We start from the raw sequence: 48,331 nt of genomic DNA, 5'->3' as shown, positions 1-48,331 counted from the left end.
AGTGACCTGCGATAGCGCCACTCTTCGACAGCCAGCCCCGTCGCCCGTCCTGCATCTGCTCCGGCTTGGAACCCCACTGTCGAACTTCCCGGTGCGCGCGTCCGCAGCCGACGCCTTCACCGAGGTCCTGCACTCAACTGCACTGCTGGGTACTGCACTTGCGGGTACTGCTACTGCGGTACTGCTCACGGCGGCCCCTGATCACTGCGGGCCACCCGGTCCGGTCGTCAGTCCCGTCGCCGTCCTGCAACAAACCTGGCTTCGAAACTCCACCACCGCACCGTCCTGCGAACTGCAACTGCGGTACTGCTTCCCGGCAGTTCATCTCTGCCGGGCTTGCTCGATCTCGGCTACGAGAGAAACCATAACCACACCACCACCCAATGTCTACTCCAGCCGACATAGATTTCTGGATGTTCGCCAGTGAGGAAATCGACCTCGAGCGGTGACGTGGGGTGGGAGCGAGGCGGTCATCGCCTGGTCTTCGGGCCGCCTTCCGGGGCCGACCCCGCCGCACGGCGCCTCGTGGCCATGACCTGCGTCGGCAACACCGTGCTCGACGGCTGTACGTAACCGTGTCCGCGTCGCCCTGCTGGTGCGGGATGCCGACAAGCTGGAGTGCATGATCCCGGGCAGCGAGTACCGCGACCGGGGACACATCAACATGCAGCGCTGCCCCAGTCCTCACCGGTGATGCGAGGAGTTCATCGCGCCGCAGCAGCAACGGTCTTCTTCACCCCGCTCAACGGTCACGTCGAAAGACGGTCAGGCAAGAACCCGGCCACGACCTCCCGCGAGATTAGAGACGGGTCCTCAGTGGAAGGCGCTGTCCGTGAGGCAGGAGAGGAGACCACTGATGGACTGGCCACTCAGCGAGGGATTCGAGACACCCCAAGGGGTCGTGCGCTGGGGATCCCTTGGCACCGGAGACCCGATCGTGCTGGTCCACGGCACACCGTATTCCTCCCTTCTCTGGCGAGACATCGCCCCCGCACTCGCCCGTACCCACCAGGTCTTCTTCTTCGACCATCTCGGCTTCGGCCAGTCGGACCAACGCGAGGGCCAGGACCTCAGCCTGGCAGCCCACGCGAGGAACTTTGCCGCTCTCCTCGACCACTGGCAGCTGGCCCGCCCTCGCGTCGTCGCCCACGACATCGGCGGGGCGGTGGCGCTTCGGACACTCCTTCTGGAACAGAGGAGCTACCGCGATCTGACCCTCTTCGACGCGGTGAGCGGCGGCGAGTGGGAGCGAGGACTCTTCAAGCTCTTCCTGGAGCACCGGGAGGTGTTCCAGGAACTTCCCGGCTACGCCCACGAAGCGCTGGTCGCCAGCCACCTGCGGCACGCCACGCACGTCGGCTTCCGGCCGGGAGTCCTCGATGCCTTCCTCGCACCGTGGAGAGGAGACTCGGGGCAGGCCGCGTTCTACCGCCAGTACAGCCAGATCAGGCAGGCGGACACCGTCGCGTACGAGCACCTGCTGGACACTGTGTCGCTTCCGGTGCGGCTCGTCTGGGGCCGCGAGGACCGCATCCTTCCTCCGCCGTACGCCGAGTGGCTGCACGAACGCATTCCGCACGCCGAACTGCACTGGATCGAGGGCGCCGGCCACCTCCTCCAGGAAGACGCACCCAGCCAACTGCTGACCCACCTGACAGCCGAATTCCCCGCGCCCTGAACCGAAGCGCTGGGGCGCAAGAGGAATCACCGTAGACAGACCAAGACGGCGGCAGATCGGATAAGACCTCTCACCAAGAAGGCGAAGAAGGCTTCCACAGCCGACTGATCACTTGAGGTAGATGACGAGCTTGGCCTGCTACGGCGGACAGACGCAGGCGGCAGCACTACCGGGACAGGGCGCGTACAAGATCGCGACCTGAGTGGAGCTACTGGCTCCGAAGATCAACGTGGTCTCGATGCTCGTCTGCTCGGTCATGCGCTGGCTCAAGGCCCTTCTGTAATGAAGGCCACCACAGCGTCCAGGAACTCCGCCTGCCCTTCGACGTTCGCCATGTGCACCGTGGGCAGGACAGTGAACCGCGCCCCGGGGACGGTCGCGGCGAGCTCTTTGCCGTGATCGGCCGACGTGACGGTGTCGTGCTCGCCCGCGATGACCAAGGTCGGGTTGTGGATGAGTGTGGCCGTGCGGCGCAGGTCGTAGTCGCGCACCGCAGCCCAGCTGCCGGCCACGCCCTCGCGCCGCGTGGCGAGCAGGGTGCGGCGGAAGCCCTCGACAACCTCGTTGTCGCCCCGCAGCATGCGGGCCGGGAACCAGTTGTGCAAGAACCTCTCCGCGGTGACCTGCATGTCGGGGGCCTCCAGCAGTTCGGCGATCGGCCGATCCCACTGATTCGCCGGGCCGAGGTACGCGGCGGTATTGGAGAGCACCAGACGGTCGACGCGCTCCGGAACATGGATCCCCAACCACTGCGCGACCACGCCCCCCAGAGACAGACCCAACACATGCACCCGCTGCAGGCCCAGGGCATCCAACAGCTCCACCACGTCGCGCCCCAACCGGTCCAAGGAATACGGGCCGCCCGGGACATCGGAGGCGCCGTGGCCGCGCGCGTCGTAACGCAGCAGCCGGAAGTGCTCGGTCAGCACCGGCACCTGGCCATCCCACATGTGGAGGTCGGTTCCTATGGAGTTCGAGAGCAGCAGCACGGGCTTGTTCTCATCACCGTCGAAGCGGTAGGCGATGCGGACACCGTCTCCCGTGGTGACGGCGGTACCGGTTCGAGAAGTCATGTCGGCTCCAGTGGTCTGTCGGCTGTGCGCTCAGCCTAGGAACACCGTCTGGACAGATCTATTACAAAGATCGGACACACACTGTAGGTTCCCTTGACAATGTCGAACTTCACGCTCCACGAATTGCAGTGCTTCAACGCCGTTGTGCGGGGCGGCGGCTTCCAGGCCGCCGCCGATCTCTTGCACCGCTCGCACCCTTCCGTGTTCGCAGCGGTCGCCAAGTTGGAACGCCAGCTGGGGATGGAGCTGCTGGATCGCTCGGGCTACCGGGTGCAGCTCACCGCGGCCGGGCACGCCTTCCACCGCAAAGTGCGCGTCCTGCTGCATGACGCCGAGGAACTGCAGACCTACGCCGTGCAGTTGGCGATGGGCGAAGAGGCCGAACTGCGCGTGGCCCTCGGGGACCTGTGTCCACTTCCACCGGTGCTGGAGATACTCAGCAGCTTCTTCGCCCCACGCCCGCAGACACGACTTCATCTGCTGTTCGAGACCGTCACCGGCCCCTGGGAGCGGCTGCTGGAGGACGAAGCCGACCTCATCGTGCACCGCGTCCCCAAGAGCGACGTGCGGATGGAGTGGATCGACCTCGGACGCGTCGCACTGGTGCCCGTCGTGGCACCCGGCTTCCTGCCCTTCCCTCCGGACACCGCCATCACACCGCAGCGGATGCAGGCCCTCACCCAATGCGTGATCCGGGACTCGGCGCGACATCCGTCCGAACAAGGGCATTTCCTGGTCGAGGGCGCGCCCCGGACCTCTGTTCCGGACCACCTCATGAAGAAGGAACTGATCTTGCACGGCATGGCGTGGGGGCACGTGCCGCGGTTCATGATCGAGACCGAGCTGCGCAACGGAAGCCTGCTTTCCATCGCCGGACAGCACTTTCCCGGTGTGGTCGAGGAACTCTCGGCAGCGCGCCGACGCGACCGGCCGCACGGGCCAGTCGCCAACCAGCTGTGGGACTTCTTGGCCCGCCATGCACCGGTCCTGAAGCCGACGCTGGGCCGGGTACCCAAAGCGAAGAAGTAGGAAGTAAGAAGTAACTGGAACGCGCTAGATGACGTCGTCGGAGCTCGTCCGATGCACGCCATGAACCAAAGAACAACAGGTCCCGAACGCCCTCCTGTTTGCTCACAGGCTCTGAGCTGCCTCATGAGACATAACGAAGTCTGGTGAACGACGGCGACCGTGCGGCCCTGCACCGCTCGGCGGAGACGGCGCGGATCCATGCCCGCTGCGGGCGGGAGACCACGGCCGTGTGGATGGACATCGCGGTGGCCGGGATGGAGTTGCCGCCGGGCACGGCCCTGGACGGCGTTATGTGACCTGTACGGGTGTCTCGGACCCAGGGTGTCTCAGGCGGCGCACATCCATGGACGCGACGCATTCGCCGCTGACGGTTCGGGAGGCGAAGTGGGAAATAGGGCCGCGTGGCCGCCTATGCGGCACAGATAACCTGCGCGAATGAAGCGGATTCAGCGGGCCGCCGGCGTGATCGTCGGCTCAGCGGTGGGTGACGCCCTTGGCGGCCCCTTCGAGTTCGGCCCCCAGGGCGCGTTCTCCGCGCGGTTTCCCGCGCCTGGTACCGGTGGTGAGATGTGCGGAGGACGTGGCTGGGACCCCGGCGAGGCCACTGACGACACGCAGATGGCCGTCCTGGTCGCGGAGTCGCTGCTGGAGCGGGGCGGACTGGATCTGCCGGACATCTTCACCCGCTTCCAGCGGTGGGCAGCATCGGAGCCCAAGGACATCGGCTTGCAGACCGAAGACGTCCTGACCAACGGCATGCCTTGGAACCTTGCCGCCGCGACCCACTTCCAGGTCAACCAACGAGCAGCGGGAAACGGCTCGTTGATGCGGGCATCGACCTCCGCGGTCCACTTCGCGGCCGCCGGCCAAGAAGCCACCATGGACGCGGCCCACCGCATCGCCGCCCTCACCCACGGTGACCGAGCGGCCTGGGAAGGCACCGCGATCTTCCACGAGCTCATCCGCCTCACGTTCGAGGACACCGACCCTCTCACCGCGCTCCCGGACATCCTGGCTCTTGTCCACCCCGACCACCGCGGCCGCTACGCCACCGTCCTCGCGCCCGACTGGCACCCCGACCAGGCGACCGAGTTCAACGGTGCCGTGTGGCCCTGCCTGGGTTCCGCCGTCTGGGCCCTGCGTACCACCACCAGCTTCGAAGACGCGATACGCGCGGCGATCGACCTCGGCGGTGACACGGACACCGTCGCCGCGGTGACCGGAGGCCTGGCCGGGGCGTACTACGGACTGGATGCAATCCCCGCCCACTGGACGAAGCCGCTTCATGTCCCTCTCCCAGGATTCAGCGGACGGGTGCTGCACCTGGCAGATCTGCTCCACCTTGCAGACCGCCTCGAAAAGGGGCCGTTGATGAGACAGGTGTGGTAGCCCACATAAACGGTGAGGTCGTCATCTGGCGTGAGGGTCGCTGTGGCTTCGGGGCGGTGCGCTCGCGGGCGTCGCCCATCCCGACGCGGGAGCTGGCCGCGAAATGGCCCGCCTCGTACGCGGTGTGGGACTGCCTCCCGCTCGGTGACGACCTCCGCGGCCTGCCCTACGACGAGCGACGCGCACGACCACCACGTCACCGAGAACGGATGGTGCGGCTCGAGCAGGCGCCGCTGCAGCGGACCGGCGGCGGCTGAGGCCGTGGGCGATAATCACCGCGTGCCGGAGTACCGCTCGATCACCACCCTGGACCGCCTCCTCGACGACCTGACCGTGGGCGAGGCCCGCCATCGCCAACTCCGCATGGTCCGCGGCGAATTACTGCGGGCCCTGGAGCGTAATGCGGTTCCGGTGGCGGCGCGACGCAGCCTGCGACGCCTCCTCGAAGAACAGGCTCTGGCCTCGTACCTGCGGCTCGCCGAGTCCGGGGCGCTGCGGGCCCGGCTGGTGGCAGGCACGCGTCCGCCCACCTCGAAGACGACCAACGAGGTTCGCCGCCAGTGCCTGGACGTCCTCCGTGAGGCCATCGGCCTCCCGGTCCGGCAACTGGGCGGCGGCGCTCCGCAACTGCGGCCCACCCCAGCCTTCGCGGACCTGGCGGCGTTGCGGCGCCGCCTCGACCAGGACCTCGCGAGCGCCATGCCGCCGGGCCAGGCTCGACTGACGGCGCTGCTCGCGTGCGCCCTGGACGCGGCGCCGCGGGCCGGGGAGTTCGCGACGATGCGGCTGTCGCACCTCGCCGAGAAGAACACGGCTGTGTACGTTGAGCGACGGCCGCAGCGCGGCGCGGTGCCGGTAGGCGAGTGGTGCCAGCTGTCGCCAGTAGCTCGGGCCGCTATCGAGCGGTGGCTCTGGGTGCGCGAAGGTCTCGTCGAACGGGCCCACGGCACCAGCCGGTTGTGGGTGAGCCTGCAGCCCAACCACGATGGCATCCTCGACGACGACGGCCACACCGTGCTGCGCCCTCCCGGGATGCCACTGGAGGAGAACGGACTGATCAGCAGCTACCGACGCGGCCGTGCCCAGTACGACCTGGTCGAGTATCTGCCGCCGAAGCTGGAGCAGTTGCGCCGCGCGGTCCTTGCTGAGACGCCGCCCGCGCTCGTCGAGGCGTCAGAGCCTGGCTAGGTCGTTCGGCTGGTGATCAACATGCCGAAGGGCTTGTTATTAGCCGGTGCCCGTGATGCGGGCGGGTACGCCGAGCCCGCAGGGCCGGGCGAGGTTGTCCAGGCCATCCCCGTACAGCGGTGCAGGCGACCATCACGGATTGGCGCGCCCCAGCCCCGCATCCTCTCCAACTTGCCACGCCAGCAAAGGACTCCGGCGGCCACCGGCCACGTCTGGGCCGAAGCCGGCCGCGACGGACCGCGTCCGGTTCTTCGCACAGATGCGCCACACAGCCGAACAGGCCCGCAAGGAACCCCACTTCCTCCCCCGCGGGCAAGCCCTCCACCTGGCCGAGTACGACGCTGAACCCCACACCGGCGACCGGCTCGCCCACCAGCAGCCCACCGAACGCCCCGGTCGACTGGCGCGCCCTCCGGCTCAACTTGCGCAGCGTCGCAGCCGCTTCCCTGGTTTCTCGTGCAACCCTCGGACGCCTTCGCGAGTCTCCTGTGTGCCGAACGGCGGTCACGCCCGGAACAAATCCGTGCAAACACCACCGAACCAACACCTCATCGAAGCGGGATGTCCGCCGGACGCCTCCGTCCCCTGCAGGAGCTCAACGCATGGCCACGCACATACGCCCTACCATCCCGCCTCCGACGCGCATCCGCGTCGCCACGACGAACGCCTCTGCGGCGCCCCTGATCGGCGGCCTCCTCGCCGCGTCGGCGGGCACGGCCGGCACGGCCGGCTCCGTCACGCACCGCAAGGCGGATTTCAACGGGCAGGGCTACGGCGACGTCAACCCCGACGGCTTCGATGATCTGGCGAACGCCGCCAACTGATCCGAAGCCATGAGTGGTTCATCCGGCCGGATGACCGGTGATCCCGTCACGCCGAACTGCCGGACAGGGCCGCACCGCGACGTCGGTCACCAGGCCCACCTCAGTGACCACTCATGGGTCGATCAGCACAGCAACACCCCGACTCGTCACCGTCAACAACCCAGCGAAAGGCCCGTCCATGAAGCGCACGCTCACGTTGCTCACCGCGCTGGCCGTCACCGCACTGTCGCCCACAACGGCGCACGCGGCGGTCAAGAAGGCCAAGACTCCGCTCACTTGCGAGTCCCGGACGTTCACCGCAAGACCGGGCCCGCAGTTCAGCGACCCCGAGGACCCCGACGCCCAGATGAACATCATGGGCCCGATCATCGATTCGATCAACAGCGCCAGTTGCGGGCAGACCATACGCGTCGCCATGTACTCGATCGGCAACTCGCACCCGGGACCGGAATTCGCAGCTGCTCTGATCGCCGCGCACCAACGTGGCGTGATCGTCAAGGCACTGATGGACTTCCACAGCGACAATGCGACCTGGCAGTCGCTGGTCACCGAGTTGGGCAACGACCCGCGAGCCTCCAGCTTCGCCGCGCTGTGCCCGGGCGGCTGCCTGACCCACTACGCCGGCTCCGCCCTGCACGCGAAGTACTACATGCTCAGCGGCGGGAGCGACGCGAACAGGACGGTGACCGTCAGCAGCGCCAACCCCACCTCCGCCCAGGCCAGAACCGCGTGGAACAGTGCCGCCACCGTCAAGGGCAACGTCGACCTGTACAACTCCTACGTCCGCTACTTCACTGCCATGGCCAAGGGGGCGCTCAACGGCCCGGGCCCGTTGGTGCCCGACTACTACAACTCCACCAGCGGCCAGGCCGCCAGGAAGCTGTCCCCGCCCTCCTACCAGTGGCCCAAGGCGCGCTCCAAGAGCGACACGTGGGTCGACTTCCTGAACAACATCAAGGCGCCGGCCACGATCAACATCGCCATGTTCCAGTGGACCTCCCACGGGGACCCGGGCGACCGGAACTATCTGGAGCTGCCGAAGAAGCTGGTGAGCCTGGCAAAGACCGGCGTGAAGATACGGATACTCTTCACCGCCGGTCAGGTTGACGGCAGCGTGGAGAACTACCTGAAGGACCGGCCGAATATCGAGGTGCACGACACCAGCCGCGGCATCGACGCGAACGGCAACGCTCTGCACTACACGCACGACAAGTACATGATGGTCAGCGGAAATTACGCAGGTACGTCCAACTCCAGACTCGTGTTCGTCGGCTCCGCGAACTGGACGAGCAACGGCGTCTGGCACAACGACGAATCGGACCTGAAGCTGGTCGGCCAGTCCAACTACGACATGTTCAAGACGGACTGGCAGAACCAGTTCAACCGCTGCTGTGGGACCGTGGCACGGGAGTTGATCGCCGAGGAACGCGCCGAGAACACGGCACCCGAGGTTCCGATCGATCCGGAGCAGGTCGAGGAATAGGAATTCCCGGCCACCCCCAGCCGGCTACCTGCCGTGCGGCCGCCGTTGAGCAACTCCCGGCGGCCGAACGAGAAGGTCGTCCTGCACCCTGCGGTAGCCCCAGGAGAGGTTTTTACGGACCAGGCGCAGTACGCGACGTTGCACAGCGGGCGGGACGGCGTGCTAGAGAGGCGACAGCGACTTCTCGCGTGCTCCTCATGACACCGGCGGCGCCTGATAGCGCCTGCCGGCTGCCAACGCCTCCTCAAGCACCGCGGCATCGTCGAGTCGGTCAGCGCGTACAACGATGTCCGCTCCGGCCGACGTCACCAGGGAGCGGCTGAAGAGAATCACCGCCCACGCGTCGTCCGTACCGATCTCACGCACTTCCCATTCGCTCGACAGCACCGCCAGCACTCCGCGGCCGCGCCACCGATAGGCAGTTCCCGATCGTCCGGTGAGACGCGTATCGACGCCGAGGATGCGGCGCTGCCGCCCGCTCCGAGTGCGGTAGCCCACCACGTCGTTCATCATCTGCTTGCCTGAGCTGCCACTCGGAAGCGGGTCATAGCTGAAGGTCGCGCCGGTACGCCGATCGCCCTGCCACATAGGGAACGAGGAACAGACGATGTGCCAGGTGCCGGCCAACCGGGTCGGCGTGACGTCGAGTCGGTCCATGAAGAGACCCTACGACGCCCGACCATGTCGCCTGCTTCGCGGGGCGCAGTAGGCAAACGGCAGACGGGCAGCGCTGTCGCCCGGATGGCGTTCCGTCGAGTGGTGTAGCCGGTCGCGGGTGTGGAACGCGCGGGGCTCTGCCCGGGGCGTGCACCTGTTGTCGGTGAGCGCTCCCCGAACAAGGGCAGGCCATCGCGCAAGTCTCCATGGTGAACGGGCAGTTCAACCGAGGATGACGCGATGGCCCTGTCCCCGTCTGACCTGATGCGGCTGCTGGAGTCGATACGTGCGGCCGACGGAGTCGAGGCAATCAGGGTGGTGTGTGAGCGCATCCTGCAAGAACTCATCGAGGCGGAGGCGACCGAGGCCATCGGTGCCGCCCCGCGTGAGCACTCGAGCGAGCGCACGACCTGGCGCAACGGGCACCGCGAGCGGGTGCTGACGTCGCAGGCCGGCGACCTGGATCTGAAGATTCCCAAGGTGCGGACCGGCTCCTTCTTTCCCTCACTGCTGGAACGCCGGCGCCGGATCGACCGGGCTCTGTTCGCCGTGGTGATGGAGGCAAACGTGCACGGCGTCTCCACCCGCAGCATGGATGACCTGGTCAAAGCGCTCGGCGCGGACTCCGGCATCTCCAAGTCCGAGGTCTCGCGGATCTGCGGCGAACTCGATGAGGAACTACTCGCGTCCTGATGGTCGGCGACAGCGAGTCGAAGCCGTTCTGGACGAAGTTCTTGCGCAGTCTGCGGGCCCGCGGCCTGGAACACGTCCAGCTCGTGATCTCCGATTCGCACAGCGGTCTGGTGGCCGCGATCCGCACCGTGTTCCTCGGCTCGGCCTGGCAGAGGTGCCGGGTTCACTTCGTGCGCGACGTCTTCTCCGTGATCGAAAAGGGGTCCGCGGAGATGGTGGCCGCAAAGAAATGCTGCTGGAGGCTGCCGGAGACATCACGGCGTTCGCGGACTTCCCACCGGCGCACTGGAAGAAGATCTGGTCCACGAACCCGCTGGAACGGCTGAACCGGGAGATCAAACGACGGGCCGACGTCGTCCAGGTCTTTCCCAACCCCGCCGCTCTGGACCGGCTCGCCGCCGCGGTCCTGGCCGAACTCCACGACGAATGGCAGGTCTTCGACCGCCGTTACCTCTCCGAAGGCTCCATGGCCCAACTCTTCACCGACCAGCCGACCCCACCACGACGGCTTCCCGCACAAACGGAACCCAACGAGCTGGACTGACTACACCACTTCGTGGGACACCATCCGCTGTCGCGCGGTAGAGGCCGAGGGCTCTGCGGGTGCGGTGGTCGGCGGCGTGGCGACAATGGTGCGGGGGGCGGCGTCCCCGGCGGCCAGGCGTTCACTCACACTCCGGGACGTCAGGCCGCCCTCACCGGATGTATCCAGCAGCTCGATTGCGAGCGCTTCGCCACACGGCTCGTTGAAAGAATGAGCTCCCGTCACCCTGAAGACGCCGGTCAACGGGCCGGCGTGTCCGATGTTCTGGTTCTCGCGCCGGTCGTGGCATCGCCCACTGCTCGTTCAGTCGCGGCCTGTGGCCTGTTTCCTGGACCAGGCGGTGGCGTCGGCTCCGTATCGGGCCAGGAGGCGCGCGAACTGGATCCGCTCCTCCGGCGCCCAGGCGGCGGTGATCTCCTGGAACGCCTTGCGCTGTTGTGCGGCGAAGCGGCTGCGTTCACCCTCACCGTGCTCGGTGAGTTCGAGCACGGTACGACGCCCGTCGGCCTGGGACGCCGCCCGGCGCAGCAGCCCTTCCTCTATACAGGCGGCCACGGTCCGGCTGGCCACCGGCTGGGCGACGCCCATCTCGACGGCGAGACCTCCGACGGTCACCTCGCCCGGCGCATCGGCGATCACATTGAGCACAAGGTTGCGAGTCAGATCCTTGCCCGATGCCGGTGCGCGTCGCCGCAGCCGTGACAGCGCCGGGCCGATCTGGTCCAGCGCCAGGTCGTCGGAGGTCTGCTCGGAGAAGGACGCGCTGCTCATGCGACCGATTCTAGGCCCGGCCCGCACATTTGCATACCTAGAGACAAGTGCATAGCATCAGGTATGTAATTTTGGACGGGCGACGAAACGAGGCGGACCGCTATGGCGCTCACCGCGATCACCAACGCGCAGATCTTCGACGGAGAGAAGTCGGTAGGCGTGCAGACCGTCGTCATCGACGGCGGGAGGATCGCCCGCATCGGGGGCGACGCCCCTCAGGGCAGCGAGATCGTGGACGGCGGCGGCGCCACCCTGCTGCCGGGGCTCATCGACGCCCACGTTCACTCCGCCCCGGGCTCCCTGGCCCTCGCCCTGCGGTTCGGGGTGACGACCGAACTGGAGATGCAGGGGATGAACACCCGGGAGAACCGGGGGCTCATCACCGACGACGACACCCTGGCCGACGTGCGCTCCTCCGGCTTCGCCATCACCCCGCCGGGCGGTCACCCGAGCGAGCTGATGCCCGAAGGATTTAGGCCGAAGTGGGAGCTGCCCCCGGTGATGCCCCTGATGCCGTTCTCCACCACGCCCGAGGAAGCGGCAGCCTTCGTGCCCCAACTGCTCGGCCGAGGCTCGGACTTCATCAAGTTCATGATCGACGACGGCAGCGTGGAGGGGCACCCCGGGCTGCCCGCGCTCGACCAGGCCACCGTGAACGCCGGGGTGGCCGAAGCCAAGAAGTACGGCGCCCTCACCGTGGCCCACGCGCTGACCGTGGACGCCACCAGGATGGCCGCTGAAGCCGGCATCGACGGCCTCACCCACGTGTTCATGGACCAGCCGCACACCGCCGAGATCATCAGCGTCATCAAGGACGCGGGCATGTTCGTCATCCCCTGCATCACTCTCAATGCCTCGTTGATGGGGATCACCGGCGGCGAACTCGCCGACGACCCCCGGGTCGCCGCACGCCTCGACAGCAAGTGGGACCAGACCCTGCGCTCCAGCTACAACCGCTACCCGCAGGGCAAGCTCGACGACGTGTACGACACCGTGCACGCTCTGGACGCCGCCGGCGTCGACGTACTGGCCGGCACCGACGTCTCCATGGCCGAGACGTTCTTCGGGGGCCTGGCACACGGAGCGAGCCTGCACCACGAACTGCAGTACCTCGTGGCGGCCGGCCTCACACCCGCACGCGCCCTGCGCTCAGCCACAGCGACCACGGCCCGGCGCTTCCGCCTCAGCGACCGGGGCCGCATCGCCGAGGGACTCCGCGCCGACCTCCTGCTGGTCGACGGCGACCCGACGAGCAACATCAGCGACACCCTCAACACCCGCGCCATCTGGCGTCGCGGCACCCGCCTGTCAGCATGACCCCAGCACTGCCGCCAGGGGCATGGGGCGCCGCTCCCTCTGGTCCTTCTACGCTGACCCGCCAGATCACAGGACGACGCGCGCGGGGCGACCGCGCCGCCATGGCACGAAGTTCGCCTCCCCCGATCCCACCACATGGGTCGACGGTCTGCCCGGCCGGAGTTGAGGGGTGGCCCCTACACTCGGGGCCACCCCTATTGCAGCAGCGGTGTGGGGCGTGCTCGCCGGACTGAGCGTCCTTGTCCGGGACGGAGAGTTTCTCGCGTCGGCGGTCCTCGTAGCAGCCGCTTGGCACAGCCGCACGGACACACGCCCCGCCGCACAGCGCACCCGAGCGCCGGCCCGACGGCCGACGATACGTCGGCGGTGGCCCCAGGGGTGACACCGTCGGGTCGGTCGGCCAGGTCACTTGCCGATACCGGCCGTCAGGCCGCTGAGCAGCTGTCGGCGGCCGAACGCGTACAGGATCAGGATCGGCAGGGTCGTGAGGATGACCGCGGCAAGGATCGCGGGGACGTTGACCTGGAACTGGCCCTGCAGGGTCCACACGGCGAGCGGCAGGGTGCGCTGGGACGGGCTCTGGGTGAGGATCAGCGGCAGCAGGAATCCGTTCCAGATCGTCAGCGCGTTGTAGATGGTCACGGTGATGAGGGCCGGACGAGTGAGCGGCGCCGCGAGGCGCCACAATGTCGACCACTCGGTGGCTCCGTCGACCCGCATCGAGTCGAAGAGCTCCTCGGGCACGTCGCGGATGAAGTTGGACAGCACCAGCACCGAGAGCGGGATGGCAAAGGCGATGGACGGCAGGATGAGCGCCAGCAGGCTGTCGTACAGGTGCAGCTTGATGATGATCAGGTAGATCGGGATGATCGTCGCCTGGAGCGGGATGGCGAGGCCCATGAGGAAGAGGCCGTTGACCATCCGCAGGAACCGCATCCGCCAGCCGCGCACGATCGCGTAGGCGGCCATGAACGAGAACGTGATCGCCGGCACCACCGCTCCGACGGCGACCACGACGCTGTTGAGGAAGTAGTGGAGGAAGTCGGATTCGATGACCAACCGGTAGTTGTCGAAGGTGGAGTCGCCCGACGGCAGCAGCGCGTTGCCGCTGTAGTAGGTGCTCTGGTCCTTGAGGCTGGTGATCAGGGTCCAGTACAGGGGGATGATGACGACGACGAGCCAGAACCATCCGGCCAGGCCGCCCGCCCAGTTGCGCCGCTGGGCGGTCGCCCGGGTGCGGCCGCGTCGGCGCTCGCGGTGGTCGTCCTTCCGCGGTTGTGCCTTGGTCAGTGTGGCGGTCATGTCAGGCCCCCTCGAGCTGGCTCTCACTGGCGTCCCGTCCGCCGAGCCGGCGCAGCAGCAGGGCGAGAACGAGGCCGAGCAGGACGAGGATGACCGCGATGGCGCTGGCCGGGCCCATCAGGTTGGCCTGGAATCCCCGCTTGTACATGTCGAGCGCGAGGACGCGGGTGGCGTCCCCGGGCCCGCCCTCGGTCAGGACGTAGATCAGGTCGAAGAAGGTCAGCGAGCCGACCACCATCAGTGTCGACGAGGTGATGATGGTGTATTTCAGCTGGGGCAGCGTGATGCTGAAGAACTGCCGGATGCGTCCCGCGCCGTCCAACTGGGCCGCCTCGTAGAGGGACTTGGGGATCTGCTGCACCCCGCCCTGGTAGATCAGCGAGTGGAACGGCACGAACTGCCAGGAGACGATGAAGACGACGACGCCGAACGCGAGTCCCGGCCGTCCCAGCCAGTCCTTGCTGAGCCAGTCCATCCCCAGGCCCGCACCCAGTCCGAAGGTGGGGTTGAGCAGTGCCTTGTACGCGACGGCGATCGCGGCGGAGCTGAGCAGCAGCGGGACGAAGTACACCACGCCGAGGACCGCGCGGTAGCGCTGGCGTCCCGCCATGAACGTGCCGAGCAGAATGCTCACCGGGGTCTGGAACGCCCAGGAGGCGATCATGACCCCGAAGGTCACCAACACCGCATGCGGAAGGCCCGGGTTGCTGAGCACCGACCGCCAACTGGTCAGGCCCGAGGGGTGGATGGCGCCGATTCCGTCCCAGGTGGTGAAGGACAGTACGAAGACACCGACGAGCGGGACGACGGCGAACCCGACGAAGACCACGAGCGCCGGCACGGTCAGCCACGGCAGGACGCTGCGCGGACCGCGACCGGCCGGGCGGGCGGTGAGCGAGGTCATTTCCCGATGACCTCGTTGAGGTTGGCGGCGAACTGCCTCGGCGAGATGGACAGTTGGAACAGCTTGACGATGTTGTCGAGCAGCGTCTCGGCCGCAGTCGGGCTTAGCGCCTGGTCCCAGGACTGGCTGAACGTCTTGGCCTTGGTGGCGATGTCGTAGGTGAACTCCAGGAAGTCGGCGTCCTTGGAGGCGGCGAGCAGCTTCTCCGTGCCCAGCTTGACCGGGACGCCGCCGCCGTCGATCCACGCCTTCACCTCGGCGTCCTGCAGCGTGCCCTTGGCGAAGAACTCCTCGGCGATCTTCTTCTCCTTGGCGCTGGCCTTCGAGGAGATGGACAGGTACTCGCCGGGGTTGCCGACGGTGTTGCTCGGATCGCCCTTGCCGCCCTTGACCGACGGGAAGTTCATGTAGCCCAGGCCGCCGCCGGAGACGAAGTCACCGCCGTCGTTCTTCTGGATTCCGTACGACCAGGAACCGTGCAGCATCATCGCGGCCTTGCCGGTGTACAGGAGGGCCTGGTCGGCGTTGGAGTCCGCGGTGATCGACGAGAAGCCCTTGATGAAGCCCTTGGCTTTGACCAGGTCCTGCACCATGCCGAGCGCCTCGATGGCCGCGGGGTTGGACCAGGCATTCTTCTCGCCGTCGAAGATGGCCTGGAACACCTCGGGGCCGCCGATGCGGTCGAAGAGGAACTCCAGCCACATCATGTTCGTCCACCGGGACTGCCCGCCGAGGGAGAACGGCGCGATGCCCTTGGCGTTGAACTTGGGCACGAGCGCCATGATGTCGTCCCACGACTGCGGGGGCTTCACACCGACCTTGTCGAAGACCTTCTTGTTGTAGTAAAGGATGATGGGCTGCACGCGCTCGACGGGCATCGCGTAGATCTTGCCCTTCACGGTCGCCGCGGGGAACGCCGTGGGGAAGATCTTCTCCTTGACCTCGGGGTGCTTGTCGAACCACGGCGTCAGATCCTCGACCTGGCCCGCCTCCACGTAGCTGCGCAGCGTCCCGCCGCCCCAGCTCTTGATGATGGTGGGCGCCTTCCCGGCACCGATCGCGGTCTTGATCTTCGTCTTGAACGCGTCGTTCTGGAACGAGGTGCCTGCGATCTGACTCTTGGGGTGGGCCTTGTTGAAGGCCTTCACCGCATCGGCCCGGACGCCCTCGTCGGGCTGTCCGCTCAGGTACCAGTACGTGGCTCCCTTGCCGTCCGCACCGTCCTTGGTCGGCCCTGATGAGCCGCAGGCGGTGAGCGCCGCGGAGAGCGGGATGCCGGCGGCGACGCCGAGGACGGTCCGTCTTGAGACGGGACGCCGTGAGATGGGGATTTCCATGTCTGTTCTCCGCACTCGAGAGCCACCGGCCACTCATGAGCCGCTGTGAAAACTTTTCGAAATCCAGCTAGCGTTCAGCTCTGTGAGTGCAAATTAGGTAGCGGCCAGATGCCTGTCAAGGCATGCGCAACAACGTTGTGGGACAAGGTACTTCTGCATAACGTCAGACAGGCGCCACTCTCATGGAACCGCAGCAGCCATCGAAAATGTTTCGAGATGCCGCGGACAAAAACACAGGAGGATGCGGATGTCCACGGCTGATTCACATGCGACGACGGGGCAGGCCGCGCAGCGCTGGCAGGACCCGGCGCTGCCCGCCTCCGAGCGGGTCGACGCACTGCTCGCCGAGATGACGGTGGCGGAGAAGGTCGCACAGCTCGGCAGCCGCTGGCTCGGCAACTTCATGGGACATGACGCGGACGATGAAGGCGCCGGCGACGTGATCGACAGCGACGACGGCGAGGGCGAGCGGCCTCAAGTAGCGCCCCTGGAAGACCTGTTCAAGGACGCGGGGCGCGTTTCCCTCGAGGAGGCGGCGCGCGACGGGCTCGGCCACCTCACGCGCGTGTACGGCAGCCGTCCGGTGAGCGCGGAGGAGGGCGCGGCGCTCCTGGTCGCGCAGCAGCACACCGTCGTCAAGGGCTGCCGGCTCGGCATCCCGGCCCTGGCCCACGAGGAGTGCCTCACCGGGTTCAACACGTACGGCGCCACGGTCTACCCCGCGCCGCTCGCCTGGGCGGCGGCCTTCGACCCCGACCTGGTGCGCCGCATCGGCGGGGCGATCGGGCGGGACCTGCGGGCGCTCGGCGTGCACCAGGGACTCGCACCGGTCCTGGACGTGGTGCGGGACTACCGCTGGGGCCGGGTCGAGGAGACCATGGGCGAGGACCCCTACCTGGTGTCGATGCTCGGTGCCGCGTACGTCGGCGGGCTGGAGGGCGCGGGTGTCGTCGCCACCCTGAAGCACTTCGCCGGATACTCGGCGGCCCGCGGCGCCCGCAACCACGGCCCCGTACCGATGGGCCGCCGCGAGCTGCTGGATGTCATCCTGCCGCCGTTCGAGACCGCGATCGCGGTGGGCGGCGCCCGCTCCGTGATGAACTCCTACTCCGACATCGACGGCGTACCGGCCGGCGCCGACCCGTGGCTGCTGACCCAACTGCTGCGCGGGGACTGGGGGTTCACCGGCACGGTCGTCTCCGACTACGGGTCACTCGCGTTCCTCGCCGGCCTGCACGGCGTCGCGGCCGACCTCGACGAGGCGGGCGTCATGGCACTCGGCGCGGGCATCGACGTGGAGCTGCCGGACACGCTCACCTTCGGCCGGCACCTGGAGGAACGGGTTGCGCGGGGCGAGCTCGAGGAGTCCCTGCTGGACCGGGCGGTGCGCCGACTGCTCACCCAGAAGGTCGAGTTGGGCCTTCTCGACGCCGACTGGACACCCGAGGCCTCGGTCGCCTCCGCCGCGACGAGAGACCTGAACTCACCGGAAAACCGAGAGCTGGCGAGGGAGCTCGCCGAGCGGTCCGTCGTCCTGCTCGACGCGGGCAGCGCGCTCCCGCTCGTCGACGCGGACGCGGGGCGCGCGGCGCCGGGCCGGATCGCCGTGGTGGGGCCGTGCGCGGCCGACTCGCGTACGTTGATGGGCTGTTACGCCTTCCCGAACCACGTCCTGCCCCGCCATCCCGGCCTGCCGCTCGGCATCTCGGCACCGACCGTCGTGGAGGCGTTGCGCGCCGAACTCCCGGACGCCGAGGTCGTCTTCGAGCCGGGCTGCGACGTGCGCGAGCAGGACCGGTCCGGCTTCGCCGCGGCGGCGGCCGCGGCCCGCGGGGCGGAGCTGTGCGTCGCGGTGGTGGGCGACCGCGCGGGCCTGTTCGGCAACGGGACGTCGGGCGAGGGCTGCGACGTCGAGGACCTGCAACTGCCGGGCGTGCAGGCCGAGTTGCTCGCGGAACTGTTCGCCACCGGGACGCCCGTGGTCGTGGTCGTACTGTCCGGCCGCCCGTACGCGCTCGGCGACGTGCATCCCCGTGCGGCCGGCCTCGTCCAGGCCTTCATGCCGGGGCAGGAGGGGGCGGCGGCGATCGCGGGTGTGCTGTCCGGACGCGTCCAGCCGGCGGGCCGGCTGCCGGTGCAGATTCCGCGCCGCCCGGGCGGCCAGCCCGGCACCTACCTGCAACCGCCGCTGGGCGCACACACGCAGGGCATCAGCAGCGTCGACCCGACGCCGCTGTTCCCCTTCGGGTACGGGGCGTCGTACACCACGTTCGAGATCGGTGACCTGCGCGTGAGCGCGAGCGAGATCCCCACCGACGGCGAGTTCACGGTGTCGGCGCGGGTGCGCAACACCGGCACCAGGCCGGGGCGCGAGGTCGTCCAGCTGTACCTGCGCGACCCCGTCGCCCAAGTCAGCCGCCCTGTAAGGCAGTTGACCGGCTTCGCGCAGGTGGAGCTCGCCCCGGGGGCGAGCGCACGGGTGAGCTTCCGGGTGCACGCCGACCGGACCGCGTTCACGGGCCGCGATCTCACCCGGGTCGTCGAGCCAGGAGCGATCGAGGTGCAGGTCGGCGCCTCGTCACAGGAGCTGCCCTGCCTGGCTGTCGTACGATTGACGGGCCCCACCCGGGAGGTCGGCCACGACCGGCGACTCACCACGCCGGTGGATGTGACCCTGGAAGAGGCCGATGCCACCGCACGCTAGACGCACCACCCTGGCAACCATCGCCCGCGAGGCGGGGGTCTCCGTCGCGACCGTGTCGAAAGTGGTCAACGACCGCAGTGACGTGGCGCCGGGGACCCGCGCCCGGGTGCTGGAGCTGCTGCACGAACACGACTACCTGGCCCCCGTGTTCCGGCACACCGAGACCGCCGAGAACCCGACGATCGAGGTGCAGTTCAACAACGACCTGAAGACGTACTCGGCGGAGGCACTGGAAGGCATCATCGACGCCGCCGCCGAACTGGGCGCCTCGGTCGTGATCAGCAAGTCGGCGCCCGCCCCGCACTGGGCGCGTGACCTGGTGTCGGCCGGACGGCGCGCGCTGATCGCGGTCACCAGCATGTACACGGCCGCGCATGTCAAGGAGCTGACCAGGGCCGGCCTTCCGCTGGTCGTCCTCGACCCGCTGCACCTGCCGCACAACCGGGTCCACAGCGTCGGGGCGACGAACTTCGCCGGCGGCCTGGCCGCGACCGAGCATCTGCTCCGCCTCGGCCACCGCCGCGTCGGCTATCTCGGCGGGCCGGCCATGGCCGTGTGCAACCAGGCCCGCATGCACGGCTACCGCGCCGCTCTGGAGGCGGCGGACGCCCCGACACCCGCCGCGTACGTCCGGCACGGCGAATTCACCCACCGCACCGGCCTGCTCGGCGCCGCCGCACTCCTCGATCTGGACGAACCACCGACGGCGCTCTTCGCGGGCAACGACGAGATCGCCCTCGGCATCATCGAGGCCGCCCGCTCCCGCGGCCTGCGCGTCCCCGAGGACCTGAGCGTGGTCGGCTTCGACGACACACTCCTGGCCCGGATGGTGTCACCGCCCCTGACCACCGTGCGCCAGCCACTGCGCGAGATGGGCGGCATCGCGCTGCGCACCGCGCTGCGCCTGGCGAACGGCGAGCGCGTCGAGTCCCACCACATCGAACTCGCCACGGAACTCGTCGTCCGGTCGTCCACGGGGCCGCCGCGCTGAGCGGACGCGCCCCGCGCAGGCCCTCTTGACCGCACGTTCGCCGACCACGTGCGGGAGTCCGCCCCGGCAAGCGACATGAACCGCCTGCTCCGCCGTCACACCTCAGCCGCCGCCCGCCAGCACCCGGTCCGGCGTGATCGGCAGTTCACGCTGCCGGGCGCCGGTCGCGTGGTGCACGGCGTTGCCGATGGCGGCGGCCGTTCCGACGATGCCGATCTCGCCGATGCCCTTGCTGCCCATGGGGTTGAGGTGGGGGTCGTCCTCGTCGATCCAGTGCGCCTCGATCGCGGGCACGTCGGCGTGCGCCGGTACGTGGTAGCCGGCGAGGTCGCGTTCCACGAAGTCACCGAAGGCGGGGTCCAGCGTGCTGCCCTCGGTGAGGGCCATCCCCAGGCCCATCGTCATCCCGCCGATGAACTGGGAGCGTGCGGTACGGGAGTTGAGGATGCGGCCCGCCGCGTAGACGCCGAGCAGGCGCCGCACGCGGACCTCGCCGGTCACCGTGTCGACACCGACCTCGGCGAAGTGTGCGCCGAAGGCGTGTCGCGCGTAGGCGCTTTCGGCGTCGGCGCGGCCCGCCGTGTCGGCCGTGGCGTCGAGCCCGGAAGAGGGAAGCTCCCCCTTCCGGTCGGCGAGGTCCGCCGCCAGTCGCGTACAGGCCTCGTGGACGGCCCAGCCCCAGGAGGCCGTGCCCGAGGAGCCGCCCGCGAGTGGGGCGGTGGGGAGGTCGCTGTTGCCGACTTCGGTGCGCACGCGGTCCACCCGGACACCGAGTGCGTCGGCGGCGACCTGGGCCAGGACGGTACGCGCGCCGGTCCCGATGTCGGTGGCGTTGACCCGGACGACGAAGCTGCCGTCCGCAGCGGCGTGGGCGCTCGCGCGCGACGGCGCCACGTTCACGGGGTACGTCGCCGCGGCCACGCCGGAGCCGACCATGACGGGGCCCTCGGCGCGCGAGCGGGGGCGCGGGTCACGTGCGGCCCAGTCGAAGCGGCGGGCTCCCTCGCGCAGGCATTCGGCGAGGTGGCGGCTGCTGAAGGGGCGGGAGCTGTCGGGTTCGCGCTGGGTGTCGTTGCGCAGCCGCAGTTCGACGGGGTCGATGCCGAGGGTTTGTGCGAGTTCGTCCATCGCCGACTCCAGGGCGTACATGCCCGGCGCCTCCCCCGGTGCGCGCATCCAGGAGGGGCTGGGCACGTCGAGCGGGAGGACCCGGTGGGTGGTGCGGGCGTGCGGTGAGGGGTACATGACGCGGGTGACGGCGGCCGCCGTCTCGACGAACTCCTTGATGCGGGAGGTGTGCGAGGTCACCTCGTGAACCACGGAGGTAAGTGTGCCGTCGGCCTCCGCCGCGAGCCGTACCCGTTGCACGGTCGGCGAGCGGTGGCCGACGACGGCCGCCAACTCCCGCCGGTGCAGGGCGAGTTTGACCGGCCGCCCGGTGGCGCGGGAGGCCATGGCGGCGAGCACCACGTGCGGCCGTGGTGTGCCCTTGGAGCCGAAGCCGCCGCCGACGTGTTCGGAGACCACCGTCACCCGGTCCTTCGGCAGCTCGAACAGGCCGGCCAGGACGTCGCGTACCGTACTGGCGCCCTGGCTGGAGTCGTACACGGTGAGCCGGCCGTCCTCCCAGTGGGCGGTCGCCGCGTGCGGTTCCATCGGGTGGTTGTGCAGCGGCGGCACCCGGTAGGTGACGTCGACCCGGGCGTCCGCGCGGGCGTACGCGGCGTCGGCGTCGCCGCGTACGTGCTCGCCCGAGGTGCCGTCGGAGTCCTCGGGAACGTAGACGTCGGGGTGGTCCGCGGTCAGGGTGACGTCATGGGGTTCCTCGGCGTAGGTGACACGGACGGCAGCGGCTCCTTCGCGCGCCGCCTCCAGGCTGTCGGCGACGACGAGGGCGACGTACCAGCCGCGGTGCGGGACCCGGGCGTGCTGGAGCACCTTGAGCGTCGCGTCGTCCGGTTCGGCGAGGCGCGGTGCGTTGAGGTGGGTGAGGACGGTGACGACACCGGGCAGTGCCCGCGCCGCCGTGTCGTCGACAGCGGTGACCTCACCCCGTGCCACGCCGGCCGGTACCGGCCAGGCGTAGGCGCAACCCTCGGGGGTGTGTTCGGCCGCGTAACGGGCGGCCCCGGTCACCTTGGCCGGGCCTTCCCTGCGGGCGGCGGGCGACCCGAGAGCGCTGGTGGTGTCCGGCATGGTTCTTCTCCCTGGCTCCCTGGAATGCATGTGTGGTGAGGCGGCCTGCCGTGTCAGGAACGTGCGGGTGGCGTCAGGCGGCGCAGCATGTCGCACGCCAGATTGCGGGCGAGGCGCACCTTGAACGCGTTGTCGCGCAGCGGTTCGGCGGCCGCGAGTTCCACGTCGACGGCCCGCTGATACGCCTCGTCGTCCGCGGCCCCGCCCGTCAGTGCCTGCTCGGCGCGCACGGCCCGCCAGGGGCGGTGCGCCAGACCGCCGAACGCGATGCGGACCTCGCGCACCACGGCGTCCTCCACCCTCAGGGCAACGGCCACCGAGGCGAGCGCGAAGGCGTACGAAGCGCGGTCGCGCGCCTTTCGGTAGGCGGAAGGCAGCCCGGCGGTGGCGGCCGGGAGCAGGACACCGGTGACGAGTTCCCCGGGCGCGATCTCGGTGTCCAGGTCCGGACGGTCACCGGGCAGCCGGTGGAACTCGGCCGCGGGCACCGTGCGCCGACCTGCCGCGCCATGCAGCTCCACCTGGGCGTCGAGTGCGGCGAGCGCGACCGCCATGTCCGAGGGGTGGGTGGCGATGCACTGCGGCGAGTGCCCCAGGACCGCCTGGTCGCGGTGGACGCCGTCGCGCGCCCCGCAGCCGGTGCCGGGCTCGCGTTTGTTGCAGGGTTTGCCCAGGTCCTGGAAGTAGGGGCAGCGGGTGCGCTGCAGGAGGTTGCCGCCGGTCGTGGCGATGTTGCGCAGCTGCCCCGAGGCCCCCGCGAGCAGTGCCTGCGACAGCACGGGATAGCGGGTGCGCACCAAGGGGTGGGCGGCGAGGTCGCTGTTGCGGACGGTCGCTCCGACGCGCACGGATCCATCGGCGAGCTCCTCGACCGCGTCCAGCGGCAGCCCGCTGACGTCGACCAGGGTTCCGGGCGTCTCCACCCCCAGCTTCATCAGGTCGACGAGGTTGGTGCCACCGCCCAGGTAGCGGGAGCCGGGGTGACTCGCGTGGGCCGCGGTCGCCTCGTCGACGCTGTGGGCCCGTACGTACTGGAAGGCTTTCATCGGGTCACGTCCTCGACGGCCTCGACGATGTGCGGATAGGCCCCGCAGCGGCACAGATTGCCACTGAGCCGCTCGCGGATCTCGTCCCTGCTCAGCGCGACGGGAGCGCCCGGATCCGCGCCCGGATCCGTCACGTACGAGGGGTGGCCCGCCTCGGCCTCGGCGATGGCACCGACGGCCGAGCAGAGCTGGCCGGGGGTGCAGTAGCCGCATTGGAAGGCGTCCCGGTCGAGGAAGGTGCGCTGGAGCGGGTGCAGGTGACGTTCACCGTCGTCGTCCCCTCCCCCGCCCTCGCCCTCACCATCAAAGCCATCACGACCGTCGTCGGCGCGCAGACCTTCGACCGTGGTGATGTCACATCCCTCCTGGGCCACGGCCAGCAGCAGGCAACTGTTGGCGCGGCGCCCATCGACGAGCACGGTGCAGGCGCCGCACTGACCGTGATCGCACCCCTTCTTCGCGCCGGTCAGATCCAACCGCTCGCGCAGGACGTCCAGCAATGTGGCGCGGTGGTCGACCGTGAGATCGCAGCCCTTGCCGTTCACGGTCAGTGACACTGCCGAGTCGAAGGCACCGGTTGCCATGGGTGCTCTGCTCCCTCGTCCGACGTCCGAAGCGTGGTCTGATCCATGACCCCGCGTATCCAGCCTGGGCCAGAACACACACTTCGGCATGCGGAGGACGGGCTCGGGCACGAGGTGAACGCGCGCGCACGAACTTGTCGGGACGACAGGCCACAGGCTCCTCCGGTACGGTCGCGCCCCGATCGGCGAGGGCCGTCCGCACCCGACAGGCGTAGAGCCGGCTTCACCACAACCATCCGGCTCCTCCAGCCGTCAACCACTCACGACCACGCAAGGAGCACACCCGTATGCCGATCGACCTCGAGAAGATTCCCACCGGACTCGTCAGCCTCACGAAGACGGCCGCCGTCTCCCTGCAGAAGCAGGGCCTCACCGGGCGACAAGCCGCCGTCTACCTCGTCCTCGACCGGTCCGGAAGCATGCGCGGCTACTACAAGGACGGCAGCATGCAGCACCTCGCCGAGCAGGCCCTCGCCCTGTCCGCGAACCTGGACGACGACGGAGTTGTGCCCCTCGTCTTCTTCGACACCGAGGCCCACGACACCGTCGACATCAGCCTGGACAACTACGTCGGCCGGATCGCCAAACTCCACGATGCGCTCGGCCACATGGGGACCACGAACTACGCCGCCGCCATGGACGCCGTCATCAACCACTACCTCGCCAGCGGCGCCAAGACGCCCGCGTTCGTCATCTTCCAGACCGACGGCTCCCCCGACTCCCGCCGCGCTGCCGAACAGACCCTGTGCAAAGCAGCCAAGCTGCCGATCTTCTGGCAGTTCATCGGCTACGGCGACGACGAGTTCAAGTTCCTGCACAAGCTCGACGAACTGGCCGTACCGAAGAAGCGGATCGTCGACAACGCCGGCTTCTTCCCGGCAGGCAAAGACCCCAAGCTCATCCCCGACGGAGTCCTCTACGACCAGCTCATGGGCGAGTACCCGGACTGGCTGCGTGCCGCCTCCACTGCCGGAGTCATCAGCTGACCACTCCCGCCATTGAGCCCCGGCCCTGCCGACAGGGCTGGGGTTCTGGACACCTGCGACGCTGTCCGGCGGTCAACCGGTGCAACCTTGCCGCCCGTTGAGTCATCACATCGGACGCACAACATGCACGCCCACGTCAGGGCCAGTCTGCCGCGGACCCCACACGGCGCCCTCGCCGCAATTGCAATATGAAGACAAAAGTGCATGAAGGTTGAGGTGGCGTGTATGCCCGTTCATCCTTGCCTCATGAGTCTCGCCTCGCCCTCCTTCGACCTCACCCCCATGGACGGCTACGCCCACGACTGGGCCCTCGTCGACGTGGAGACCTCCGGGCTGATACCCCGGCGCGACCGGGTGCTGTCGGTCGCCGTGGTCACCATCGGGCGGGACGGCGAACAGACCGGGGAGTTCTCCACACTCCTCGATCCGGGGTGTGATCCGGGGCCGGTCGAGGTGCACGGGCTGACCACCGAGCGGCTGCGCGGCGCGCCCACCTTCGACCAGGTGGCCGAGCGCATCGGCGCAATGCTGCAGAACCGTGTTCTGGTCGCCCACAACGCACAGTTCGACTACGACTTCCTCGCCTACGAGTTCGCCCGGGCCCGCATGTGGCTGCCGGTCTCGCAGCGGCTGTGCACCCTCGCCCTGAACCGGCAGGTGGACCCACCGACAGCCGACATGAAGCTGGGCACCCTGGCCGCCCACTACGGCGTACCGCAGCGGCACGCGCACGACGCGCTGGACGACACGCGAGTCCTGGCCGGAATCCTGCGAGCATCGCTGCAAGAGGCGGCCCGGCTCGCACTCCAGTTGCCCCTCGTGAACTGCCCGCCCCGTGCCGAGTCCCAGTTCACACCCACGCCGCCCAAGACGCCTTGCGCGTACCGCAATCCTGGTCGGCTGGCTCCGGGCTCACCGCTGAGGCAGGGCATGAAGGTCGCGATCACCGGGGAAACCGTTTGTGCGCGGGCCGAGTTGATCGGCCGAGGCGTTGCCGCCGGACTCAACATGATGGGCTCGGTCAGCCACCACACCAGCGTCCTGGTCAGCAACGAACCTACGACCGAATCGGCGAAGGCACGACGGGCCGCCACCGAAGGGGTGCCCGTCATCGACGAGGACACCTTCGTCCAGCTGCTCAGCGGCGTAGGAGCCGGAGCGGGGCATCAGGAGCCCGGACCGGCACCGGCCATCCCTGCCCCGCGCCAGGCCGAGCCCGCCCCCATCGGATCAGGTGCAAGGCCCCTGTCAGGACGTCGCGTCCTCGTCCTGGGCGGCACACACACCGAGGCAGCCTGCGCGCGCAACCTCGTCGTCGAACTCGGCGCCTCCGCCGCGGTCAATCTCTCGCGCAGCGTCACGGACGTCGTCGTCCTCCCTGGTGGGGAGAACGACCGCCGTATGCGGCGCATCACGGAACTGGGGCTTTCGGTGCACGACGAGCGCTGGCTCGTCGATCCGGCCGTGACCGCCACGCCTGTCGGCGCCGCGGCACCCCATGTCCTTCCCCGCGGCGGCGTCATCGACCTGCCCGCCCGCACGTCGCCGTGGCATGTCACCGCGTCCTGGGCACCTTGGGAACACGGTGAGGTCGATGTCGTCGCCTTCGTACTCGACGAGGACGAACAGGTCACCTTCGACGAGGACTTCGTGTTCTACGGCGCCCCGGAGAACCCGGGCGGCACCGTCCACCTGCTCACCAACGGCCCGGCCGAACAGACCATCACCGTCGACGTCGCTTCCCTGCCCCCGTCCTCACACCGGGTGGTGATCGCCGCGGCCATCGACGGCGGCCCGTCCTTCGGCGACGTCGGCGCCGTCCAGGTCGCCGCGGCACCCGGCGACAGCGCCGCCCTCCTGACACGCGCGACACTGGACGCCGCCACCAGCGAGCGCACACTGGTCCTGGCCGAGCTCTACCGCCGCGGCCCCCTCTGGCGTTTCCGCGCCGTCGGACAGGGCTACGACCACGGACTCGACGCCCTCGCGCGCGGCTACGGAGTCGACATCGCCGACTGACCCCGCCGCATCAGACCAGAGCGTCTACGACGCCTGTCGGTCCGCGGCGCCGGGCTGCTTGCACCACTCGACTCGACGGGGCACCATCGACGACTGCCGTGGACCCCGCCCGGGAAGCGATCCCGACCTGGCCTGGTGTGACTTCGTGTGAATTCGCAGGCAGGGCGCTAGTATTCCGGCCTGGTTGACGGCCGTTTCTCCACAGGCCGGGGTGTACCGGAGGGGGAACGGTGGACCAACGCGCACTGCCCGAACAGGACTTCTCGGTGTTCGCCGATCCCGTGCGGTTCTCCGGACCGGCACGGCTGCGGGTGACTGAGGCGATGACGCGCCTGGAGGCCGAACGGCTGCGGGTGGTCCGGGCGATGGAACGCGGGCAGCCGGCCGCCGCGCGTGTCGTCGGACGAGGCGGGGAGGAGATCAACCAGAATCTCAGCCGCGAGCTCCCGGCCCGGTGCACCCTCGATTCCGTCAAGCCCAGCGGTTCCGTGGAGCGGCTCGCCGTGAGCCTCCCGATCAACACTTACGCGATGAACGCCGGTCTCCGGATGATCAGCGTGTGGCACCGCGACACGCTGAGCCCGGAGGCGCGGCTCGTGCTGTCCGGCGAGGACCCGGAGGTGTACTTCTTCGGCTACGGGCCGTTGGAGATGAAGATCGTCGACGGGGTCGAGGTGCTCCTCGAGGGGCCCATCGTCCGCAACCAGACGACCGTCATCGTCGTGCGGGATGCCGCGTGCATGGCCGCCGCGCGCCAGTACTGGGACGCGGTGCGTGCGACGACGTACCCGTGCGCCGCCGAGGAGCCACCCGCCGACGGCCTCACCGAACGCCAGCGCCGAGTCGTCGCACTCCTGCTCACCTGTTCGTCGGACGAGCAGATCGCCCGCCGGCTCGAACTGAGCGTGCGCACGGTCCGGACGGAGGTCGCCGTGATCCTCGATCTCCTCGACGCACCGACCCGCTTCGTGGCGGGGGTCCGGCTCCGCGAGCTCCTGAGCCGGACCCCCGCCTGACCCGACCGCAACCGCCATCGGCTGCAGGATGCTGCAATCTTCCGCCGACGGCGCCCGACAGTCTCCTGCCATGCGAACCTACGGAAAGTTCATGAGCGGCCTGACGGCCGTCGTCGGCACCGCGCTCGGGATGACCATGCTGACCGCCGCGCCGGCGTCCGCCACCCAGATCGCGCACAACTGCAACGGCGAGGCGGTCGTCCGCTGCGCCAACATCGAGATGCCGTCCACCGGCGTCTTCAACGCGCACGGCCGGGTGACCGACACCACCGGCGGCACCGTCTACAAGGTCATGGTCGCCGGGGTGCGGCTCGAGTACTACACGAACGGTGCTTGGGAGATCCTCCGGCAGGAGGTCCCCTACCCCGTCTACGAGTACGGGCAGGACGTCGCGCGCACCGACACGTACTCGTGCGGTTCGTCGGCACGAAAGCTCGTCCGCGCGAAGGTCAAGGTGGCGTGGGAAAGCAGCAGCAACTTGGACGACGAGTGGGTCACGACACCGTCGACGTACATCTGCCCCCGCTGATCGCGGTTCTCAAAACCGGAAGCCGGCGGGCCCCCGCGTGGTGGTCGCGGCCAGTTCCGTGATCCGGGCGGCCGGGATCGGTACCCCGGGGGCGTTCTGGAACCAGGCCACCACGTCCGGGATGCTGAGGCCGGTCGGAGGCTGTCCGGTGTAGGCGACGGCGTACAGCGGGGTGTTGGGTTCGCTGCGCCAGCTCTCCGCCAGGGAACCGAGGTCCACCGCGTCGAATCCCAGAAGGTCCAACAGATCCGCCACCTCCTTCTTCGCCGCCGGGTCGTCACTCGAGAGGGGAATTCCGGTACGGTCCACAGCCCCGGCCGGGCGGGCCAGCGACTGAAGCTGCTTGGGGCCGATGTTGTGGAACGCCTTCACCACCCGGGCGCCCGGCAGGTCACGCTGGACCAGTTCGCTGGAGGTCAACTCGTTGTCGTCGAGCTCCGCGATCTCTGCCCCGGGGTAGACCGCGTAGTTCATCGGGTCGATCACCGTCTTGCCGACTAGTTCGGCGATCGGCAGCTGCTTGCGGGCGTTCAACGGCACCGCGGCCAGAACGAGATCGGCCTCGCCGGCGGCGTCGGCCGGGGTGGCGGCCCGGGCCCGCGGGCCGAGCTCGGCGACCAGACCGCCCAGTGACTTCGGACCACGCGTGTTGCTCAGGATGACATCGAGGCCGGCGGCCACGGCACGACGGGCCACCCCTGCGCCGACCATGCCCGTGCCGATGATGCCAAGTGTTGGTGTCTTCATAGATCCATCCCACCCGGCGTGCGATGCGCGAACAACGGTCAGGATCGATAGCCAGCAATCACATCGCGTGATAGATCAGAGGGGTGGAACTGAGGGCGTTGCAATATTTCGTGGCCGTGTCCGAAGAGCTGCACTTCGGCCGGGCGGCCGAACGGCTGCACATCGTGCAATCGGCGGTCAGCCAGCAGATCGCCCGGCTCGAACGGGAACTCGGCGTCCAGTTGCTCGAGCGCACATCGCGCAGCGTCCGGCTCACAGCGGTGGGCGAACGGGTGCTGGTAGCGGCCCGGGAGACGCTGACCGCCGCGGCTCGCGTCCGGGTGGTCGCCGGCGAAGCGGCGGCCCCGCTGCGCATCGGCCTGGCGTCCTGCGTCACCCCGCGGTTCGACCGGGCGCTGGCCCGCCTGCGTGACAGTGATCGCCCCGCAGCTCCGCACCTCGTCGACCTGCCGGTGACCGCGCGTCTGGCCGCAGTCCGCGACGGCGACCTCGATCTCGCGCTGGTCCGCGGCGCGGTCGCGGAGCCCGGGCTTCGGGTGCTGCCCAGTTGGTCCGAGCCACTGCACGCAGTGCTGTCGACCGACCACTGGGCCGCCGGTAAACCGTCCCTCAGCCTGCAGGACCTCGACCCCGCCGGACTGCGCCTACCGTCACCCGATACCGACCCGCCCCTGCACGACGCCATGCTCGCCGTCCTGCCCGTCGCGCCGCCGAGACCGCCTGCCGGGGACCTGGTCAACGTGTTGTTCCAAGTCGGCCAAGACCCCGAGAGTTGGACGCTGATGCCTGCCGAACAGCTTGCCGCGCCGCTGTCCGGCAGGGTGACACACGTGCCGCTCGATCCGCCGGTGACCGTCGTCGGCCACGTCGTGACCTCCCGATCCACACCACAGACGTGCGCGGCGTCATATCTCGCCGCATTCTCCGACTGACCTGGGAGCGCGGGAGCAACAGAAGAATGGCCGTTCGAAAACTGCCCTTCACCTCGGCTCCCACAGCACAGGATCGGTCTCCCGGGCGACTGCCACGATTTCCTTGATCAGGAGACGGGTGCTGTCGGACGGCGGCCGGTCGGCGAGCGTAGTGATCCCGATCTCGCGCGGCACGGTGTCCAGTGCCAGGGCAGCACGTCGAGCAGCGGGTCCCGTGCGCCGATCAGCATGGGCAGCGGAGCCACGGCGTCTGTTTCCACGAGGACCGGCTTCAGCGTGAGGATCGTCGAGCACTCGATGATGTTGGCGGGGAGAGGGAGACCCCGGCGGTCGAAGAGTTCGTCGATTTCCTGGCGCAGTTGGGTGTTTCGGCCCGGCCGGCCTCCCAGCCCCTCACCCCCACCGGCCTGTTGATGGCGGAGGAGGACCGCGCCGAACTCCGCCGACTCCTGGAGCGCAAAGAGGCAGTCCTCGACCGTCGACGCGCCCAACTCCGAAGCCGGCGTGACCACTTGGCCGTGCGCCTGTCGGCCCCGCCTTGGTGCCGGTTCCAGGTGCCGCGGGGCGGGCTGTCCCTGTGGCTCGAACTCCTCGACGCCGACTCCCGCCACCTGGCCGACCTGGCGGCCACCCACAACCTCGCCCTCACACCGGGCTTCCACTTCTCCCCCGACGACGCACTGGACCGCTACCTGCGGCTTCCTTTCACCCTCCCGAACGAGGTGCTCGACACTGCGGTCGACAGACTCACGAAGGCCCACGCCGCCCTGGGCCGGTCGGTGCGAGGCCGCCGCAGCGCAGTCAAGCGCCCTTCCGAAGGGGCGGCTCGGCGATGAGTTGGGCCCGCCCTCAGCTGACGGCGAAGGGACGCGGCACCGAGCTGCAGGCGGGCCCGCACCGGCGAGGAGACTGTGCGGTGGCTACTTGGCCGGGAGCTGGTCGACGAGCCACGCGCAGAGATCGCGGGTGATCTCGGTGTGGCCGGTGTTGTCGGGCGACGTCTTGCAGACGTCGAAGGGGAAGCGACCCGCGTCGAGCTGGTCGATGTCCAGATCGAGGTCCTGCTGCGTGCCGATGTCGGCGCCGTCGACGGCGAGGGCGCTGATACTGGGCACGAAGGTGATGGTCGGATACGGCGCTTCGGCGGCCTGCCCGGTGAGGGCGTTCAGCGTCTCGGCGGCGATACCGAACGAGTCGAGGGTGCCGCCCGCGGCGCTGTCGAGCTCGGGGTAGCCCGAAGTGCGCTTGTAGACCGGGAAGCCGAGCAGCCTGCAGAGCTTGGCGACGGTTTCCGCTTCTCCGCTGGGCTGCAGATACAGCTCGGTGCCCGTGTACAGCCCGCCGGTGACTTTGAACGCGGCGCTGCCGGCCGGGTTGCCGTTGCCCTGGCCGTCGCCGCGCCCGTTCGCCAGGCCGATCTTCATCGGACGCATCGGCCAGTCGCCCATCCGCTTCAACTGCGCCACGAACTCCGTGCGGTCCGGGTGCTCGACGGGGTCCGCGGCCAAGCTCGTCTTGTGCCGCCACAGCATCTGCCGGGCGGCGGGGCTGTCGATCATGTCGGCCAGCCCGGAGTAGAGGGGCTGGATGTAGTACGCGAAGGACTGCAGGCTGACCGGGATCCAGGCGCCCGAGTGCGGGGTGTCGAAGGAGAAGTAGACCGAGACGCGGTGGTCCATCCTCATCAATTCGAGGCGCAGCAGCGCGTAGCGCAGGATCAACCCGCCCATGCTGAAGCCCCCGACGACCAACGGCGTGTCGGTGAGGTTCTCGGCGTTCGCCCGCATGATCGCGGTGGTCGCCGTCCTGGCGTTGTCGTAGATCGAGGCGGTGCAGTCCTGGTAGCCGAGGATGATGACGTCGTAGCCCCGCTGGTTCAGCTCGTTGATCAGCGGGAAGCCGTTCGGGTCGTTGAACCCCAGGTAGAGCGCGTTGCGGTCGGACTCACCCGGGTGGAAGCCGTCCGAGAGGATGATCGGCTGCTGGATGGCGTCGTGGCCCTGGGCGAAGTACACCCAGCCCCAGCCGCCGTCGAGCTGCCACGTCGCCTCGGGTACGCGGATTCCGCCGCGTGGTTCCGTGGGGGCTTGCGTCGCACCGAGGGGGTGGACTGCGAATCCGGACATGTGGAACCCCTTCCGCTCACCGTGGATGGTGCTTCCACGGGTGAAAGTAGTCCCGCCGTGACGGAAGGCAATGGGCGACGAGAGGGCGTCGTCAATTTGGCCGGAAAGCAAGATATTTGGTGACTCATCGCTCAATGGCTCGAGTCCCGCATCTACGACACTGTGAAGAACCACGGCCCGTGGATTACGCCGCCCCCGTCGTGATCCGCTGGTCGAGCCCCTCCTCTCGCCACAGCGTGAAGTAGTACAACACCGCCGATCAGGCCGGGAAATCGCTGAGGAACGGATCTCTCTTCACGCCCCGCATCTCAGCATGGACATACCGAACAGGCTGCCTGCGCAGCACTCTGTACCACGATCGAGCAATCACGAACCGAGGAAGAACGGACTTGACGCCCGCTGGGTCGAAGCCATCTGCTACCGGACTCCATCAGGGGTCAGTCGATCTCGGGGTGCGGTGAGGCGGTCCCTGGCCTGGAGAGGGCACGGGTGATGCCGGCGTCGGTGTCGCTGTCGTAGCCGGCACGGAAGGCGGTCTCATAGGTGTCGTCGCCGATGGCCTGCCGGGCCTGCGCCTCGCACGCCTGGCGGGCGGCGACGAGTTCGGGAGCTCCCATCTGAGGGGAACCGAGGATCTGCCATACCCGGTCGGCGGCGCCGAGGAGTTGGGCGGCTCGCTCGGCGTGCCCTGATGCGACCGTCGCGGAGGCGAGTACGTCGAGGGCCATGGCGATGCCGAGGCTGTCGTGGACGCGATGTTTACCGTCGAGGGCGTCGCGGACATGGGCTTCGGCCTCTGCCGCCCGTCCCAGGGCCAGCGCGGCGAGGCCGCGCAGGAGGTCGCCCCAGGCGCGGGCATGCGTCTCGCCGCGGTCGTCGCATACGGCGCAGAGACGGTCCGCGACGACCGCCCCCTCGGCGACCTGCCCGAGTTGGATGTGGACGTAAGCCCGGGCGACCTGGACGAGCAGCCAGGCCGCGTCGTAGCGCCCGGGGGACGGCGGGGTGCGCGACGCCGCGTCGAGCGCCTCGGCTGCCTGCGTCTGCCGACCGCTCAGTGCGAGACAGGTGCCCTCGAGAAGGGCAGCGGCGACCGGGGCGGTCTCATCGGCGTCGTCGGCCGTGGCCTTCCGGAAGGCGTCGAGGAGGCGGAGGCCGGTCGCCATGTCACCCACGGTCTGCCCGGCCATACCGCGGGCCCACAGGGCCTTGGCGCGGTCCGGTCCGGGGGCCGGATCCAGGTCCAGGGCCCGGTCGAGGAAGTACACACCCTCCTGGGCGAAGCCGCAGGCGTACCAGAAGAACCACAGCGCCCCGGCCATCTGCAGCCCGCTGTGCCCGTCCCGCTCGGCGAGGCAGAAGTCGAGGGCGGCGCGGAGGTTGGCGTGTTCGGTGGTCGTCCGGTCGTGCCAGGTGACCTGGTCCGGCCCCGTCCAGCCGGCATCCGCGGCCTGGGCCAGCGCCCGGAAGTGGTCCCGGTGCCGGTGGCGCAGCGCGGACTCCTCGCCGAGACCGCGCAGCCAGGCGGCGCCGAACTCGCGGATGGTGTCGAGCATCCGGTAGCGCTCGCCGCCGCCGGTCGGCTCCCACCTCACGATCGACTTGTCCGTCAGGGAGGCGAGCAGCCCCGAGATCGCGTCCTCGGGAAGGCGCGCGTCGGCGCACACCGCCCGGGCGGCCTCGACGTCGAAGCCGCCGACGAGGACGGAAAGGCGGGCCCAGAGCAGCCGTTCGGCCGGGGTGCACAGTTCGTGGCTCCAGCCGATCGCGGTACGCAGCGCCTGGTGCCAGGGCGGCTCCGCGTCGTCCACCACCTCGTCGGTGGTACCCAGGACGGCGAAGCGGTCGTCCAGCTTCTCGGTCAGCTCGACCACGGACAGGTCGCGCAGGCGGGCCGCGGCCAGTTCGATGGCGAGCGGGAGGCCGTCCAGGGAGCGGCACAGGCGTACGAGATCGGGCCGGTTGGCTTCGGTCACCGCGAAGCCGGGCACCGCCTCGGCGGCCCGGTCGGCCAGCAGGGCCATCGCGTCCGCACCACCGTATGCCGCGTCCTCGCCCTCGGGTACGGGCAGTGGGTCGACGGTCAGCGGCCGCTCCATGTGCGTACGCAGAGGGCGGCGGCTGGTGACCAGGATCCGCAGCCCCGGCGCGGCCCGCAGCAGCACATCGGCGGCCAGCGCGCACTCGTGGACCAGGTGCTCGCAGGTGTCCAGGACAAGCAGCACCTCGCGCCCCGCCAGGTAGTCGGCCAGCACATCGATCATGGGCCGCGTCGTCTGATCGGTCAGCGCCAGCACCTCGGAGACGGCGTGTGCGAGCAGCGCGCCCCGGCGCAGCGACGAGAGCTCCACCCACCACGCCCCGTCCCGGAAGGACGGCTGCGCCTCGTGCGCGGCCCGCAGCGCGAGCCGTGTCTTGCCCACCCCGCCGACCCCGGCCAGCGTCACAAGCCGGGCGCCGTCGTCGAACAGCCGCCGGACCTCCGCCAGTTCCTGCTGCCTGCCGTACAACTCGCATGTCTCCGGGGGGAGGTTCCCCGCTCCTTGCCGCCGCATGGCCGCACCCTTCCTCACTCTCCCGCCGTGGGGCGGCAGCATGGCGGCTGCGCTCGGACCGCGGGACGGTCGGCACGAAAGTGACCGGAAGCGTCGCCTCCCGATCACGACTGGCCGAGATTGTCCTGTGTCGCGCTCGGTACGTCTTCGTTCTTCGGTACGGGGAGCCGGCCCCGTCAGCAGGCCGGCGGTGGGCTGGACGAGCAGCGGGGTGAGACCGTCGGTGTAGAGCGGTATGCGCTGGTCGGGGGTGAGCAGGACGGTCTGCACGCTCGGCGTGGGCGACGAACCCAACGACGGTGAGGGGCAAGGGGGTTGAAGGACTTCCAGGGGCTCGATCATGGAACGGTGGATACAGACCTGCCGGCGCGAGCCTCTGGACCGCACCCTGATCCGGAACCAGCACCACCTCATCCACGCGCTCCCCCTGTCGGCATCAACCATCGCTTGCTGCAAGGGGATTGACCCCCGTCGCAAGCCCCCTTTAGCGTCCCGGACAGACACCATCGATACGCATCGACGTTCCGCGGCGTGCATCGCGTGTGCCGACGTACGTATCGATGGATATCGACGCGCACACCGCGCAGGAGAGGCGTGCGTACCTCCGGCCCGCGACGCGGATGAGGCAGGTGAGGCAGGACGATGTCGGCCACCAGCAGGGACGTCGCGCGGCTCGCCGGAGTCGCGCAGAGCACCGTCTCGTACGTACTCAACGGCCGGCGCCCGGTCTCCGCCGACACCCGGCGGCGGGTCGAGGACGCCATCCGGGAGCTGGGCTTCCAGCCGCATGCCGGGGCGCGGGCGCTGGTGAGCAGGCGGACGCGGGTGATCGGTCTGGTGGTGCCCTTCGGGACCGCCGGCGATCCCGCGGGGCTGATCCCGTTCCTCGACACGATCACCACCTGCGCCCGTGAGCGGGACCACGATGTGCTCCTGGTCACCGCCGACGAGGGGGCCGATGGACTGCGCCGGCTCGCCGGGCGCGCGCTGTGCGACGCCGTCGTCCTGATGGGGATCGAGGCGGACGACGAGCGGATCCCGGTCGCCGCCGCGCTCCGAGTACCCGTGGTGACGATCGGTGTGCCCGACGTGCCGTCCGAACTGCACTGCGTGGACCTGGACTTCAGCATGGCGGGGCGGCTCGCCGTGGAGGAGCTGGCCGCCTGCGGGCTGCGCAGGGTCGTCCTGCTCGGGCACGCCGAGTCGGAGGTGGCACGCGGCCTCAACTATGTGGCGCGGTTCGCGCGCGGGGCCGAGCGGGCCGCCGCGGTGGCGGGCCTCGGCTTCCGCTCGGTCAGCCCGCTGGAGCCCGAGCACGGTCCGGTGACGGAGGAGGTGCGACGCCAACTCGCGGACACGGAGGGGCCGGTGGGGTTCGTCGTCGCCGGGCACCGCGCGCTGCCGCACGTGCTCGCGGCGCTGCGCGCGCTCGGCAGGGTGCCCGGAGAGGACGCCGCCGTCGTGGCGCTGTGCACCGACGAGCGAGCCGTCGCCGAGCCCTCGGAACCGAGCAATGTGTCCACGGAGCCGCGTGAGGTCTCCCGCCGTGCCATGGACCTGCTGTTCCGCCTCCTGGACAAGGAGGGTGCGGGGGCCTCGTCCACGGTCGAGCTGGTGGCACCGCGGCTGACCAGGCGGGCCACGACGGCCGTCCCGGATACCAGCACCACCGTCACAACGGTCACGTCGACCGTCCCGGACACCAACACCCCTGGCACGTCGCCCACTCCAGGCCCCACGGTCACGTCCTCGTCCCCCTGACCCACGCCCGCCCCGTGGCCGGCACCCGCACCAAGCAGCGCGTCATCGATACGTATCGACCGGACCATCGACCGGGAGGAAGCGCATGTCTCAATGGCGAGAGATACCCGCGCGCACGATACGCAGGCGGCGAAGGCGACTGATCGGCTGCACCCTGCTGCCCAGCGCCCTCGCCCTCACCCTCACCCTCACCGCCTGCGGCAACGGCGTCGAGCCCGGGGTGGACTCCTCGGGGCGCGTCGTCAGCCTGCGGGTGCTCGACTACTACACCAACCAACCCGACACCAAGATCTACGACCGGCTGTACGCCGCCTGCGGCCGGCGCCTCGGGGTCCGTATCGACCGCGAATCGGTGGCCGGCGCAGGCTATATGCCGCGTGTACTGCAGCAGGCCGCGTCGCGCACGCTGCCCGACGTCCTGATGCTCGACAACCCGGATCTGCAGCAGATCGCCTCCGTCGGTGCGCTGGCGCCCATCGCCGACTTCGGCCTGAGTACGAAGGGGTACGCGCGCGGTGTCGTCGCGTCGTCGACGTACCGCGGAAAGGTCTACGGGCTGCAGCCGGCGGCCAATACCCTCGCGCTCTTCTACAACAAGAAGCTGTTGAAGGAGGCTGGAGTCGAGCCGCCCGGAACGTGGAGCGAACTCAGGCGCGCCGCACAGGAGTTGACCGGATCGGACACGTACGGGATGGGCTTCTCCGCCGTCGCCAACTATGAGGGCTCCTGGCAGTTCCTGCCGTTCATGTGGTCCAACGGCGGTACCGAACGCGACCTCGCCACCCCGGCCACCGCGCAGGCCGTGGGTCTGTGGCGCGACCTCGTCGCCGACGGATCGGCGCCCAAGTCGGTCGTGAACTGGTCGCAGGCAGACGTGAACGACCAGTTCAAGAACGGCAACCTCGCGATGATGGTCAACGGCCCGTGGCAGCTGCCGTTGCTCGACGAGGCGCACAAGAAGAAGGGCCTCGAATTCGGCGTGGCCAAGATCCCCGTGCCCGAGGGGAAGAAGACGTCCGTGGCGCCGCTGGGCGGCGAGACGTTCACGCTGCCGCAGACCGGCGACCGGCGCACGCAGAAGACGGCGGCCCGGTTCGTGGCCTGCATGAACTCCGAGCGTGTGCAGCTGAAGCTGGGCCGCTTGCGCGATCTCGTACCCGCGCGCACCGACCTCGCCGAGCGGCTCGCGGCCGACGACCCCCGGCTCCGTGCCTTCGCGGACCAGGTGCGCACCGCCCGTGCCCGCACCGCGCTGCTCGGCCCCGCGTGGCCGAAGGCCGCCACCCGTATCTACACCGCCCTGCAGAACGCGCTCACCGGCGGCGCCACGCCGACGCAGGCAGTGAGGCAGGCCCAGAATGACTGACGCGATCCTGACCGCCGAAGCCGCCGAAGGGCCCGCGGCATCCACGGCGCACTCCGGCAGCGCCCCGCCGCGCCCCCGCTGGTGGCAGACGTCGGCGGGCCGCAGCCGCCTCTTCCAGGTCCTCGCCCTCGGCCCCGCGCTCGTCTACCTGCTCGCGTTCTTCGGCTATCCGGTGGTGCGCAACCTCGTCATGGGGTTCCAGCACTACACGACGAAGACGTACTACACCGGCGAGGCGCCCTGGGTGGGCCTGGACAACTACGCGGCCGTGCTCGGCTCGTCCGTGTTCACCCAGGCGATGCTCAACACGCTGCTGTTCACGGCGGGTTCGCTGCTCGGGCAGTTCGTCATCGGCCTCGCCGTCGCCGTCTTCTTCCGGCGCCGCTTCCCGCTCAGCGGACTCTTCCGCTCGCTGCTCCTGCTGCCGTGGCTGATCCCGCTGATCGTCTCCGGTGCGGTGTGGCGCTGGATCCTCGACCAGGACCACGGCGCGCTCAACCAGTTCCTCGCCGCCCTCCACCTCACCGAAGGGCACCCGGGCTGGCTGTCCACGACATCCCTCGCCCTGGTCGCCGTCATCGGCGTCAACATCTGGATCGGCATCCCCTTCAACGCGACGATCCTGTACGGCGGGCTCCAGGACATCCCCGAGGAGCTGTACGAAGCGGCGGCCCTCGACGGAGCCACCGGCCGGCGCGCCTTCCGCCATGTGACATGGCCGCTGCTTCGCCCGGTGGTGAGCGTCGTCCTCGTCCTCGGCATCGTCTACACGCTCAAGGTGCTCGACATCATCCTCGGTCTCACCGGCGGCGGCCCGGCCAACGCCACCCAGACGCTGGCCACCCAGTCCTACCAACTCTCCTTCCAGACCTTCGACTTCGGGCAGGGCGCCGCGCTGAGCAATGTGCTCATCGTGATGTCCCTCGTCTTCGCCGTCCTCTACCTGCGCGCCAACCGGCGTGCCGTCGACGAGTGAGGTCCGCCATGGCTTCATCGACACCTTCCCCCGCCCGCGGCGACGCCGGCCGGGCCTGGGGCAACACCGCAATCGGCCTCGTACTCATGGCGTTCATGCTGTTCCCGGTGTACTGGATGGTGAACGTCTCCTTCCAGCCCGGCAGCGCGGCCACCGCCACCGACTGGTTCCCCCGCACCTTCGACTTCGACGGCTACGCGGCCGCCGTCCGCGACCAGGGCCACAACCTGATCACCAGCCTGACCGTGGCCCTGGGCAGCGTCGCGGTCAGCCTGCTCATCGCGACGCCGGCCGCGTATGTGCTCGCGCACTTCAAGCTGCGCTGGGCGGGCCCGGTCCTGCTCGGCATCCTCATCAGCCAGATGATCCCGGGCATCGTCATCGCCAACGCCCTCTACAGCGCGTACAACCAGCTCGGCCTTCTCAACTCGGTCGGCGGCCTGATCGTCGCGGACGCCTCGCACGGCGTGCCGTTCGCGATCCTGATCATGCTGGCGTTCATGCGCGCCATCCCACCGTCGCTCGTCGAGGCGGCGCGCGTGGACGGGGCCGGGCACACGCGTGCCTTCTTCTCGATCGTCGTCCCGATGAGCCGCAACGCGCTGATCACGGCGGGCCTGTTCACGTTCCTGTTCGCCTGGAGCGACTTCCTGTTCGCGCTCACGCTGACGACCACCAAGACGGTCCGCCCAGTGACGCTCGGCCTCTATCAGTACCTCGGCGCGCACGTGAACGACTGGAGCGCGGTCATGGCGACGGCGACGCTCGCGTGCATTCCCGCGGTGCTGCTGCTGGTCGCGGCGCAGCGGTACGTGGCCGCGGGCGTGGCCGCCGGATCGGTCAAGTAGCCAAGTCCAAGCAGCTCGCCAAGAAACCCTCCAAGAAAGGTGATTCACCCCATGCCTGCATCCCAGTCTTCTTCCCCGTCTTCGTCCCAGGGCAGCGCCCCGATCCGTGTGACCGTCTGGGGCGAGAACCGCCACGAGCAGATCGAGGAGCACGTCGCGAAGATCTACCCGGACGGCATGCACGCCACCATCGCCGACGGCATCCGCGAGAACCTCGGTGACGGCTGCATTGTGCGCACCGCCACTCTGGACGAGCCCGAGCACGGCCTGACCGAGGAGGTCCTCGCCGCCACCGACGTGCTGACCTGGTGGGGGCACGCCGCACATGGGGACGTCAGCGACGCGGTCGTCGAGCGGGTGCACCGGCACGTGCTGTCCGGCATGGGGCTGATCGTGCTGCACTCCGGGCACTGGTCGAAGATCTTCACCAAGCTGATGGGCACCAGCTGCACCCTGCGCTGGCGCAGCGAGCACGACCGCGAGCTGATCTGGACCGTCGACCCGACGCACCCGATCGCGCAAGGGGTGCCGCACCCCATCGAGATTCCCGAGGACGAGATGTACGGCGAGTTCTTCGACATCCCGGCCCCCGACGAGCTGGTCTTCGTGTCGTCGTTCAGCGGTGGCGAGGTCTTCCGCAGCGGCTGCACCTTCCGGCGCGGCCACGGCAGGATCTTCTACTTCCGCCCCGGCGACCAGGACTTCCCGACGTACCACCACAAGCACGTCCGCAAGGTCATCGCGAACGGCGTGCAATGGGCGCGCACGGACCGCCCGGAGCGCGCGTACCCGGAGCTGCTCCGCTACGACACCGGCGAGTTCTTCAAGGGCGGCTCGTACCAGGGGCCGCTGTCATGAGCGACATGAGCCACCGGGTCATCGCGAACGGCCCCGAGGATCCGCTGCGCGTGCTCCTGGTCGGCGCCGGCGGGATGGGACGCGCGTGGCTCCGGGCGCTGGCCGCTTCGCCGACGGCCGCGCTCGTCGGCATCGTCGACCTCGACCTGGAGGCGGCGCGGGACGCGGCGCGCGAGACGGGACGCCCGGCTCTGCCGGTCGGCGCGGACGCGGTGCGACTCGCGGCGGAGACCGGTGCGCAGGCGATCGTGAACGTCACTGTCCCCGAGGCCCATCACCCGGTCACGACCGCCGCGCTCGCGGCCGGGCTTCCCGTCCTCGGCGAGAAGCCGGTGGCTCCCACGGTCGCGTCCGCGCTCTCCCTCGCGGCGGCCGCGGAGGTGACCGGCGAGCTGTTCATGGTCAGCCAGTCGCGGCGCTGGAACCCGCAGGTGTTCGCACTGCGGTCGGAGGTGACGGAACGCCTCGGTCAACTCGGCGGCGTGACAACGGAGTTCTACCGAGCGCCCCGCTTCGGCGGTTTCCGCGACGCCATGCCGTACCCGCTCCTGGTGGACATGGCGATCCACCCCTTCGACACGGCCCGCTTCCTGATCGGCGCGGAACCGGTGGCGGTCTACTGCGAGTCGTACAACCCGCCCTGGAGCTGGTACGCGGGCGACGCGGCGGCGAGCGCTGTCTTCGAGTTCGCCGACGGTGTGCGCTACACGTACCACGGCAGCTGGTGCCAGGGCGGCGACGAGACGTCCTGGAACGGCCGCTGGCGGCTCTCCGGCGAAAAGGGAACAGCCCTGTGGGACGGCGAGACACCCCCGACAACCGACCCGCCGCCCGCCCCGCCTCTGGACCCGGTCCGCACCCCTGACGGCATCGCGGGCGCCCTCGAGGTGTTCACGGCGGCCCTGCGTACCGGCACGGTGCCGATGGGCGAGGTCCACGAGAACATCCTCAGCCTCGCGATGGTCGAGGCAGCGGTCGAGTCGGCCCGCACGGGGCGGCGTGTCCTGATCGACGACGTACTGGCGAAGGCATACGAGGAGGCGGTACGCGATGAACGGGACGCCCGGGTCGGGGCGCGACTGCGGGAGTGGGGCTCGCCGCGGTCCGAACTGACCGGGACGACCGCGGTGCCGGGGTAGCGGCGCTGCCACCGTTGCCGACGGCAGGGTGTCAGTGGGGTGCGGTGCGGTGCGGACGGGGTCGCGCCGGTGCTCGAGTTGGCGCGATCGAGCATCACGAGCGGTCTCCCGTACGGAAGTTGACCGGACGACGGTAACCGGCGCCGAGGGAGCCGGCGAGACGGATCTCGCTACGTAACCCATGGCAGAGGGCCACGCGCATGCCGCGTGGCCCTCACAACGGCGACTTCGACGACTACTGGACCTTCCACGCAGCCCGCGAACCTCAACGCCTCTACCCGCTGCACGAGAGCAGTGGTCCGCAGGAGGCGCGGCGCATCCTGCGGCAGCGCCTCGACGGGATCGGCGCCCGCTCGGTGGAGCTCCTCCGAGCGGGCGCCGGCCTGGCCGCCGTCGTCACGGCCGTCGGCAGCCGCTCGTCACGGTGACGGCTCGCCGGATCGACGTGCGGGGCACGTGCACGGTCACGGTGCGGGACGTGGCGTCGTACGTCCAGGTGTCCGCGGCGGCCCGCCGCCCGTCGACGCAGACCGCCCGGGGCCGTTCGCCGTTCGTGAAGTCGACGGTCCAGGTGCGCTGCGTGGCCTGCCCGGTGAAGTGGCCGAGGGTCGGGGCGATCCGGAGCGTGGTCTCGCCGGACTTCTGCGTGGCACGCATCCGTGTGGTCGCCGAGCCACCGCCGTTCGCCGGGGTGCCGTCGTCCTCGTGCAGGCTGAAGGTGCCGGGGGCGCCCTGCGCGACGGTGAGGGTGACGTCGGTGAGCGGGTTCCCGCTGTCGTGGGCGACGTCGTCGCTGCGGGTGGGCACGATGCCGCCGGCCTTCACGAACACCGGCATCGTGTCGAGGCCCGTGGTGACCTCGTGGCTCGCGCCTCCCTTGTACGTCTTGCCGGTGAAGTAGTCGGTCCAGGTGCCGGGCGGGAACCACACGGAGGTCGTCGCCGTCTCGCCCGGCCGGGTCACCGGGGCCACCAACACGTCGGAGCCGTACAGGTATTCGCTGCCGGCCGTGGCATAGGCCTCCTGCTGGTCCGGGTACTCCAGGTAGGTGGGTCGGAGCATCGGTGTGCCGGTGCGGTGTGCCTGATCGGCGAGTGTGTAGGTGTACGGGATGAGCTTCTCGCGGAGGTCGAGGAACTTCTTCGCCGAGGCCTGCGCCGTCTTCCCGTACTGCCACGGCAGCCGGTCGCCGTGGTTGCTGTGCAGCCGGTCGATCGGCTGGAAGGTGCCGAACTGCACCCAGCGCGCGTACAGGTCGTCGGGCAGTTTGCTGGTGTACCTGGTCTGCCCGTCCTGCTGGTAGGTGTCCGATCCCTGGAGTCCGGTGGTGTCGTTGTGGCCGCCGATGTCGTGGCTGATCGCGGAGAGGCCGGTGGCGACGCTCTCGCCCGGGGTGTAGCCGACCTGTTGGCGCAGGGTGCCCCAGGAGGACATGGTGTCTCCTGTGAAGTGCAGGGTAGTGCGCTTGTCGGCCCAGGGGCCCGTGGGCACGGCGGTCGGGGAGCCGTAGCCGCCGTCCTGAAGGGATCCGTAGGCGCGGGAGAAGGCGAAGCCGGGCCCCTTGTCACCGCCGCGCGCGGCGTACTGGGCGCTGATCCAGGCGTCGGGGGTGACACCCTTCAACGTGGAGCGCGAGTCGTCGCAGCACCAGTCGAACCACCACACCTCGCCGCCCTGCCGCTCCATGGTGTCGTGCAGTTCCATGTAGGCCTTGAGCTGGTCGGGATCGCCGAAGTCGAAGGTGTAGCAGTCGCCGCCGGGCGCGCAACTCCCCTTCTTCAGCTTGCCCTTGGCGGTGCGCTGCGCCTGGGCGAACTGTGGGTCGGATCCCATGATGCTGGGATGGATGTTGAGGGAGTTGTGCACGCCCTGCGCGGCCACGTCCTTCAGGAATCCGTCGGGGTCGGGGAACTTCGTGGTGTCGAACTCCCAGCCGTTCCAGGCGTCGGGCGACTTGTAGTCGGTGTCGACGACGAGGCTGTCCAGCGGCATGCCCTCGGAGCGCATCTTCTCCAGCAGGGCGCGGTAGTCGGCGGCCGTCCGGTCGAGGTACTCCGAGAACCACACGCCGTAGGTCCAGCGCGGGAGTCGCGCGTCCGGCCCGGTCAGTGCGGCGAGGTCGGCGAGGGCCCGCTGGTAGTCGTGGCCGTATCCGAAGACGTAGCCGTCCTGGTAGGCGTGGTCGTCGTGTTCCGGCCGCTGGGTGATCTTCCCGGTCTTCTGGTCGTAGAGCGCCGACGCGGTGTCGTCCAGGAGCGACCAGCCGTCCTGGTACAGCAGTCCCGGTACGGTGCGCGGGTTGCCGTCGGCTCCGTTGACGCCGTCCAGGCCTCGGCGGTAACCGCCGAGCGGGGCGTGCGACGCAAGCAGCGGGGCGCCGTGCGCGGTGACGGCCACGGTGTCGAGGTCCACCTTGCAGCCCGCCTCGTCGGGGCAGCCCAGGGTGATGTCGTTCGCGCCGGCCGCCAGCTTCACCGGCACCGCGACGGTGCGCCAGGAGTCCCAGTCGGCGGTCGGCTCGAGGCGCGCGGTGGTGGTCGCGGATCCGGCGGTGACGGAGACGCGCCGGGTGACCGGCTTCGCGTTCGGGTCGGCGGGCGAGGTGCTGTTGGCATACCGCAACTGCACGTCGTACGTGCCCGCTTCGGGTACGCCGACGGTGTGCAGGGTGTCGCGGGCCGCGGTGCTGTCCAGGGTGGTGGCGAAGCCGCGCCCGGAGAAGCCGTTGTGGTGGGACTTGACGGAGGCCGGCCCCGACAGGGTGCCCGTCTCCGCCTCGCACACGGCGGCGAAGTCGCAGTTCAGGACTTCTCTGGTGGGGGTGGGGTATTCCGCGCCGGGCTCGTGCACGGCGAGGCTGTCGAGGTTGACGTTGCCGGAGTCGCCCGCGGTGTGGGTGAGCGTGATGGTGTGCTCGCCCGCCGGGAGGTCGAGGGCCGCGGTGGCGACGGCCCAGTCGTCCCAGTCGTCGGTCTCGGGCAGTTTCAACGTTGTACCGGCGCCGCCGTCCACCGCCAGGGTCAGGGTGCGGGCGGTGTGCGTCCCGTCGCCCGCCGTGCCGTTCGTGTAGCGCGCACTGAAGGCGTACGTGCCCGCCTTCGGCACGTCCAGGGCGAAGGACAGCGCGGTGCCGGTGTTGATGAACCCCGCGGCGAAGCCCCGTCCGGTGTAGCCCTTGTGGTCGGTGGCGGTGTCGACCCCGCTCAGGTCGAGGTCCTCGGCCTCACACCCCTTGCCGGGTGCGCAGCGGGCCGGGGCGGGCCAGGGGTGGGCGGTGACGTCCTGCTTGGCCGCGCGTTCGGTGACGGTGAGGTTGTCACCACTGAACTTCCCTGACCCCACACGGTACTTGAGGGTGAGCACGCTGGTGCGGATGGTCAGCCAGCCGTGCTCGGTGTGGCTCGTGAAGGGCGTCGACTCGAAGGAGTCCCTGCCGATCGCGTTGAAGGTCGCGGCGTCGACGAAGCGCGCGTCACCGGCGTACTCGGTACGGATCAGCGTGGGCGACAGGACCTCGAAACGGGCGTCGCCCGACACCACGGCGCGGTCCTCGGCGCCCGCCCTCGGTGTGGGGGACGCCGCGACGTCCCCCACCCCCAGAACGGAGCCCACCACACCGAGGGCGACCACCGCGGCAAACCGTCTCCGCCACGGCGCGGTCGACCGTCTCCCTGATCGTGTGCGGCGCTTCAAGCCCATCAACTCCCTCGCTCGTACAACGTTGGAAAGATCGACGGGGGCATGACATCACGCACGTACAAGGGAGTCCAGAGGTATGACAACGATGCCAAAGGCAGCAGCACGGGCGTTGCGCAGGATCGCGGAAGGGCCCGACCGGAACCCGGGCGGCCCTTCCATGTCCCTGCGGCGTCAGGGACGTTCAGTCCAGCCGCGCGCTCTTGCGGTCCGGGATGACGAACATGGCGAGGATGTCGGCGACACAGATCGCGGACAGCAGGCCGATCACGACGGCGAAGCCCCAGCGGTCCGCGCACAGGGCCACGACGGCGGGCGCGAAACGTGTGCGCGCCGAGAACCCATCCGCGCAGGCCGCTCAAGCCGTCATCGCGCCGTGGCAGCCCGGCATGATGAACGACCGTGCGGCTGCGATTGACCTATCTGACCGTGACCAACGCCTTCGCCATACTGCGGCTGCTCCCGGCGAGCGGGAGGACTACTGGAATACCGCCTTCGCCGACGAGTGGGAGCGCATCGAGCCCTCCCTGTACGAGTCGATCGCACGGGCGGGATCCCAGATCGCCCACCAGGGCGTGTTCCCGATGCTCCGCACCCTGGTCCCCCAGATCCGCATCGACCCCACCCTGCGGACACTCCGACTCGACCGCCCGCACCACCACGACATCGCCGTCACCCGCGAAAGCCCCATCACGTTCACCGCCAGCCACTACGTCTGGCCCCACGTCCGCATCACCTGCGACACACCCTGGCCCCAGCGGGTCACCTTCCCCGCTCTGCCACTCACCCCCGCCGCAGCCACCCGCCCCACAAGCCAGGAAGACACCCTCACCGCCCTGCGCGCCCTGGCCGCAGCTCCCCGCCTGCAACTCATCACCCACCTCGCCGGCCAGAGCCGCAGCACACAGGAACTCGCCACCCTCCTCGGCCTGTCCACCTCCGTAACGTCCCGCCACCTCCACCAGCTCACCCAGGAAGGACTCACCACCACCCGCCGCGAGGGCTACTACGTCCTCTACTCCCTCGACCCCACGCACCTCGGCGAGATCGCCACAGCCCTCACCACCCTCGCCCACAGGGCTGCCCCGCCGGGCATGGGCGCCGGCTTGTCGGCTTCGGCGACGGCGGCGTTCCAGCTGAACTCGTTGTTGTCGTTGAAGTAGTAGTAGGTGGCGTCGTTCGGCATCATCGCGACGGTGATGCCTCCGCATCCCGACATGAACGGTACGTAGCAGAGGCTGGTGCAGGCGGGGTTGTCGGCGGAGGTGAACCAGCGGCCCCAGAGAGGCCGTTCTGGTGCTTCATGGGCTTGGTGCCGGTGGTCATGCCCCGGGCCCCGGTGTGCGATGCATGGCGACCGCGAGCAGTGTCGGGTCGAGTATCTGCGTGCCGTTGACGGCGCCATGGTCGTTGTTGAGGAACATTTCCGAGCGCGGCACAGGCTCGTCGAGGACCTCACACACGCTTGCATGGCAGAAGAGCGCATGAGGTAGATATTGACGCCTGAAGTCAGGGTCATTAACGTCTTGTGCCATGCAAGAGCCTACGGGGAACCAGAGCAAGCGGCTACCGAAGTCCAGTATGCAGGCCCAGGTCGCAGGCGAGCTGCGCCAAATGATCATCAGCGGCGAGCTGGAGCCCCGCACCAGCCTCTCCGAGATGACACTCTCGGAGACCTTCGGGGTCAGCCGCACCCCCATCCGTGAGGCCCTCAAGCAGTTGCAGACCGAGGGCCTGGTCGAGATCCGTCCACGTGTGGGCACATTCGTAGCCATCCCTTCCTACCGCGATGTGGCCGAGCTCTTCCAGATGAAGGAACTGCTGGAGGGTGCCGCCGCCCGCCTGCTGGCACTGCGCGGCCGGGTGCCCGAGACGGAACGTCTGCAGTCAGTCATGACCGAGGCCGACGAGGCGACACGGGCGGGTGACGCGGAACGCTACGGCCAACTCGTGCACGAATTCCACGAGTTGATCATCACTGGCGCCGACAACGGCAAGCTGGTGGCGCACTACCGCACCCTGATGAACCAGCTCGCCTTCACCCGCCTGGTGCGCACCTCGCTTGCCCAGCCGGGCCGCCTGAGGGAATCGGACCACGAGCACCACCAGGTGCTCGACCTCATCCTCGCGAAGGACGGCAACGGCGCGGAACGCATGATGCGCGAGCATGTTCGCCGCAGCCATCAGGCGCTCCTCGCCGGTTGGGACGCCGAGGAGGAACAGACCCCCTGAACGACATTCCTCCAAGCACTCGCAGCACCCACTGGTCACTACCGCCTCCGGCGTGTTGTCGTGGTGACTCTCATGCGGTGACGATGGCGGCATGCCCGGTGTATGAGGTATCCGCAAGGTGGTGACCTGACGGCCGAGCGGCGGCGTTTCAGGAGGGCATCCACCTGGAGGCGGCCGGGATGTTCGCTGCGGGGATCGACAATGCCGAGGTAGCCAAGCGGCTGCGGGACAGCGTCCGTTCGACCCGGCGATGGCACCGCGCCCGGCAGGCCCGCGGGGACACCTCCCTGTACTCCACTGGATCGGTGGCCCGCCCGAAGCGACAGACCGACCACCAACACGGAGGTGGGCGCAGGGCGAGCTTCATCCGGGGTGTCTGCCACGACGCCCAGTACGTCGCCGATCACATCACGACCCGGCGCGGATACCTCTCGTACCCCCGACCGCAACGCCAGGACTGACAGGGCTGCGGAGCACACGCCATGACCAACGCCCCGATCGTGGTCGGCGGGCACACCCGGATCCTGCCGTTCGACACCCGCGTCACCTACCCCGAGCAAAACCTCGACAACGACCTCGCGGCCTGACCGGCGCCCCTCCATCAGCGGTAGCTAGACCCTGCCGAGTTGTCCGAGTTCCCCAGACTTGCGGACCTCGACCATAGGCGAGAGAAGCCCGAGCACGTGCAGGGTCTCCTCGTGGTAGTTGTCGCCGCCGCCCCCCCAGGCGGGGGCGCCAAAAGTGTCCTCCCCCCCGGCCAAAGCCCCCGCCAGCACCGTGGTCAGGACGCACCCAACAGTGGCGGCTCCACACACCCCCCCCGGGGGCCCCACGG

The 48,331-nt window shown here is 69.3% G+C and carries 43 protein-coding genes and 2 pseudogenes; 29 read left to right on the top strand and 16 right to left on the bottom strand.

Features of this window, described 5'->3' with window-relative positions; translation table 11 throughout:
- Positions 1 to 856: 856 nt before the first annotated feature.
- Entirely contained in the window at positions 857 to 1,678 is an 822-nt protein-coding gene (locus tag ACYSUO_RS40335; RefSeq protein ID WP_461781181.1) for an alpha/beta fold hydrolase, read from the top strand.
- A gap of 266 nt (positions 1,679 to 1,944) precedes the next feature.
- Here the strand turns inward: ACYSUO_RS40335 and pcaD are convergent, their stop codons facing one another.
- Positions 1,945 to 2,751, bottom strand: coding sequence for a 3-oxoadipate enol-lactonase (pcaD, locus tag ACYSUO_RS40330; protein ID WP_461781180.1), 807 nt, complete (start codon positions 2,749 to 2,751; stop codon positions 1,945 to 1,947).
- A gap of 99 nt (positions 2,752 to 2,850) precedes the next feature.
- Between pcaD and ACYSUO_RS40325 the strand changes: the two genes are divergently transcribed.
- The 7 genes from ACYSUO_RS40325 (at position 2,851) to ACYSUO_RS40295 (ending at position 8,664) form a co-directional block, all read left to right on the top strand.
- Positions 2,851 to 3,780, top strand: coding sequence for a LysR family transcriptional regulator (locus ACYSUO_RS40325; protein ID WP_461781179.1), 930 nt, complete (start codon positions 2,851 to 2,853; stop codon positions 3,778 to 3,780).
- Between the two features lie 143 nt (positions 3,781 to 3,923).
- Positions 3,924 to 4,076, top strand: coding sequence for a hypothetical protein (locus ACYSUO_RS40320; protein WP_461781178.1), 153 nt, complete (start codon positions 3,924 to 3,926; stop codon positions 4,074 to 4,076).
- A gap of 139 nt (positions 4,077 to 4,215) precedes the next feature.
- Positions 4,216 to 5,169 carry an ADP-ribosylglycohydrolase family protein gene (locus tag ACYSUO_RS40315; RefSeq protein ID WP_461781177.1) on the top strand — a complete coding sequence of 318 codons (954 nt, stop codon included), beginning with the start codon at positions 4,216 to 4,218 and terminating at the stop codon, positions 5,167 to 5,169.
- A complete protein-coding gene (locus ACYSUO_RS40310; RefSeq protein ID WP_461781176.1) occupies positions 5,163 to 5,426 on the top strand; it encodes a hypothetical protein in 264 nt (87 codons plus the stop codon). Before ACYSUO_RS40315 ends, ACYSUO_RS40310 begins: the two co-directional genes overlap by 7 nt.
- Positions 5,427 to 5,448: 22 nt before the next feature.
- Positions 5,449 to 6,357, top strand: a complete 909-nt coding sequence (locus ACYSUO_RS40305) for a hypothetical protein (RefSeq protein ID WP_461781175.1) — start codon at positions 5,449 to 5,451, stop codon at positions 6,355 to 6,357.
- A 602-nt stretch (positions 6,358 to 6,959) separates the two neighbouring features.
- The gene (locus ACYSUO_RS40300) at positions 6,960 to 7,181 is read left to right on the top strand and encodes a hypothetical protein (protein WP_461781174.1); all 222 of its coding nucleotides are present in this window, start codon (positions 6,960 to 6,962) and stop codon (positions 7,179 to 7,181) included.
- Between the two features lie 178 nt (positions 7,182 to 7,359).
- The gene (locus ACYSUO_RS40295) at positions 7,360 to 8,664 is read left to right on the top strand and encodes a phospholipase D-like domain-containing protein (RefSeq protein WP_461781173.1); all 1,305 of its coding nucleotides are present in this window, start codon (positions 7,360 to 7,362) and stop codon (positions 8,662 to 8,664) included.
- 195 nt (positions 8,665 to 8,859) lie between these two features.
- Here the strand turns inward: ACYSUO_RS40295 and ACYSUO_RS40290 are convergent, their stop codons facing one another.
- Positions 8,860 to 9,321, bottom strand: a complete 462-nt coding sequence (locus tag ACYSUO_RS40290; RefSeq protein ID WP_461781172.1) for a hypothetical protein — start codon at positions 9,319 to 9,321, stop codon at positions 8,860 to 8,862.
- 240 nt (positions 9,322 to 9,561) lie between these two features.
- Between ACYSUO_RS40290 and ACYSUO_RS40285 the strand changes: the two are divergent.
- Positions 9,562 to 10,558, top strand: a pseudogene (locus tag ACYSUO_RS40285) (transposase).
- Between the two features lie 303 nt (positions 10,559 to 10,861).
- Here ACYSUO_RS40285 and ACYSUO_RS40280 read toward each other — a convergent pair.
- Complete coding sequence (locus ACYSUO_RS40280) at positions 10,862 to 11,329, bottom strand: MarR family winged helix-turn-helix transcriptional regulator (protein ID WP_461781171.1); 468 nt, start codon at positions 11,327 to 11,329, stop codon at positions 10,862 to 10,864.
- A gap of 102 nt (positions 11,330 to 11,431) precedes the next feature.
- Between ACYSUO_RS40280 and ACYSUO_RS40275 the strand changes: the two genes are divergently transcribed.
- Entirely contained in the window at positions 11,432 to 12,646 is a 1,215-nt protein-coding gene (locus ACYSUO_RS40275) for a metal-dependent hydrolase family protein (protein ID WP_461781170.1), read from the top strand.
- 405 nt (positions 12,647 to 13,051) lie between these two features.
- Here ACYSUO_RS40275 and ACYSUO_RS40270 read toward each other — a convergent pair whose 3' ends face one another.
- From ACYSUO_RS40270 to ACYSUO_RS40260, 3 genes are read right to left on the bottom strand one after another with little or no spacing between them, the layout of a single operon-like run.
- Complete coding sequence (locus ACYSUO_RS40270; protein WP_461781169.1) at positions 13,052 to 13,948, bottom strand: carbohydrate ABC transporter permease; 897 nt, start codon at positions 13,946 to 13,948, stop codon at positions 13,052 to 13,054.
- Between the two features lies 1 nt (position 13,949).
- A complete protein-coding gene (locus tag ACYSUO_RS40265) occupies positions 13,950 to 14,852 on the bottom strand; it encodes a carbohydrate ABC transporter permease (protein ID WP_461781168.1) in 903 nt (300 codons plus the stop codon).
- Positions 14,849 to 16,189, bottom strand: coding sequence for an extracellular solute-binding protein (locus tag ACYSUO_RS40260; protein ID WP_461781167.1), 1,341 nt, complete (start codon positions 16,187 to 16,189; stop codon positions 14,849 to 14,851). Before ACYSUO_RS40260 ends, ACYSUO_RS40265 begins: the two co-directional genes overlap by 4 nt.
- 247 nt (positions 16,190 to 16,436) lie before the next feature.
- Between ACYSUO_RS40260 and ACYSUO_RS40255 the strand changes: the two genes are divergently transcribed.
- Positions 16,437 to 18,893, top strand: coding sequence for a glycoside hydrolase family 3 N-terminal domain-containing protein (locus ACYSUO_RS40255; protein WP_461781166.1), 2,457 nt, complete (start codon positions 16,437 to 16,439; stop codon positions 18,891 to 18,893).
- Complete coding sequence (locus ACYSUO_RS40250) at positions 18,877 to 19,884, top strand: LacI family DNA-binding transcriptional regulator (protein WP_461781165.1); 1,008 nt, start codon at positions 18,877 to 18,879, stop codon at positions 19,882 to 19,884. Before ACYSUO_RS40255 ends, ACYSUO_RS40250 begins: the two co-directional genes overlap by 17 nt.
- A gap of 102 nt (positions 19,885 to 19,986) precedes the next feature.
- Here the strand turns inward: ACYSUO_RS40250 and ACYSUO_RS40245 are convergent, their stop codons facing one another.
- From ACYSUO_RS40245 to ACYSUO_RS40235, 3 genes are read right to left on the bottom strand one after another with little or no spacing between them, the layout of a single operon-like run.
- A complete protein-coding gene (locus tag ACYSUO_RS40245) occupies positions 19,987 to 22,080 on the bottom strand; it encodes a xanthine dehydrogenase family protein molybdopterin-binding subunit (protein ID WP_461781164.1) in 2,094 nt (697 codons plus the stop codon).
- A gap of 53 nt (positions 22,081 to 22,133) precedes the next feature.
- A complete protein-coding gene (locus ACYSUO_RS40240; protein WP_461781163.1) occupies positions 22,134 to 23,126 on the bottom strand; it encodes an FAD binding domain-containing protein in 993 nt (330 codons plus the stop codon).
- Positions 23,123 to 23,710: a 2Fe-2S iron-sulfur cluster-binding protein gene (locus ACYSUO_RS40235; protein WP_461781162.1), complete on the bottom strand. Its 588-nt coding sequence runs from the start codon at positions 23,708 to 23,710 to the stop codon at positions 23,123 to 23,125. The genes ACYSUO_RS40240 and ACYSUO_RS40235 overlap by 4 nt, the downstream gene beginning before the upstream one ends.
- A 287-nt stretch (positions 23,711 to 23,997) precedes the next feature.
- Between ACYSUO_RS40235 and ACYSUO_RS40230 the strand changes: the two genes are divergently transcribed.
- From ACYSUO_RS40230 to ACYSUO_RS40215, 4 genes are all read left to right on the top strand, one after another.
- Positions 23,998 to 24,696, top strand: coding sequence for a VWA domain-containing protein (locus tag ACYSUO_RS40230; RefSeq protein ID WP_461781161.1), 699 nt, complete (start codon positions 23,998 to 24,000; stop codon positions 24,694 to 24,696).
- A 246-nt stretch (positions 24,697 to 24,942) separates the two neighbouring features.
- Complete coding sequence (locus tag ACYSUO_RS40225) at positions 24,943 to 26,715, top strand: TerD family protein (protein WP_461781160.1); 1,773 nt, start codon at positions 24,943 to 24,945, stop codon at positions 26,713 to 26,715.
- A gap of 230 nt (positions 26,716 to 26,945) precedes the next feature.
- Positions 26,946 to 27,731, top strand: a complete 786-nt coding sequence (locus tag ACYSUO_RS40220; RefSeq protein ID WP_461781159.1) for a helix-turn-helix transcriptional regulator — start codon at positions 26,946 to 26,948, stop codon at positions 27,729 to 27,731.
- 70 nt (positions 27,732 to 27,801) lie between these two features.
- Positions 27,802 to 28,260: a hypothetical protein gene (locus ACYSUO_RS40215; protein ID WP_461781158.1), complete on the top strand. Its 459-nt coding sequence runs from the start codon at positions 27,802 to 27,804 to the stop codon at positions 28,258 to 28,260.
- A 9-nt stretch (positions 28,261 to 28,269) separates the two neighbouring features.
- On the opposite strand, the gene ACYSUO_RS40210 is transcribed toward ACYSUO_RS40215, so the two are convergent.
- The gene (locus ACYSUO_RS40210; RefSeq protein ID WP_461781157.1) at positions 28,270 to 29,007 is read right to left on the bottom strand and encodes an NADPH-dependent F420 reductase; all 738 of its coding nucleotides are present in this window, start codon (positions 29,005 to 29,007) and stop codon (positions 28,270 to 28,272) included.
- A gap of 83 nt (positions 29,008 to 29,090) precedes the next feature.
- On the opposite strand from ACYSUO_RS40210, the gene ACYSUO_RS40205 reads away from it, so the two are divergent.
- Positions 29,091 to 29,939 carry a LysR family transcriptional regulator gene (locus ACYSUO_RS40205; protein ID WP_461781156.1) on the top strand — a complete coding sequence of 283 codons (849 nt, stop codon included), beginning with the start codon at positions 29,091 to 29,093 and terminating at the stop codon, positions 29,937 to 29,939.
- Between the two features lie 107 nt (positions 29,940 to 30,046).
- Here ACYSUO_RS40205 and ACYSUO_RS40200 read toward each other — a convergent pair whose 3' ends face one another.
- Positions 30,047 to 30,451, bottom strand: coding sequence for a type 2 periplasmic-binding domain-containing protein (locus ACYSUO_RS40200; protein ID WP_461781155.1), 405 nt, complete (start codon positions 30,449 to 30,451; stop codon positions 30,047 to 30,049).
- Positions 30,452 to 30,457: 6 nt separating this feature from the next.
- Between ACYSUO_RS40200 and ACYSUO_RS40195 the strand changes: the two genes are divergently transcribed.
- Positions 30,458 to 30,775: a hypothetical protein gene (locus ACYSUO_RS40195; RefSeq protein WP_461781154.1), complete on the top strand. Its 318-nt coding sequence runs from the start codon at positions 30,458 to 30,460 to the stop codon at positions 30,773 to 30,775.
- Positions 30,776 to 30,859: 84 nt separating this feature from the next.
- On the opposite strand, the gene ACYSUO_RS40190 is transcribed toward ACYSUO_RS40195, so the two are convergent.
- Positions 30,860 to 32,065 carry an esterase/lipase family protein gene (locus ACYSUO_RS40190; protein WP_461781153.1) on the bottom strand — a complete coding sequence of 402 codons (1,206 nt, stop codon included), beginning with the start codon at positions 32,063 to 32,065 and terminating at the stop codon, positions 30,860 to 30,862.
- Between the two features lie 437 nt (positions 32,066 to 32,502).
- Complete coding sequence (locus ACYSUO_RS40185; protein WP_461781152.1) at positions 32,503 to 34,575, bottom strand: ATP-binding protein; 2,073 nt, start codon at positions 34,573 to 34,575, stop codon at positions 32,503 to 32,505.
- Positions 34,576 to 34,954: 379 nt separating this feature from the next.
- Here ACYSUO_RS40185 and ACYSUO_RS40180 point away from each other — a divergent pair.
- The 8 genes and pseudogenes from ACYSUO_RS40180 to ACYSUO_RS40145 all read left to right on the top strand — a co-directional run.
- Positions 34,955 to 35,044 (top strand): annotated as a pseudogene (locus ACYSUO_RS40180) (integrase core domain-containing protein); the annotation flags it as partial.
- Positions 35,045 to 35,262: 218 nt separating this feature from the next.
- Positions 35,263 to 36,381, top strand: a complete 1,119-nt coding sequence (locus ACYSUO_RS40175; RefSeq protein WP_461781151.1) for a LacI family DNA-binding transcriptional regulator — start codon at positions 35,263 to 35,265, stop codon at positions 36,379 to 36,381.
- 85 nt (positions 36,382 to 36,466) lie between these two features.
- Positions 36,467 to 37,747 carry a sugar ABC transporter substrate-binding protein gene (locus ACYSUO_RS40170; RefSeq protein ID WP_461781150.1) on the top strand — a complete coding sequence of 427 codons (1,281 nt, stop codon included), beginning with the start codon at positions 36,467 to 36,469 and terminating at the stop codon, positions 37,745 to 37,747.
- Positions 37,740 to 38,723: a carbohydrate ABC transporter permease gene (locus ACYSUO_RS40165; protein WP_461781149.1), complete on the top strand. Its 984-nt coding sequence runs from the start codon at positions 37,740 to 37,742 to the stop codon at positions 38,721 to 38,723. Before ACYSUO_RS40170 ends, ACYSUO_RS40165 begins: the two co-directional genes overlap by 8 nt.
- A gap of 8 nt (positions 38,724 to 38,731) precedes the next feature.
- Complete coding sequence (locus ACYSUO_RS40160; protein ID WP_461781148.1) at positions 38,732 to 39,571, top strand: carbohydrate ABC transporter permease; 840 nt, start codon at positions 38,732 to 38,734, stop codon at positions 39,569 to 39,571.
- Positions 39,572 to 39,622: 51 nt separating this feature from the next.
- Positions 39,623 to 40,429 carry a ThuA domain-containing protein gene (locus tag ACYSUO_RS40155; protein ID WP_461781147.1) on the top strand — a complete coding sequence of 269 codons (807 nt, stop codon included), beginning with the start codon at positions 39,623 to 39,625 and terminating at the stop codon, positions 40,427 to 40,429.
- Positions 40,426 to 41,568, top strand: a complete 1,143-nt coding sequence (locus ACYSUO_RS40150) for a Gfo/Idh/MocA family protein (RefSeq protein ID WP_461781146.1) — start codon at positions 40,426 to 40,428, stop codon at positions 41,566 to 41,568. Before ACYSUO_RS40155 ends, ACYSUO_RS40150 begins: the two co-directional genes overlap by 4 nt.
- A gap of 200 nt (positions 41,569 to 41,768) precedes the next feature.
- Complete coding sequence (locus ACYSUO_RS40145; protein WP_461781145.1) at positions 41,769 to 41,996, top strand: hypothetical protein; 228 nt, start codon at positions 41,769 to 41,771, stop codon at positions 41,994 to 41,996.
- On the opposite strand, the gene ACYSUO_RS40140 is transcribed toward ACYSUO_RS40145, so the two are convergent.
- Positions 41,965 to 45,198: a TIM-barrel domain-containing protein gene (locus ACYSUO_RS40140; protein WP_461781144.1), complete on the bottom strand. Its 3,234-nt coding sequence runs from the start codon at positions 45,196 to 45,198 to the stop codon at positions 41,965 to 41,967. The two genes, ACYSUO_RS40145 and ACYSUO_RS40140, sit on opposite strands and share 32 nt — an antisense overlap.
- 250 nt (positions 45,199 to 45,448) lie before the next feature.
- The gene (locus ACYSUO_RS40135) at positions 45,449 to 45,571 is read right to left on the bottom strand and encodes a hypothetical protein (RefSeq protein ID WP_461781143.1); all 123 of its coding nucleotides are present in this window, start codon (positions 45,569 to 45,571) and stop codon (positions 45,449 to 45,451) included.
- Between the two features lie 19 nt (positions 45,572 to 45,590).
- On the opposite strand from ACYSUO_RS40135, the gene ACYSUO_RS40130 reads away from it, so the two are divergent.
- Positions 45,591 to 46,427 (top strand): ArsR/SmtB family transcription factor, encoded by an 837-nt coding sequence (locus tag ACYSUO_RS40130; RefSeq protein WP_461781142.1) that lies wholly within the window; start codon positions 45,591 to 45,593, stop codon positions 46,425 to 46,427.
- A gap of 159 nt (positions 46,428 to 46,586) precedes the next feature.
- On the opposite strand, the gene ACYSUO_RS40125 is transcribed toward ACYSUO_RS40130, so the two are convergent.
- Complete coding sequence (locus ACYSUO_RS40125; protein WP_461781141.1) at positions 46,587 to 46,727, bottom strand: hypothetical protein; 141 nt, start codon at positions 46,725 to 46,727, stop codon at positions 46,587 to 46,589.
- A gap of 70 nt (positions 46,728 to 46,797) precedes the next feature.
- Between ACYSUO_RS40125 and ACYSUO_RS40120 the strand changes: the two genes are divergently transcribed.
- Positions 46,798 to 47,496, top strand: coding sequence for a GntR family transcriptional regulator (locus ACYSUO_RS40120; protein ID WP_461781140.1), 699 nt, complete (start codon positions 46,798 to 46,800; stop codon positions 47,494 to 47,496).
- A gap of 179 nt (positions 47,497 to 47,675) precedes the next feature.
- Positions 47,676 to 47,957 (top strand): hypothetical protein, encoded by a 282-nt coding sequence (locus ACYSUO_RS40115; RefSeq protein ID WP_461781139.1) that lies wholly within the window; start codon positions 47,676 to 47,678, stop codon positions 47,955 to 47,957.
- The last annotated feature ends 374 nt before the right edge of the window (positions 47,958 to 48,331 follow it).

The sequence above is a fragment of the Streptomyces sp. UC4497 genome (genome assembly GCF_054871485.1).
Note: the sequence above shows the minus strand (reverse complement) of the source record. Positions and strands in the feature narration are given on the sequence as shown.

Bases quoted from the DNA above. Each gene is read 5' to 3' on its own strand.
- ACYSUO_RS40295 (WP_461781173.1), top strand. From the start codon at position 7,360: ATGAAGCGCACGCTCACGTTGCTCACCGCGCTGGCCGTCACCGCACTG.
- ACYSUO_RS40275 (WP_461781170.1), top strand. From the start codon at position 11,432: ATGGCGCTCACCGCGATCACCAACGCGCAGATCTTCGACGGAGAGAAG.
- ACYSUO_RS40245 (WP_461781164.1), bottom strand. From the start codon at position 22,080: ATGCCGGACACCACCAGCGCTCTCGGGTCGCCCGCCGCCCGCAGGGAA.
- ACYSUO_RS40325 (WP_461781179.1), top strand. From the start codon at position 2,851: ATGTCGAACTTCACGCTCCACGAATTGCAGTGCTTCAACGCCGTTGTG.
- ACYSUO_RS40160 (WP_461781148.1), top strand. From the start codon at position 38,732: ATGGCTTCATCGACACCTTCCCCCGCCCGCGGCGACGCCGGCCGGGCC.
- ACYSUO_RS40150 (WP_461781146.1), top strand. From the start codon at position 40,426: ATGAGCGACATGAGCCACCGGGTCATCGCGAACGGCCCCGAGGATCCG.
- ACYSUO_RS40260 (WP_461781167.1), bottom strand. From the start codon at position 16,189: ATGGAAATCCCCATCTCACGGCGTCCCGTCTCAAGACGGACCGTCCTC.
- ACYSUO_RS40235 (WP_461781162.1), bottom strand. From the start codon at position 23,710: ATGGCAACCGGTGCCTTCGACTCGGCAGTGTCACTGACCGTGAACGGC.
- ACYSUO_RS40145 (WP_461781145.1), top strand. From the start codon at position 41,769: ATGCCGCGTGGCCCTCACAACGGCGACTTCGACGACTACTGGACCTTC.
- ACYSUO_RS40255 (WP_461781166.1), top strand. From the start codon at position 16,437: ATGTCCACGGCTGATTCACATGCGACGACGGGGCAGGCCGCGCAGCGC.
- ACYSUO_RS40290 (WP_461781172.1), bottom strand. From the start codon at position 9,321: ATGGACCGACTCGACGTCACGCCGACCCGGTTGGCCGGCACCTGGCAC.
- ACYSUO_RS40155 (WP_461781147.1), top strand. From the start codon at position 39,623: ATGCCTGCATCCCAGTCTTCTTCCCCGTCTTCGTCCCAGGGCAGCGCC.
- ACYSUO_RS40120 (WP_461781140.1), top strand. From the start codon at position 46,798: ATGCAAGAGCCTACGGGGAACCAGAGCAAGCGGCTACCGAAGTCCAGT.
- pcaD (WP_461781180.1), bottom strand. From the start codon at position 2,751: ATGACTTCTCGAACCGGTACCGCCGTCACCACGGGAGACGGTGTCCGC.
- ACYSUO_RS40265 (WP_461781168.1), bottom strand. From the start codon at position 14,852: ATGACCTCGCTCACCGCCCGCCCGGCCGGTCGCGGTCCGCGCAGCGTC.
- ACYSUO_RS40115 (WP_461781139.1), top strand. From the start codon at position 47,676: ATGTTCGCTGCGGGGATCGACAATGCCGAGGTAGCCAAGCGGCTGCGG.
- ACYSUO_RS40165 (WP_461781149.1), top strand. From the start codon at position 37,740: ATGACTGACGCGATCCTGACCGCCGAAGCCGCCGAAGGGCCCGCGGCA.
- ACYSUO_RS40225 (WP_461781160.1), top strand. From the start codon at position 24,943: ATGAGTCTCGCCTCGCCCTCCTTCGACCTCACCCCCATGGACGGCTAC.
- ACYSUO_RS40335 (WP_461781181.1), top strand. From the start codon at position 857: ATGGACTGGCCACTCAGCGAGGGATTCGAGACACCCCAAGGGGTCGTG.
- ACYSUO_RS40280 (WP_461781171.1), bottom strand. From the start codon at position 11,329: ATGAGCAGCGCGTCCTTCTCCGAGCAGACCTCCGACGACCTGGCGCTG.
- ACYSUO_RS40175 (WP_461781151.1), top strand. From the start codon at position 35,263: ATGTCGGCCACCAGCAGGGACGTCGCGCGGCTCGCCGGAGTCGCGCAG.
- ACYSUO_RS40240 (WP_461781163.1), bottom strand. From the start codon at position 23,126: ATGAAAGCCTTCCAGTACGTACGGGCCCACAGCGTCGACGAGGCGACC.
- ACYSUO_RS40230 (WP_461781161.1), top strand. From the start codon at position 23,998: ATGCCGATCGACCTCGAGAAGATTCCCACCGGACTCGTCAGCCTCACG.
- ACYSUO_RS40170 (WP_461781150.1), top strand. From the start codon at position 36,467: ATGTCTCAATGGCGAGAGATACCCGCGCGCACGATACGCAGGCGGCGA.
- ACYSUO_RS40300 (WP_461781174.1), top strand. From the start codon at position 6,960: ATGGCCACGCACATACGCCCTACCATCCCGCCTCCGACGCGCATCCGC.
- ACYSUO_RS40250 (WP_461781165.1), top strand. From the start codon at position 18,877: ATGCCACCGCACGCTAGACGCACCACCCTGGCAACCATCGCCCGCGAG.
- ACYSUO_RS40270 (WP_461781169.1), bottom strand. From the start codon at position 13,948: ATGACCGCCACACTGACCAAGGCACAACCGCGGAAGGACGACCACCGC.
- ACYSUO_RS40210 (WP_461781157.1), bottom strand. From the start codon at position 29,007: ATGAAGACACCAACACTTGGCATCATCGGCACGGGCATGGTCGGCGCA.
- ACYSUO_RS40315 (WP_461781177.1), top strand. From the start codon at position 4,216: ATGAAGCGGATTCAGCGGGCCGCCGGCGTGATCGTCGGCTCAGCGGTG.
- ACYSUO_RS40190 (WP_461781153.1), bottom strand. From the start codon at position 32,065: ATGTCCGGATTCGCAGTCCACCCCCTCGGTGCGACGCAAGCCCCCACG.
- ACYSUO_RS40215 (WP_461781158.1), top strand. From the start codon at position 27,802: ATGCGAACCTACGGAAAGTTCATGAGCGGCCTGACGGCCGTCGTCGGC.